Here is a 54171-nt window from a genome sequence, read left to right as displayed (position 1 = left end):
CCTGGCGATCTGCGATGAAAAGAATATCCCGCTGTTCTCCACGCCGCTGCCGGCCGCACAGGTGATCGACTTCCTGCGCGTCTACCTGTCGAAGAAGCTGGCGCAACGCATCATCATGCACGGCGTGTTCATGGACGTGCTGGGCGTGGGCGTGCTGATTACCGGCGACTCCGGCCTCGGCAAATCCGAGCTGGGCCTTGAATTGATTTCACGCTCGCACGGCCTGGTGGCCGACGATGCGGTGGAGTTCGCGCGCATCGCGCCGAACATGATCGAAGGCCGCTGTCCGCCGCTGCTGCAAAACCTGTTGGAAGTGCGCGGCCTGGGCCTGCTCGACATCAAGGCGATCTTCGGCGAGACCGCCGTGCGCCGCAAGATGCGCCTGAAGCTGATCGTGCACCTGGTGCGCCGCTCTGCGCTGGAAGAGGAAGTGGAACGCCTGCCGTTCCAATTCCCGACCGAAGACGTGCTGGGGCTTCCGGTACGCAAGGTCGTGATCCCCGTTGCAGCCGGCCGCAATATCGCGGTTCTGCTGGAAGCTGCGGTGCGTAACACCATCCTGCAATTGCGCGGCATCGACACGCTGCAGGAATTCATGGAGCGCCAACGCCAGGCTATGTCAGGCGACTGATACGGACTAATGGTACTATCGGTCGCATGCGAATCGTCCTACTCACCGGCATCTCCGGCTCCGGCAAATCAGTTGCGCTGAATGTTCTTGAAGACATCGGCTACTACTGCGTCGACAACCTGCCCCCGGCACTGCTGCCAGACCTGATCAACCGCCTCGCGATCGAAGGAACGGATGCATTGGCCGTTGCGGTCGATGCGCGCAGCGCCTCCAGCCTTGCCAGCCTGCCCGGCGAATACCGCAAGCTGAAAGAGGACGGCCACGATGTAAAGGTGATCTTCCTCACGGCGAACACCCATTCGCTGGTGGCGCGCTTCTCCGAAACCCGCCGCAGCCACCCGCTGTCGCACGAACTGGCTCCTGGCGAGAATCCTGCGGCACGCCGCACCCTGATCGAATGCATCGCCGAAGAACGCGAACGCCTGTCTGCCATCCAGCAGCTTGGCCACGTGATCGATACATCGGAGATGAACGCCAACAAACTGCGCGCCTGGGTCAAGGACCTGGTGCACAGCGAGAACGCGCCGCTGACGCTGTTCTTCGAGTCCTTCGCCTTCAAGGTCGGCGTGCCGCTCGATGCCGACTTCGTGTTCGACGTGCGCGCGATTCCCAATCCGTACTACGACCTCACGCTGCGTCCATTGAACGGCCGCGACGCACCGGTGATCGCCTTCCTCGATGCACAGGAAAGTGCGGAAGAGATGTTCCAGGATATCAAAGGCTTCGTCGCCAAATGGCTGCCGCACTTCAAGCGCGACAACCGTTCCTACCTGACCGTTGCTGTCGGCTGCACCGGCGGCCAGCACCGCTCCGTGTACATGGCCGAGCGCCTGGCGCGCCACTTCGCACCGACCGAGACCGTGGTGCTGCGTCACCGCGAGCAATCGTAGACCGATTATTCCAGCCTAAGCTGCCAGTAGCCGACGTCGATCCAGCGCCCGAACTTGCGGCCGACTTCCTTGAAGGCGCCGACCGGCTGGAAGCCCATCTTCTCGTGCAGACCGACGCTGGCCTCATTTGGCAGCGCGACGCCGCCAATCACCAGGTGCACGCCGCTTTGGCGCAGCAGATTGAACAAATGCTGGTATAGCCTGCGGGCAAAGCCTTTACCGCGCACGTCCTGGTGCAGGTAAATCGAGCTCTCGACCGAGAAGCGATAGGCGGAGCGTTCCTTCCATTTGCTGGCGTAGACATAGCCGAGGACTTTTCCGTCCTGCTCCAGCACCAGCCATGGCAGCTTGGATGAAATGACTCTCGTGATGCGGTTGGCCATCTCGTCGATGCCGACTTCGGCCTCTTCAAACGTGATGGCGGTGGTTGCGACGTAGTGGTTGTAGATTGCAGCGATGGCTGCGGCATCGGCCGGGTGGGCTGAGCGTATGGTGGTCATTGAGCGCTTGAATAAAGTGGATGACCCAAGCGTTACTGCAAGATGCGGGCCAGCCGCCGGCCGGCCCCTTGCACCAAATTAGTCCAGCCAGTGCACCACTTCGATCGTATGCTGGTCCGGATCGGTGATCATCGTCCCAAAATAGCGCTCATTGACATCCGGACGCAGCCCCGGCGTACGCAGCGATGCCGCGCCTTGCGCCATGGCGTTGGCGTGGAAGGCGTGCGTCGCCAGTTGCGATGGCGACTTGATGGCGATGTGCCCGCGCTGGCCCACCAGGGGTGCCTCGCCTTGTGCCGGGTAGATGGCGAAAGCCCAGTGGCCGTCGGCGCCGAAGATGGCCTGCTTGTCGTCCTGGTGCTGCACGCTGTAGCCAAGCGGCTCCAGGCAGGCTGTATAAAATTCCACCGCGCGCGGCAGGTCATGGGTGGCAATGGATACGTGGTCAATCATGATGCTCTCCTATCAAACAACGAGCGATCATCTTAGGCAGTCCGCGCGAAACGATTTCCCGATTTCGCGCAAGGCGGCGGGAAATTTTCCCATGCCGTGTTAGCATTTCGCCATGAAGCTCTTAGCCCTCATTGCTATCGCAACGCTGCTGGTGCTCCAACCAGCGAAAGCCGCAGGCCAACACGCCAGGTTCGAACTCGACTGGAACCGTCCCGGGGAAGTGCTGACCTATCAATCTTGCGGCTGCGCCGACTCTTGCTGGACCGCCGAACTCAGGAAGGGCAGGAAGCTCAAGGCCCGCCTGCGCTGCGACTGCGAGAAGCTTTACTTCGCCAAAGAGCGTGGGCCAGAGCGGATAATCGCGGATCGCTGTGATGAGTTCAACACTGAAGGCAAGATGGACCTGATCCCGCAGCGCATCAAAGAGTTGGAGTGAAATTTAATTCGGCGCCGGATTTTTGATCTATTATCTGCATATGGCGATCTCATTACTGCTTGCAGCAGCGCTGGGCGCTGCACCCATCGAGCCGGAACCAATCTGGCGTTGCACGGCTGCGCACTACGCCAGCTTCGTGTCACCCTCCGGCACCCGCGAAAAATGGCCTACCGTGCCAACGCTTCCGGAGAAGCTGCGCGATACGCGTCACATGACGCTCAATTCGCCCGGCATGGTGCCTGGCGGCCGGGCGCACATGATGTACGTCGACAGCGCAGCGAAAGTCGTCTATATCCTGCAGACTTCCGGTCCGGCTGACTCCGAGGTCGTATTCGGCCCCTTGCCACCGGTCGACTGTCCCAAAGAGTAATGCAGACCAATTCACCTCCCGCGGCAGATCTTTATGACTGGTTCGATAGCGCAGCCGATGCGCTCAAAGAGGACATGAGACGGGAGGACTCTCTGGTCGAATGTTCTGAGTTCTTTAAGTTCGTCACCAACGTCTTCCCGTCTGCCAGCGAAGAGGTCAGCCAGTGCATCGACGTATCGTTTGTCGAAAACCTGTTCTGGCAAGTGCCACCGGCCAAGGCAGCGGCGTACTGGGACAAGCTGCCGCCGCTACAGGCACTGTACGAAGGCTTTCACAACAAGCCTCCAATTTAAGTTCTTCTGCATCATGCCCACTATTCTGACTCACCCGGCGATTCCGCTGGCACTTGGCGTTGTCCTTGGTCCAAACCGCATTTCACGCAGGCTGCTGCTGGCCGGCATGGTTGCGTCCATCGTGCCCGACTTGGACGTCATCGCTTTCAAGCTCGGGATCGAATACGCGAACCAGCTTGGCCATCGCGGCGCATCGCATTCGCTGGTCTTTGCACTGGCATTAGGAATGCTGGCGGCGCTTGCCGCACCGTGGCTGAATACAAAACGCTGGGTTGCCATGGCATTCGTTTCGATCGCCTGCGTTTCGCATCCCGTGCTCGACATGCTGACGACAGGCGGCCTTGGTGCCGCTATCTGGTGGCCGTTCTCCGACCAGCGACATTTCTTCCCGGTCCAGTTTATCCGTGTATCGCCGTTGACCTTGAACCGTTTCCTTGGCCCCGCCGGTCTAACGGTCATCAAGTCTGAACTCCTCTGGGTCTGGCTGCCCTGCACTGCATTGATGTTGACCGCGCTAGCCACGCGTCGGCATGTACGCGGCGCGCAGGCGTAACTCATTCGTGATTTATCGGCCGTCCGCTCGCATAGCCCCCCCACCGCCTCCCATAACCGCTAAAGCGTCAGTTTAGTCTCGAACTTGGAACAGTTCATGGCGAACAGGCTTTTCACGTTGATGACGTTGTGGTGGGAGGTGAACACGCGGCGCGTGAAGGCGCTGTATTCTTCCATCGATTCCACCGTGACGATCAGGTGGAAGTCGAACTCGCCGGCCACCTCATAGCAGGACATCACCTCCGGCTCGGAGCGCATGCGATGCTCGAACTGCTTGAGGATGTCGGTATTCTGCTTCTCCAGTTCGACCGACACGAATACCGTCAGCGGCCGCCCCGCCAGCGCGCGGTCAACCAGCGCGACCGCCTTCACCAGCACGCCGTCGGCACGCAGCCTCTCGATGCGGCGCTGGCAAGTCGCGACCGATGAATGCACGCGCTCCGCGATTTCGCGCAGGGGCGTGCTGGCATCCTCTTGCAGGATATTGAGGATGCTGCGGTCAATCCGGTCCAACTCCCTCATGCGAGGTGCCGCAAAGGATGCGCCCAAGCCGGCCAGCATGGTTCGAAGAAGCGCTCCACCATGGCGGGCGTGACTTCGGCCAGGGTGGCGGGATTCCACTTCGGCTGGTTGTCCTTGTCGACCACCAGCGCGCGCACGCCTTCGAAGATTTCGCCGTGCTCGAAGTTGCGGCGCACCAGGTTGCGTTCCATGCGCAGGCAATCGGATACGCCCAGCGTCGCACCGCGCTTCAGCAGCTCGTGGGTCACGCTCATCATCAATGGCGATCGCAGTTCCATGGCCTTCAGCGATTTCTGCGCGAACGGCGTGCTGTCGCCGCGCAGCGACTTCATGATGGCGGGCACCGAGCCCGCCGAGAAATGCTTGTCGATCAGGGCGCGCTGCGCTTCCAGCTCGCTGTCGCCGGCAAAGGCGTTGTGCGGTCCTGCAAACACGGCGAGCGCATCGCGCAGTGACTTGCCGGGCGTGGACGCGCACAACGCGGCCAGGCCGGCCAGTTCGGTCTCCGGCACGAAGTAGTCGGCCAGGTCGAGGTAGAGCGCATCGGCCGCGCCGACCGTCAGGCCGGTCAGCCCGAGCCACATGCCGAGCTGCCCTGGCGCGTGCGACAGGAAATGGCTGCCGCCCACGTCCGGGAACAGGCCGATATTCACTTCGGGCATCGCCATCTTGGTACGGCCGGTGACGATGCGCACGCCGCAGTCGGGCCCGCCCTGGGCGATGCCCATGCCGCCACCCATCACCACGCCATCCATCAGCGCCACGTACGGCTTGGGGTAGAAATGGATCACATGGTTCAGCGCATATTCCTCGGTGAAGAAGTCTTCCAGTAGCGCGCTATCGCCTTGCGTATTGGCGCGGCCGACGTCGTAGAAGAAGCGGATGTCGCCGCCCGCGCACAGCGCGCGTTCGCTGGTGCTGCGCACTACGACGGCCGCCACCGCAGCATCGTCGCGCCACTCCAGCAGCGCCTGCGTCATCGCGCGCACCATGTCGAGGGATAGTGAATTGAGGGCTTTCGGGCGGTCCAGCGTGATGAAGCCGGTGCCGTTGGAGATGTGGGTGTGGACGTATTCGCTCATGCAAATATTTTAACGCACCCTGGTCGCAAAAAAGGGCGCCAATTGCGCCCTTTGGTGTGCTACCCAGCCGGTCCTTTACACGGCGGTGGGTGGTGCTTCGTACGTATCCGGGAAATGCTTGATGGCCGCATGACTGTGGTTCTGCACACGATCTTTGTATTTCATGACCTGGCGATCCAGTTTATCAATCAGGGTATCGATGGCGGCGTAGAGGTCTTGCGACAGGCTTTCGACGTACACGGTTTTGCCAGACATGCGCAGGTTAATTTCCGCTTTCTGGCGCTTCTCTTTCTCGGTGAGGTTATCTACAGTCAGGATGACAGCAATATCAATTACTTGATCGAAATGGCGTTTGACGCGTTCCAGCTTGTTCTGCACATACTCGCGGATGGCTGGGGTCACTTCGACATGATGTCCACTGATGGTGAGATTCATACACACTCCTAAAGATGATGTCGCTCTCGAGTTCGTGCACGCCGAAACGCACAGAGGAACCCATGCACTGCACTACAAAGATTTGCGGAGGCTTACCGGAGGGATTTTCAACGCTTCTCGATATTTGGCAACAGTCCGTCGCGCAATCACCATGCCTTGTTCTCCCAGCATGTCCGCAATCTTACTGTCGGATAAAGGATTTTTCGGGTCTTCTGCTCCTGTCAATTGCACGATCAGTGCCCGTATCGCAGTCGAGGAAGCCTCACCCCCAGCTTCGGTCGCGACGTGGCTACCAAAGAAATATTTCAACTCAAACATGCCATGTGGGGTGAGCATATATTTTTGAGTTGTTACGCGAGAAATAGTGCTCTCGTGTAGTCCCAGTGTATCAGCAATTTCACGCAACACAAGGGGTCTCATGGCCACTGCGCCGTGGCTGAAAAAGTTCTTTTGTCTTTCTACTATCGCCTCCGCGACGCGCAAGATCGTGTCGAAACGCTGGCGCATATTCTTGATCAGCCACTTGGCTTCCTGCAGCTGGCCATTCATTTGCGACTCGCTCTTGCCTTGCTTGAGCAGGTTGGCGTACAGCGCGTTGACGCGCAGGCGCGGCACCACGTCGTTATTCAGGGTGACCAGCCAGCCGCCGCGGCCCTTCTTCACGATCACGTCCGGCACCACATAGTCTGACTCGCCCGACGCAAATTCGGCGCCCGGATGCGGGTTGCACTGGCGGATCACGCACTGCGCTTCGCGCAAGTCTTCATCATCGCAGTCCAGGGCTTTCTTCAGCTTGGTGAACTCGCGCTGGGCGAACCAGGTCAGGTGCTTTTCGACGATGGTCAGCGCCATGCGGCGGGTTACCAGCGGCACGCCGGGCATGCGCTTGATCTGCAACGCCAGGCATTCCGACGCATTGCGTGCGGCGACGCCGGGCGGGTCGAAGCTTTGCAGCAGCACCAGGCTGCAGCGCAGGTCGTCCAGCTCGATTTCCAGCTCGGGCGGCAGGCGCTCATGGATTTCTTCCAGCGGCTCTTCCAGGTAGCCGTTGTCGTCCAGCGCGTCGATGATCAGTTCCATCAGCGCGCGGTCGCGCGGCTCCTGCACGGTCACGCGCATCTGCTCGAGCAGGTGTTCGCGCAGCGTGCAGCCGGAAGCTTCCAGCTGCGGGCGGCTGTCCTCGTCGTCGGCGGATTTGCTGCCGGAGCTGGCGCTCCAGTCGGCGTCATCGCTGCCGTTGCCGGCATGCTCGCTGTCGCCGCCTTCATAGGCTTCGCCTTCGGGCGCGGCAGCCGGGGCGTCGCCGCCCTCGCCCGGCCCGCCTTCAGGCGTGGGGGCGGCGGGGGCCTCCGTGCCGTTGCCGTTGCCCTGGCTGATGGCACCATCGGCCAGCAGGCGTACCGAGTGGTCGAGCGGATCGTCGAGGCGCTCCAGCATGGGATTGTCGCCAAGCAGCTGTTCCAACTCCTGGTGCAGCTCCAGCGTGGACAGCTGCAGCAGGCGGATGGATTGTTGCAGCTGCGGCGTCAGCGCCAGGTGTTGCGAGGTTCGCAGTTGCAGTGTTTGTTTCATGGCCTTCGCTTACATGCGGAAGTGTTCGCCGAGATAAACGCGGCGTACGGATTCGTTGGCAATGATGTCGTCCGGGCGGCCCGAAGCCAGCACGGCGCCCTGGTTGATAATGTAGGCGCGGTCGCAAATGCCGAGGGTCTCACGCACATTATGGTCGGTGATCAGGACACCGATATTGCGCTCCTTCAGGAAACGCACAATACGTTGGATTTCGATCACGGCGATCGGGTCCACGCCGGCGAACGGTTCGTCCAGCAGCACGAAGCGTGGGTTGGTGGCCAGGGCGCGCGCAATTTCCACGCGGCGGCGCTCGCCGCCTGACAGCGACAGGGCCGGGTTCTCGCGCAGCTTCTCGATCTGCAAGTCAGCCAGCAGCGCTTCCAGGCGCTGGTCGATCTCCGCCTTGGACAGCGGTTTGCCATCGACCCTCTGGATTTCCAGCACGGCGCGGATATTCTCTTCCACCGTCATCTTGCGGAACACCGACGCTTCCTGCGGCAGGTACGACAGGCCCAGCATGGCGCGCTTGTGGATCGGCAGGCTCGACACATCGGTGCCGCCGATATCGATGGTACCGGCGTCGGAGGCCACCAGGCCTACGATCATGTAAAAGGAGGTGGTCTTGCCGGCGCCGTTAGGGCCGAGCAGGCCGACCACTTCACCGCAATCGACTTGCAGCGACACGTCGTGCACCACCTGGCGTTTGCCATAGGTTTTCTGGAGGCCGCGCACGACCAGCGTGCTGGCGCAGGTATTTGCTTGCATGCTTACTTCTTCTCCGTAGTGGCGGCAGGCGTCGCTGGCGGCGTCGCCGGCGGTTCGGTGCGGGTCGGCTGGATCACCATGGTGCCGCGCCCGCCGCCCGGCTTGCTCTCGCCGCTGGCGGTATTGCGCACGCTGAAGAATTCCTTGCGGCTGTCATAGGAAATGAACTCACCCTGCACTTCATCGTTCTGCTTGCCTCCCTCCAGGCGGCGGATGGTGGCCTTGTTGAACATCTTCACCAGTTCGACCTGTTCTTCGTATTCGATGCGCTCGGCATCGCCTTCCACCCACTGGTCGCCGGCGCCATCGCGCTTCTGGCGGAAGGTGGCCTTCTTGCCGTCGCCAAACAGGGTCACCTGCTGGTAGCCGTCCGGCGTCTGCTTGACGTAGGCGCGTTCGGCCGTCATGGTCAGCGTGCCGCGGGTCAGCTTGACGCCACCCAGAAGGATGGTGATCTGCTTGACGTCGTCGATGTCCATCGAGCCGTAGCTGATGTTGGTCGGCTTGTAGGAGTCGGCTTTCTCGGCCAACGCCGGAGCCGCGACTCCCAGCAGCAAGGCTGCCGACAAGAGTAGTCGTTTCATAGTCATTCCTCAGTTATTGGTCTGCAGCCTTGGGCGGAAGCTGCAGCGTGCCATTGCCGGCCAGGTGCATCTCGCGCGTCGCATTATTGGCGCGCATGCTGTTGGCCGAAGCAGTCGTATTCCCCAGTCGCAGCTTGACCGGCTGGTCGGTTTCCATGCGGTCTTCGTCAGGGAAGATCACCAGCTTTTCCGATTCCAGGTGCAGCAGTTGCGCGTCCGGCGCGGCGGCGCGGTCGATGGTGACGTTGCCGTTCAGCGTGACGCGGCTGTTGGTATCGTCCACCCGCGCCTTGTTTGCCACGATTTCCATCGGCGGCTTGTCGCCGGACAGGCTGTGCACGCGCGGATTGTCGATCTCGGACGAATCGTCGACCGGGCGGTGGGTCAGCTTGTCGCCGCCGATGATATAGCTTGGCTTGCCCTCTTTCGTCATGCGCACGAAGGAGAAATTCTCGATGATGTAGTCGGGCTCGTTCAACCGTTTATCGGCCTTCATCTGTTCGTCCGCGCGGTTCAGCAGCTCGAGCAGGTAGAAGCTGCCAAGCGCCGCCAGCAGCACGAAGATCATGCCGAGCGACAGGCGGAAGCGGTGGGCGGTCCTCTGGTTACGCATTGCCGGCTCCCTTACACCAGGAACTGCGCCATCACGCGGTCATAGCTGCCCGTTGCACGCAGCACGTATTCGCAGGCTTCGCGCACCGCGCCGCGGCCGCCGGCAGCTTCCGTGATGTAGTGGGAGCGCTGCTGCGCTTCCTGGCGGCCGTTCGGCACGCTGACGGCAAAGCCGACACGGCTCAGCAAAGGCAGGTCGACCACGTCGTCGCCGATGAAGGCGACCTGCTCTTCGGCCAGGCCCAGTTCGGCCAGCAGGGCCTTGAACGGGGTCAGCTTGTCGTGCCCGCCCTGGTGCACGTAGTCGATGCCCAGGTCCTTGGCGCGCGCCAGCACGATCGGCGTGCGCCGGGCGCTGATGATCGCGGTCTTGATCCCGGCTTCCTGCAGCAGCTTGATGCCCAGGCCGTCGTGCACATTGAAGGTCTTGACCATTTCGCCGTCGGCGCCATAGGTCAGGCTGCCGTCGGTCAGCACGCCGTCCACGTCGAAGATGAACAGGCGCACCTTGGCTGCGCGGGCAACCAGGTCTTCGCGTTTGTACGTCATCAGATCACCTTGGCGCGGGTCAGGTCGTGGATGTGCAGCGCGCCGACCAGCGTGCCGTCCGGGTCCACCACCAGCATCTGGTTGATGCGGAATTCTTCCATCACGGCCACGGCATCGACCGCCAGTTGGTCGGGGCCGATGCTGCGCGGGTTCAGGTGCATCACATCCTTGATGACCACCTTGGTGAAGTCCTGCACCTTCTCGATCATGCGGCGCAGGTCGCCATCGGTGAACACGCCGACCGGCTTGTTGGCGGCGTCGACAATGGCCGTCATGCCCATGCCCTTCTGGGTGATTTCCAGCAGCGCGTCCGGCAGGCGCGTTTCCAGGCCCACGGCCGGGATGGCACCATCCTTGCGCATCACGTCGCGCACGTGCGTCAGCAGGCGGCGGCCGAGGGCGCCGCCTGGATGGGAGCGGGCGAAATCTTCTTCCTTGAAGCCGCGCAAGTCCAGCAGCGCAACGGCGATCGCGTCGCCCAGCGCCAGGGTGACGGTGGTGGAAGCGGTCGGCGCCAGGTTCATCGGGCAGGCTTCCTTGGCCACCGACACGTCCAGGTGCACGTCGGCCAGCCGGGCCAGGCTCGATTGCGGCTTGCCCGTCATGGCGATCACGTGGCCGCCCATGCGCTTGACCACCGGCAAGATGGCCATCAGTTCGGCCGCTTCGCCGGAATAGGAAATGGCGATCACCACGTCTTCCGGGGTCACCATGCCCAGGTCGCCGTGCGCGGCTTCGGCCGGATGCACGAACAGGGCCGGGGTGCCGGTGGAGGCCAGCGTCGCTGCGATCTTGCGGCCGATATGGCCGGACTTGCCAATGCCGGACACCACGACGCGCCCTTTGCATTGCAGCAACAGGGACACGGCCTGGCCCACCGTCTGGTCGGTGGCCAGGCGCGCATGCAGCGCTGCCAGGGCCTCCGTTTCGATCTGCAAGGCCTCACGCGCCAGTTCCAGGGCACGGGTTGCGGTCTTGGCATCAAAAGATTTCAGCATTGTTTTTTCATGGGTTACACTCATGCCCGAAGTATAGCCGAATTAGATAAGCAAAAAACTTGCCAGACAAAACAAACAACGGATGTTCTCCCCCCTTGAACTGACCCTCCTCCTCCTCGGCAGCACCGTCCTCGGCGTGGTGGCCTTCCGCATGATGCACCTGCCGCCGATGCTGGGCTACCTGGCCGTCGGCATCCTGCTTGGCCCCCATGCCATGGGCCTGGCCGAGCAAAGCCATGCCACCGAACTGCTGGGCGAATTCGGGGTGGTGTTCCTGATGTTTTCGATCGGCCTGGAATTCTCCCTGCCCAAGCTGATGGCCATGCGCTCGATCGTGTTCGGGCTGGGCATGGCGCAGGTGGGACTGACCATTGCCGCCACCATGCTGTTCGGCTGGATCATCCATTTCCTGCTGCCGCCCTCGATCCAGCTCGGCTGGCAGGCGTCCTTTGCCCTGGGTGGCGCACTGGCCATGTCGTCCACCGCCATCGTGGTCAAATTGCTCACCGAACGGCTGGAACTGGAGAGCGAGCATGGGCGCAAGATCATCGGCATCCTGCTGTTCCAGGACCTGGCGGTGGTGCCGCTGCTGATCCTGATCCCGGCGCTGGCGCAGAATCCGGCCGACCTGCCCAAGACCCTGGGGCTGGCCGGCCTTAAGGCTGCCGTGGTGCTGCTGCTGCTGCTGGTCGTGGGCCAGAAGGTGATGCGCAAGTGGTTCACCATCGTCGTGCTGCGCCGTTCGCAGGAACTGTTCATGCTCAACCTGCTGCTGGTGACGCTGGGCGCGGCCTGGATCACCGAGCAGGCCGGCCTGTCGATGGCGCTGGGCGCCTTCGTGGCCGGCATGCTGATTTCGGAAACCGAGTACAAGCACCAGGTGGAGGAGGACATCAAGCCCTTCCGCGACGTGCTGCTGGGCCTGTTCTTCATCACTGTCGGCATGCTGCTGAACGCCCGCGTGGTGCTGGAGAACTGGTGGCTGGTCCTGGTGCTGCTGGCCGGCCCGGTGCTGCTCAAGTTCGCCCTGATCGCCGGCCTGGCGCGCCTGTTCGGCGCCTCCACCTCGACGGCCATGCGCACCGGCCTGGCACTGGCGCAGGCCGGCGAATTCGGCTTCGTGCTGCTGAACGTGGTGGGCGGCATGAAGCTGGTTGACCCCTTCGTGGTGCAGGTGGTGCTGGCCTCGATGGTGCTGTCGATGCTGCTGGCGCCCTTCCTGATCGCGCAGTCGGACCGGATCGTGCTGAAGTTCTCCGCCAACGAGTGGATGATGCAGTCGCTGAACCTGACCAATATCGCGGCGCGCACGATGTCGGCGCAGAAGCATGTGATCGTGGCGGGCTTCGGCCGTTCGGGCCAGTCGCTGGCCACCCTGCTGACCGAAGAGAAGATTCCCTACCAGGCGCTGGACCTGGACCCGCTACGGGTGCAGGAAGCCCAAGCCGGCGGCGCCAACGTCTCCTACGGCGATGCGGCGCGGCGCGAGTCGCTGGTGGCGGCCGGCATCAAGCGCGCTTCTGCGGTAGTGATCACTTACGCTTCAACCCCTTCCGCGCTGCGGGTACTGCACCTGGTGCATGAACTGGCGCCGGAACTGCCGGTCATCGTGCGTTCGCACGACGATTCGGACCTGGACCGGCTGAAGGAAGCCGGCGCCGCCGAAGTGGTGCCGGAATTGATGGAGGGCTCGCTGATGCTGGCCTCCCACGCGCTGGTGATGCTGGGCGTGCCGCTGCGGCGCGTGGTGCACCGCGTGCAGCGCGCACGCGAAGAGCGCTACGCCTCGCTGCGCGGCTATTTCCACGGCGCCAGCGACAGCGGCGAAGAATCGGAAATGGTGCGCCTGCACTCCGTGCCGCTCGGCGAGCAAGCCTCGTGCATCGGCAAATGCGTGAAGGACCTGGGATTGGATGAAACCGGAGCAGAGATCTCCGCCATCCGCCGCGGCAAGATGCGCCTTGAGGCAGAAGCCGGGACTACGCTGGAAGCGGGCGATGTGGTGGTATTGCGCGGCACCGCCGAGGAAGTGGCGCGCGCCGAGAACGACCTGCTGGCTTGAAAACCGTTAAATCGGTGTCTGGCCCGCAGGGTCGGGCACCGGGTGGCCGGTTTTACGCAGCGTAGCGAATCACCCGGTTACGCCCGCCTTCCTTGGCCTGGTACAGCGCTTCGTCGGCCTGTTCGATCAGCTGCGTCGCCTGCTCTTCGGGCGATGCGTCCTCCGGCACCTGCGCCAGGCTGGATACGCCCACCGAGGCCGTGATCGACACCTTCACCCCATGCGACAGTCCGATCATGCTGGCCGCAATGCCGGCGCGGATGCGCTCGCCCACATACGTCGCGCTCTCCAGGTCAGCATCGATCAGCAGCACCACGAATTCCTCCCCGCCGAAACGCGCCAGCGCGTCCGACAGGCGCAGTTCGGCCTTGATGCGGTTGGCCACTTCGCGCAGCACTTCATCGCCGCCGCCATGGCCGACCGTGTCGTTGACGCGCTTGAAATGGTCGATGTCGATGTACATGAATGACACCGGATACGACTGCCGGCGCGCGCGCGCAATCTCTTCGAGCAGGCGGCGGTCCACGTAGCGGCGGTTGAACACCCCGGTCAGCGCATCGGTCAAGCCCATGTACTTCAGCATTTCATTGGAGATCACGTTCTCCAGGCAGATGGCGATGATGGACGCCATATGCTCGACGAAATCGGTGCCCAGGCTGGGCGAGAAACGCGTCGGGTCGGCGCTGCCCAGGTTCAGCGAGCCAATCAGCCGCTTGTTGCGCAGCAGCGGCACCACGCCCACGCTTTGCAGGCGCATGCCCGTCTGCGGGAACTGGCGGCCGTGCCGGTGCGCGTCGAACATGCCAAGATATGGCTTGGGCGCCTGGCCCGGCTCGATATCGAAGGCCAGGCTTTCGACGTCCGGCACGAACATCAGGTTGGGGAAGCCGGAGAAATCGACGCCCAGCTTCTCCATCACGGTGCGGATATCGTCATCCACATCGACCAGGGACAGGGTCACCGCATCCAGGCCGGAAATCACCGGCAGGGAGCGGAAAATCGTGCCGATCAACTCGGGGAAATTGGCCGCGCCGACGATCTCCAGGTCGAACGCCTGGTGGCGCGTCATGATCGAATGATTGCGTTCGGCCTGCTCGATCAGGTAGGCAAGGCGGGCACGCAGGGACTGGTTTTCGGCCGCCAGTTCCGCCTGGGTGGGTTGCTTGCCCGTGATTTTCTGCGTGATCTCCATCGCCCGGCCGATATTCACTACTAAAACGACAGTGTAACCTCGATTGGGTCGCCAACCGATAGTTTTATACCATCACCTGTTGCTACGACTGCATTCATACCGAAACAGATGCCGCCGTCGACTTCCGGCTTGGCACGGTAGCTTTGCAGGATATCCAGCGGATCGGGGCCGAATTCACCGGTGGCTTGGTCGACCGATGGCATCGGGCAGCGCGCACAAGGCTTGACCGGCTTCAGGATGGCCTGGCCGATGCGGAATTGCTCCGTGTAGTCCTCTTCGAAGGCATCCAGGTCGCCCACCACCAGGTTGGGACGGAAGCGGTTCATCGGCAGCGGCGGGCGGCCCTGCTGCTGCAGTTTTTCATTGAGGTCCTGCAGCGAGCCGGTGCCGACCACCAGGATCGGGTAGCCGTCCGAGAACAAGGTTGGATGCTGCTCGCCATTGGTCCACTTGCCGCTGGTCAGGCGCTTGGCGTTAGCATGGAAGCGCGCCAGGCGGCATTCGACGCCGAGGAATTTGCTGAACCAGGTGGCGGTGGTGTCGTCGCAATCGTAGGCCAACACGGTATCGTCCCAGACCAGCACCTGCAGCGTCGGCGCCGTTTCCGGGTCGGGCAGGCCGAGGGGAATGTCCAGTTGCAGCATGCCGGGGGCGCGCAGCTCCATGGTTTCCGATGTCAGGCGCGGCACGATCAGCGCCATGCGCGGATGGTCGCGCTGGGTCAGCGCGACGCCACCGGCGTCGACCAGCATCCATTCGCGGTCATAGATTTGCTCGGTCATCAGGCCGGCGCGGGTCAAGGTCGCTTGCTGCAGCGACAGCCCTGCGCAGGACTTGATCGGGTACAGGGAAAGTTCGGAGATGAAGGGCATAGTGCCCGTGAGTATGGCAGAAAAAATATCGCCGCGCGGTGCGCGGCGAATTTCGAACGTTAAGCTTCCGCTTTCGGCTTTTTCGGCAGCTTGCTGCGCGCGGACGGTTTGTGCAAGCCCGGCTTCCTAGAGCGCTTGGCCGCCGCAGGCTTGCCGTCCAGCGACGTTTCGGCGGCCGCCGCTTCGGCCACCACGGCGGTTTCCGCAGCAGCCGTCAGCACCGCCTGCGCCTGCTGTACCGCTTCCGCTGCATCGGCCGCGGCCTGCGCTACCTTGCTGCCGCGCGAGCTGGTTTTCTTGGCAGCCGGCTTCTTGGCAGCGGCGCGGGTCCGCTTGGCCGGCGCCGCGTCGGCAGGAACCTCAACCGGCGCCTCGACCACCGGTGCCGCTTCTTCCACCACCGCCACGGCAGCGACTTCGGCATCGGCCGGCACTTCGACAGCAGCAGGAGCAGCATCGCCCTCGCCGCGACGGCCACGCCCACCGCGATTGCCACGATTGCGCCGGCTATCGCGTCCCTCGCGCTCGCGGCGCGCTTCGCCAGCCTCGCCGGCAGCGGCGGCGTCCTCGGCACCTTCCTGCGCCTCGGCAGCAATGCTGTCCGATGCGGCGCCCGCATCCGCGTCGGTCGAAGTGTCAACAACAGGCATTACCGGCGCTTGGCTGCTGCGGTACACGTACGCGCCCGACTTCTCGTCGCGTCCGAATTCCAGCAGGCCGCGCGCTTTCATTTCCTCCAGCAGGTTGCCGAAGGTACGGAACCCGTAGTACGACTCGCTGAAGTCCGGTTTGCGGCGCTTGATCGCTTCCTTCAGCACGGACGCCCAGATCTTGCCCTCGCCGCGCTCGGCCGCCAGCGCATCGAAGGTGGTGTAAGCGATCTCCACGCACTGGTTGCGGCGCTTGTCCATCTCTTCGCGGCGGCGCTTTTCCTCTTCCGGCGTGCGCTTTGGCTGCTGCTCGCGGTCATTGCGCGTAGCCTGGCGCTGGCGGCGCGATTCGCGCACCAGGTCGTCATAGAAAATGAACTCGTCGCAGTTGGCCACCAGCAGGTCGGAAGTTGAATCCTTCACGCCCACGCCGATCACGCGCTTGGCGTTCTCGCGCAGCTTGGATACCAGCGGCGAGAAGTCGGAGTCGCCGGAAATGATGACGAAAGTGTTAACGTGGGCCTTGGTGTAGCACAGGTCCAGCGCGTCGACCACCATGCGGATGTCGGCAGAGTTCTTGCCGGACAGGCGCACGTGCGGGATTTCGATCAGTTCGAAGTTCGCCTCGTGCATCGGGCCCTTGAAACCCTTGTAGCGGTCCCAGTCGCAGTAGGCCTTCTTGACCACAATGCTGCCCTTCAGCAGCAGGCGCTCCAGCACCGGTTTGATGTCGAATTTCTCGTAGTTGGCGTCGCGGACGCCCAGTGCGACGTTTTCGAAGTCGCAGAACAGCGCCATGCTGGCGTTATCGTTGGGGGAGGCCATGTTTTTTATGGAAAGCTGTGCACAATCCGGCGATTATACTATTTCACCAACATTGACCCGGGAGACAACCGAATGAAACGCCTGCTGATCGCCGCCGCCGCCGCCCTCATGATGCACAGCGCCCTGGCAACCGACCCGGACACCGACTTCCGCCAGCAGGTCAACGCTTTCGTCGATGGCTGGCACGACGACGCGGCCAACACCCGCCCCGATTACTGGGACAAGTTCACGCCGGACGCCGTTTTTATCGGCACCGACAAGAGCGAAGTGTGGCGCTACAAGGAGTTCAAGGCCTGGGCCAAGCGCTTCTGGGACCGCAAGAAGGCATGGAGCTTCACCGCGCAAAAGCGCAACGTCTACTACTCGCCGGATAAGAAATACGTGTGGTTCGACGAGCAGCTCAACACGCAGATGGGCACTTGCCAGGCCAGCGGCGTGCTGGTCAACACCGGCAATGGCTTCAAGATCGAGCACTACCAGCTGTCGCTGGCGGTGCCCAATCCCCTGATGGATAGTTTCACCAAGGCGATTGCCGAACACGAGGCCAAATCAAAGTAGCACCCACCTTCGCCAGTTCTGGCCCGGAAGAAATCCAATAAAAAAGCCGCGCATGGCGCGGCTTGGTAGGAGCATAGGATTTTAGACGTTGAACAGGAAGTTCAGCACGTCGCCATCCTTGACCACGTATTCCTTGCCTTCTGCGCGCATCTTGCCAGCATCCTTGGCGCCGGATTCCCCTTTGAACGCAATGTAGTCGTCGAAGGAAATGGTCTGGGCGCGGATGAAGCCGCGCTCGAAGTCGGTGTGGATCACGCCTGCCGCTTGCGGCGCGGTGTCGCCCACGTGGATGGTCCAGGCGCGCACTTCCTTCACGCCTGCGGTGAAGTAGGTTTGCAGGCCGAGCAGCTTGAAGCCGGCGCGGATCAGGCGGTCCAGGCCCGGTTCTGCCATGCCCATGTCGGCCAGGAAGGCGGCTTTGTCGGCATCGTCCAATTCGGCGATTTCCGCTTCGATCGCGGCGCAGATGGCGACGATCGGCGCGTTTTGCGCTTCAGCGTACTTGGTCAACTGGTCCAGCAGCGGGTTGTTGGTGAAGCCGCTGTCGGAGACGTTGGCAACGTACATGGCTGGTTTGGCGGTGATCAGGCACAGCGGCTTGATCAGGGCCATTTCCTCGGCGCCCAGGCCCATTGCGCGCACTGGCTTGGCTTCGTTCAGGTGCGGCACCAGGACTTCCAGCAGGGCCACCAGCTTGGCGGCATCCTTATCGCCGGAGCGGGCTTTCTTCTGTTCGCGGTGGATCGCTTTTTCGACGGTACCCAAGTCCGCCAGTGCCAGCTCGGTCTGGATCACTTCGATATCGTCCAGCGGCGAAACGCGGCCGGCGACGTGAATCACATTCTCGTCTTCGAAGCAGCGCACCACGTTGACGATGGCATCGGTTTCGCGGATGTGGGACAGGAACTGGTTGCCCAGGCCTTCGCCCTTGGACGCACCAGCCACCAGGCCGGCGATATCGACGAATTCCACGATGGCCGGCACGATGCGTTCCGGCTTGACGATGTCGGACAATTGCCCGAGGCGCGGGTCCGGCACTTCCACCACACCAACATTCGGCTCAATGGTGCAGAACGGATAGTTCTCGGCGGCGATGCCAGCCTTGGTCAGTGCATTGAAAAGGGTAGACTTGCCGACGTTAGGAAGGCCGACGATGCCGCATTTGAGACTCATGGAAAACCTTTAAATGATATTGTTCTGCTACGGAATTTTCCGCAAATAGACCGAGATTGTACCCCAGATCATGTCAAGAACCGCCCATCTGCCCCTGCTGGCCCACTACAACGAATGGATGAACAACAAGTTGTACGCGGCGGCCGCCAGCTTGCCCGCAGAAGAGCTGGCGGCGGATCGCGGGGCCTTCTTCGGTTCGCTGCTGGCGACCCTCAACCATATCGCCGTGGCCGACACCATCTGGCTGAAGCGCATCGCCAGCCACCCGCGCTTTGCCGCTGCGCTGGCGCCTATCGCGGCCTTGCCGGCGCCGGCTGCGCTGGATCAGCCGCTGTGCGATTCGCTCGCCGCCCTGCGCGAGCGGCGCGCCTGGCTCGACCGCCTGATCCTGCAATGGACCGCAGGGCTGGACGACGCCGACCTGGACGCTGTCATCAGTTATCGCCGCTTGAACGGCGAGACCAACCGGCGGCAGCTCGGGCTGTTGCTGCAGCATTTCTTCAACCACCAAACCCATCACCGCGGCCAGGCCACCACCTTGCTGTCCCAAGCGGGCGTGGACGTGGGCGTGACGGATTTGCTGATGCTGGTGCCGGAAGCGGAAGTTTAAGCAGGATCAGTTCCCGATACGTTTGTGGACAAACGGCGATACGGGTATCGCTGGCGCTTGCAATATTGTTACCGATGGAAAACAATGCCATTAGAACAATATAGGGAGCATTCATGGATTTGCTTTGGTTTATCGTGCTGGCGGTGGTGTCGCGCTGGGCCTGGCTGGCCCGTCGCGATGCGCGCCAGGCACGCGAGCATGCGCTCCAGTTGCAGCGTGACTTTGCTGCGCTGGAGATCACACTTGCCAGCTTCAAGCCCAGCGCCGCGACACCAGCGGCTGCTGTCGCAACGGAAGCGCCGGCCAACCCGGCGACGCCAGCCGTACCGCCCAAACCAGCCGAGCGCGAGCCGCTGGTAGCACGTACGGCAGCGCTCCCATCGCCGCCCGTGCCACCAGCGCCGGCACCGGCCGTACCGCCCGCCGGGCCGCGAGCGGAACCGCCCGCCAATCCATTCGATGAAGCCGAGCGGGCCTGGGCCGCCGCCAAGGAAGCCGCCCGGGACACCGCCGTGCCGGCCCGCCCCGCAGCACGGCCAAGCCTGCCGCCAAGCCAACCGCCGGCCTGGTTCACTGCCGCCCGCAACTGGCTGTTTGAAGGCAACCTGGTAGCGAAAATCGGTCTCCTGATCCTCTTCATCGGCGTCAGCTTCCTGCTGAAATACGCTGCCGCCCGCGTCACGGTGCCGATCGAATTGCGCCTGGCCGGCATCGTGCTCGTCGACCTGGCCGCGCTGGCCTGGGCCTGGCGTATCCGTGTCGGCCATCAAGGCGTCAGCCTGCCGCTGCAGGGCACCTGCATGGCCGTGCTGATGCTGGTGGTCTTCGGCGCTTTCCGCATCTACCACCTGATCCCCGGCGGCCTGGCTTTCGCCATGCTGTTCCTGCTGACCCTGGGCACCTGCCTGCTGGCCGTGCTGCAGAACGCGCAATGGCTCGCCATCTTCGGCATTACCGGCGGCTTTGCGGCGCCGATCCTGGCTTCCACCGGCCAGGGCAGCCACGTCGCGCTGTTCAGCTACTACGCCCTGCTCAATGCCGGCGTCCTTGCCATTGCGCTCAAGCGCTCCTGGCGCGCACTGAACCTGCTCGGCTTCGCGTTCACCTTCGCCATCGGCACCGCATGGGGCGTGCTGCGCTATGAGCCGCAGTTCTACCTGTCGGTGCAAGGCTTCCTGGCCCTGTTCTTCCTCTACTACGTCGGCATCGCCGTCGCTTACGCCCACCTCGAGGCGCCCAAGCTGAAAAGCTACGTCGACGGCACCCTGGTATTCGGCACGCCGATGCTGGCGGCCAGCCTGCAATTCGGTCTGGTCAAAGGCTTCGAATTCGGCATGGCTTATTCCGCCCTCGCACTTGGCCTGTTCTATGGCGGGCTGGCGCTGGCGCTGGCGCGCCGCCGTGCGACCTACGGCCTGCTGGTGGATGCGTTCACCGCGCTCGCCGTGGTGTTCGGCACGCTCGCCATCCCGATGGCGCTCGATGGACGCTGGACTTCCGCCGCCTGGGCCCTGGAAGGCGCCGGCATCGTCTGGATCGGCCTGCGCCAGCGCCAGCCGTTGGCGTGGGGCTTCGGCCTGCTGGTGCAACTGGGCGCGTGGGTCAGCTTCATCGGCTCGGTGTCCGGGCTGGACCAGGAAGCGGCGATGCATTCCAACCTGTGGCTGGGCTTCCTGCTGCTGGCGGTCAGCGCCTGCATCATGGCGATGCGCTTCCGCCGCCATGCCGGCGATGCGGGACTGGGCGGCCTGCAACTGCTGGGCGGGCTGTTCCTGGCCGGCGCCGCCATCTGGCTGGTCGGCGGCGCCTGGACCGAGGTCATTCTTCGTACCAGCGGCAAGCTGCAGGCCAACCTGCTGGTGGCCAGTGCCCTCGCTGCCGCGGTCGTGATGGCCCTGATCGGACGCCGCCTGGCATGGCCGATGGCGCGCGGGCTGGCCGTGGCCACGCAACTGCTGGCCGGGCTGGTGCTGGCCGGCCTGCTGGCACTGAACTGGCAAGTCGCCCCGGTCTCGCCGGACTTGTTCGCCACCCCATTCCTCGGCAGCGTGATGCTGCTGGCCGGCGCCGTGTTCAGCGCATGGACCCTGAAGCGCTACGGCACGGAGTATCCACCTGCCTGGTCAAATGCCGTGCTGGCGTACTCCGGAATGTGGTGGCTGCTGGTGATCGTGCCCACCATCGCGAACTGGCTGCTGGCCCACTACCAAATTGCGATCAGCGGCAACTTCGAACCGCACAGCCCTTTGCGTGCCAGCGCCTACAACCTGGTAATCGTCGCTACCACGCCATGGTTGATCAAGCTGGCGCAACGCCTGTCCTGGCCGGCCTTGCGTGCGGCCGTGCTGCCCGCGTGGCTGCTGTTCGGCCTCACCACGCTCGGGATGCTTGGCGCGCTGTATAGCAGCATCACGGTGCCGGCCGGCGAAGTATGGTTCGCCTACGCGGCGCTGTGGTTGCTGTCCGAGTGGCTGATGCGCGGCTCCAAGCTTGGCGCGGCGCCGCTGGTCTTGCTGCACACGCTGCGCAGCACCGGCCCATGGCTGATGATCTGGCCGGTAGGCGCCTACTGGATTTCGCGCGGGCTGGAAGGCAGCGGCGCAGATCCGGCCTGGGCCAATTTCCTGCCGGCCTGGCTGATGATGGGCGCGCTGGCCTGGCTGATGCGCCGTGTGCGCACCGATGCCTGGCCGGTGAAGCCGGTCGCTGCCTGGTACCGGGACGTGCTGCTGCCTCTGGGTGTCGGCTGGTCGCTGCTGCTGGTAGCGGTGTGGAACCTGACGCAGGACGGCACGATGGCACCGCTGCCTTACGTTCCGCTGGCGAACCCGCTCGACCTGACCAGCATCTTTGCGCTGCTGCTGTCGATTGCCGCCTACCGCCTGCTACAGGACAAGCTCGCGCCATACCGTCCGCAACTGCTGGCCGGCGCCGCATTGCTCGCCTATGCCTGGTTCAACCTGGCGCTGCTGCGCAGCGTGTCGCATTACGTCGGCGTGCCTTACCGGTTCGACGACCTGTTTGCATCGCAGTTCGTGCAAGCCATGCTGTCGCTGGTGTGGAGCGTGACCGCGCTGCTGTTGATGCGCTTTGCGACGCGCAAGCAGGAGCGCAAGTTGTGGATTGCCGGCGCAGTGCTGCTCGGCGTCGTCGTGGCCAAGCTGTTCCTGGTCGACCTGTCCAATGTCGGCGGCGTTGAACGCATCGTCTCCTTCCTCGGAGTAGGCGCACTGATGGTCGGTATCGGCTATCTCGCCCCCTACCCCTCGGCCCGAGGCGGCGCAACTGAAAAGGAAGCCGCATGAACGCGCTGCTCCTGGCGGCTGCTGTCGCCACCACCACGGCAAGCGATATGCCGCAGGACTATACCCACCTGATCCCGCTGTCGGTCGCCGGCAAACCAAGCGTGGTCCAGTTGCAGTTGCCGCGCGAGGCCTACCTGAACGCGCGCTCGGCCTCGCTCAACGATCTGCGCGTGTTCGATGCGCACGGGACGCCGCAGGCATTTGCGCTGCGCCAGCCGGATGCGGCTTCCAGCACCACCCATCGCGCCCTGCCGGTGCGTATCTTCCCGCTGATGGCGGAGCGCCCCGATGCCCCGCTGGCGGGGCTGGAAGTCAGCACCGCCACCGACGGCCGCGTGCTGTCCGTGCGCCTGCCTGCGCAACAAGGCACGCCATCGGCCAGCCGTACGCAGGAGCGCCTGGCCGGACTGGTGCTCGACTTGCGGCAGGAAGGATTGCCAGAGCCGCCGACAGTCGACGCCCTGCACTTCACGCTGCCGCCCGGCCGCCAGACCTATACCGGCCAGGTCTGGCTGGAGGCCAGCGACGACCTGAAACGTTGGGAGGCGGTCGGCGTCGCGGAGTTGAGCTGGCTGGCCAATGCCAGCGACGAAACGCTGGCCAACGACAAGCTGGAGTTTCCGGCCCGCCCGATGCGCTACGCGCGCCTGAGCTGGCGCAGCGGAGAACCGCTGCCGTTTGCCGCCATCAGCGCGCAAGCGCCGGTGCACCGGCTGGCCGCAACGCCGGTCGAATCGCTGCTGCTGCCGGCGCAGCCGGGTCGCGACCCGCGCGACCTGCAATACAGCAAACCGGCTGGCGTCACGCCTCTGGGCGTCGGCCTGCAAGTCGACAGCGGCAATATGGTGCTGCCGGCCATGCTGGGCAGCTACGTCGAAGTGCGGCGCACCGGCCAATTCCGTTTTGAGCCGGCCGTGCGCACTACCTTCTACCGCCTGGAACAAGACGGCAAGACGCGCTTTTCGGGCGACATCGCAGTCCCGGTCTGGATCGGCGAGCGTTGGGTGCTGCGCTTCGACCAGCCGCCGCCGGTCAAGCCCGCGCTGCGCATCAGCTGGCAGCCGGCCACGCTGGTCTTCGTCGCCGGCGGCACGCCGCCTTACACGCTGGCTGTCGGGCGCGACAAGGCAGCGCCGGCCGCGCGCGATATCGGCGAGGTGGCGCCCGGCTTCACGCCAGCGGAATTGCGCACGCTGGAACGCGCTACCGCCGGTGCGGCGCAAGAGCAGTTGGCGGCATTGGCCAACGCCGCCAAGCGCGCGAGCGCCGACAACAGCGCAGCCCAGAACCGCCTTGTGATCCTGTGGGGCGTGCTGGTGCTGGGCGTGGCGGTGGTGGCAGGGATGGTGTGGCGCCTGCTGCGTCAGGGCGGCGCCGGCAGCACTTAATTGGTATGCAGTTCCATCGTCGCCTTGGTGAAGTCGCCGGCGACAGCGGTAGGGATGATGCGCAAGGCTTTTTCGATCGCTTCATCGATCAGCAATTGCTCTTCGCGGCGCGGGCGGTGCAGCACGAAATCGGCCACCGGCTGGTTCAGGTTCAGGGTGCGCGGGTGGCCGATGCCAATGCGCAGGCGCCAGTAGTCCTGGGTGCCGAGCACGGAGGTGATGTCCTTCAGGCCGTTGTGGCCGCCCGACGAGCCGCCTTTTTTCAGCTTGGCAGCTCCCGGCGGCAGGTCCAGTTCATCGTGCACCACCAACACTTCGTCCGGCTGAATCTTGTAAAAGCGCGCAATCGCGCCGACCGACTGGCCGGAACGGTTCATATAGGTTTGCGGTTCCAGCAGCCAGACCTGGTTGCCGCCGATGACGGTCTTGGCCACCATCGCGTTATAGCCGGACTCGCGCTGCAGGCGCGCATTCGGCAGCGAATTGGCGAGATTGTCCACCAGCCAGAAGCCGGCGTTGTGGCGGGTCTGTTCGTATTCGGCACCGGGGTTGCCGAGGCCAACGATCAATCGGATGGGCATGGTCTTGCGGTAGCAGTAGCAAAGCCGCAAATTATACCCTCGACCTCAACCGAACAGCCCGCGTGCCAGCAAGGCCACTTCGCCCAGTAGGATCATGGTGGCCATCATGCCGAAACCCCAGCGGCTGATGCGGTCCACATGGTTGCGCAAGGCATCGATTTGTACTTGCAGCGGTGCGATGGCTTGGGCGATTTCATCCCGCGTATAAATCTGCATCTCGAGACGCAGTTTGACGAAGCCATCATCAACATATTGCCGCATGCTGGCAAATTGCGCGTCGGTTGATGCCTGCATGCTGGCGAACTGCGCGTCAAAGGATGCCTGCATGCTGGCGAACTGCGCATCAAATGAAGCCTGCATGCTGGCAAAGCGTGCGTCCACATGTTGTCGCAGCAAGGCCAGTTCGCAATTGACGGCATCCAAGGCTTTCTCCTGTCCGGCAATTCGGTCATCCGGAGTCAACTGTTCCATAGCAGCTTCCCGCTGTCGGCAAGCCACCATTGTTTGCCATTTTCGCGCCTTACGCTTTGCGCCGGCGCACAGGTAGCGACGGAACTATTTCGAGGGTGCCTTGTCAGCGTTCCAGGTATCGCGCCACAACAACCACTCTGGCCAGCCAGAACACCGGCAAGTTCCTGTCCGTGGAATCGGATGCAGGCAAATTTATTTCTTGACACCAGCTTTCACATGTAAGATATTTATTACACGTGTCTTCAATTTAAAACAGAAAGGACGTGCCATGAAATATTCGACCACCCTGCTGCTGGCTTCAATCCTGGCCGCGCCAGCGTTTGCAGCCGACGCTCAAATCGGCGACAAGGAACGCATTGACCAGCTGCTTGAACAAAACCGGATGTTGAGCGCCCAGAACGCCCGACTTGCCGAACAATGCGAGCGCCCCAAAACCAAGGAAGAGGCCTTCGCCCTGTGCATGCAAGCCGCACGTGGCGACAAAGGCGCGATGGCGACCGAATCGGTAAGCGCCAACTGCCGCCTGCTGTTGAAGTGAGTGGCATGCAAAAACTGCTGCCCGTGCTCGAAGCGCTCGCCAATCCGCACCGCTTGCGCATCATCGCTGCATTGAAAGCGGACGGCCGCAACTACGTCAGCCAACTGGCGCGCGACGTAGGCATCAGCCGTCCGCTGCTGCACCTGCACCTTGCCAAGCTGGAAGCGGCTGGCCTCGTCACCAGCCAGCATGAACTCTCCAGCGACGGCAAGGCGCTGAACTACTTCGAAGTGGCCGATTTCCGCCTGACGCTCGATCCCGCAGCGATCGTGGAAGCCGCCCAACATCTCAACCTGGAAGAGGAATGACCGTATGTCCGAACATATTTACCTGCTGACCCTGGGCCTGCCGCTGGCCACCGTGCTGGTGGTCTTTGGCATGAAGTACTGGTCTGCCGCGCACAAGGCGCGCGCCGAATCCGCCAGCGCCGAGGCGTACCGCGAACTGGCGGCACGTTCGGCTGCCGCGCAGGCTGAAAACGCTGCCGCGCTGGCGGCCATGCACGCCACGCTGGCAAACATGAACGGCCGCCTGGCCGAAGTCGAAACCATGCTGAAAGAGGTGGGCTGATGCTGGCCCGCCTGTGGCAGCGCGATCCGCGGCATGAAGGCGTCATGCGCATCAACCTCTACTTGCTGCGCCTGCTCTACGCGCTGATGTTCTTCATGCTGGGCCAGACGACCTGGACCGAAATCCTGACCCACCAGGGCCAGTGGGAGCCGAACCAGGCGGTGGCCTGGACGGTGTGGACCGCTTTTGCCACGCTGGCCGGCCTGGGCCTGCTGCGGCCGGTGAAGATGCTGCCGATCATCCTGCTGGAAGTCTTCTACAAAGTGATGTGGCTGGCAATCGTCGCCTACCCGCTCTGGGCGCGCGGCGAACTGGTCGGCTCGCCGGCGGAAAGCACCACCTATGCCTTCCTCGGCGTGCTGCTGGCCATCGTGGCCGTACCCTGGGGCTATATCGCGAAGTCTTACTTCACCTGGCCGTCCCCCACCCAAGCTGCCTGAACATGCCCCTCCTTGCCAGCATAGTATTGGCCGCCGCGCTCACCGCGGCGGCCGCTCCGAAACAGATTTACCAGATGTCGCCGCAGGAAGCCGGTGCCTTCATCGCCGACGTGCGGCGTACCGAACCGGACCTGCGCAAGCGCATCGCCGCCATCGGTCGCCGCAATATCGGCCAGCCATACCAGCTGAACCTGCTGGGCGAGTTCCCCTATGAGCTGCACGACACGCTGCCGATGTACAGCTTGTCCGCCAGCGACTGCCTGGTGTTCGCCGAACATACCTATGCGATGGCGCTCAGCGCCTCGTGGGAAGAGTTCTTCTGGACATTGCAGCGCATCCGCTACAAGGACGGGGTGATCGGCGTGGCCAGCCGCAACCACTACATGGAAGTGGACTGGAACATCAACAACCGCTGGCTGGTATCCGATGCCAGCAGCGGCGCGCGCTATGCCATGCGCGTCGACCGCGCGCAATTCCTGCTGTCCCAGCACCATGTGCGGCGCGACATCCCGCTGCAGGATACGCTGGAAGCCTTCCTGCCGGTCGACCGCGCGCTGCAGGAGTTCGGCACGCTGGACGAAGGCGATATGGTGCAAGTGGTGTCGCTGCGCAAGGGCCAGCACATGGTGACCCACGTCGGCCTGGTCGTGCTTGATGCGCAGGGCGCGCGCCGCTTCCTGCATTCGTCGGCGCCGGCAGTGCGCGAAGAATCTTTCGCAGCTTTCATTGCGCGCACCCAGGCACGCGCCAACAACGGCCTGGCAGGCTTCAAGTTCATGCGCCTGAACGAGGCCATCGTGGTGCCGCCGGCGGCACCACAGCCGCGTCCCGCAGCCTGACAACAAAAAACCCCGCCGGGGCGGGGTTCTTCATGCGGCGCGAAAGAGGATTACTCTTTGGCAGCAGCGGCTTCAGCAGCAACAGCGCCGGCTGGCACGGATGCGGTAGCGACGGTGGCATCGGAACCGTGGGTCACGATGGTCACGCCTTTCGGCAGCTTCAGTTCGGAAGCGTGGATCGACTGGCCGACATCCATCTTCGACAGGTCAACGGTCAGGAACTCTGGCAGGTCAGCTGGCAGGCAGGAGATTTCGATCTCGTTGGCCACGTGGCTGATGGTTGCGGAGTGCAGCTTGACAGCTGGGGACACGTCAGCGTTTTCGAAGTGCAGGGCAACTTTCACGTGCAGTGGCTTGTTGGCGTCAACGCGCTGGAAGTCAGCGTGCAGAACCAGTTGCTTGAACGCGTGCATCTGGAAGTCACGCAGCAGCACTTTCTGTACGGCGCCGTCGATTTCCATATCCAGGATGGAGGAGTGGAAAGCTTCTTTTTTCAGCGCGTGGAACAGTGCGTTGTGGTCCAGGGCGATGGTCACAGGGGCTTCGGTGCCACCGTAGATGATGCCAGGGGTCTGGCCGGAATTGCGCAGGCGGCGGCTCGCACCCGTACCTTGCAGATCACGTTTGAATGCTACAACTTTCATGGAATACTCCAAAAAATAAAACAAGGCTGGCGCCTTGTTGAGAAACGAAGTGCCCCGCGACCAGGGCACTTCAACAAATCGGCCACGGCTTGCGCCGCGGCCGGAAAATCGTTTAGTCGACGAACAGGGAGATCACGGAATCGCCCTTGATGATGCGCTTGAAGGTCTCTGCCAGCAACGGTGCGCAGGTCAGTTGACGGATCTTGCCGCATGCCTTGGCGGCCTCGGACAGCGGGATGGTGTCGGTCACCACCAGCTCGTCCAGCGAAGAGCCAGAGATGCGGTCGATTGCCGGGCCCGACAGCACAGCGTGGGTGCAGTAAGCGACCACTTTCTTGGCGCCGCGCTCTTTCAGCACCTCGGCAGCCTTGACCAGGGTGCCTGCGGTGTCGACCATGTCGTCCATGATCACGCAGTTGCGGCCTTCAACGTCGCCGATGATATTCATCACTTCGGACACGTTGGCTTTCGGACGGCGCTTGTCGATGATGGCCAGGTCGCAGTTCAGGCGCTTGGCCAGTGCACGGGCACGTACCACGCCGCCGACGTCCGGCGACACCACCAGCAAGTCTTCTTCGTTCTTCTTCTGCAGGTCGCCCAGCAGGATTGGCGACGCGTAAATATTGTCAACCGGGATATCGAAGAAGCCCTGGATCTGGTCAGCGTGCAAGTCCATGATCAGGACGCGCTCGACGCCGGCTTCTTCCAGCATATTGGCTACCACTTTTGCCGAAATGGCCACGCGGGCGGAACGCGGGCGGCGATCCTGGCGGGCATAGCCAAAGTAAGGAATTGCAGCAGTGATACGGCCGGCGGACGCGCGTTTCAGGGCATCGACCATCAGGATCAGTTCCATCAGGTTGTCGTTGGTCGGTGCGCAGGTCGATTGCAGGACGAAGACATCTTTACCACGGACGTTTTCGTTGATTTCGACCATGACTTCGCCGTCCGAGAACTTCGAAACGACTGCTTTGCCGAGTGGGATGCCGAGATTTTTCGCGACCCCTTCTGCTAAGGCTGGATTAGCGTTGCCGGTAAAAACCATCAGGTTTTCGTAAGCCATGGGAGTCCCGAGAGATAGTGTTGAATTCTTGAGGCACTCCTGCGGAGCAGGAGCTTTCGTCTTCACCCTGGCTGGAGACTGCTGCCTCGACAGAACCAGGGAAAACGGTGGCAGGGGAACAAGGATTCGAACCTTGGTATGCCGGAATCAAAATCCGGTGCCTTAACCAGCTTGGCGATTCCCCTACTCTTAACTGACTGTCTTTCGTCAGTAGGCCGACATTATATAGCCTATTTCACGAAAAACCAAATCTTTTTACGCTTCACAACTTTGCGATGATCGGATGCTGTTTCAGCGCCCGCGCTTTCCATCCGGTCCAGGCGCCCGGCACTTTCGCAAGTACCGCATCGGCCTGTCCTTCGCTTTGGACTGCGACGAACACACAAGCTCCGGAGCCAGTCATCCTGGCGTCACCGTAAGCGCCCAGCCATTCTACCGCTTCTGCTACCTGCGGGAATAAGCGGCACGCCACTTGTTGCAAATCGTTCTTTCCAAACTGGCGCAGATCTTGTCGATTTGCGTGGTGGCTGGAAAAGTCCGACATCTTAACGGGCGGAGTATCCCTTGTCAAATGCTCGGAGGTAAAAATCTGCGCCGTCGGGCAAGCCACGCCTGGCTCGATAACCACATACCAACAGTCCGGTGCGTCGACCGCTTGCAGCTCTTCGCCCACGCCTTCGGCAAAGCCGGTCTGGCCGAAGATAAAGAACGGCACGTCGGCGCCGAGCGGCAGCGCCAACGCCATCAGTTCTTCGCGCTGCAGCCCGGCGCCCCACAGCCGGTTCAGCGCCATGAACGTGGTGGCCGCATCGGAGGAGCCACCGCCCAGGCCGCCGCCCATGGGCAGGATCTTGTCGATGGTGATATTCACTCCGGGCGGCAGCGCACCCGTGCGGCGCCGGACTTCCGCCTGCAGGATGCGGGCGGCGCGGATCACCAGGTCCTGCTCGGCGGGAACGCCCGGGATGTCATTGATGCGGTGCAGCTCGCCATCGCCACGCAGCGAGAAATGCAGGCGATCGCAGCGATCGATGATCTGGAATACCGATTGCAGCAGATGGTAGCCATCGGCACGACGGCCGTTCACGTGCAGGAACAGGTTCAGTTTGGCCGGGGCCGGGCAGTTCAACAGGCTGTTCATATTATTCGGAGAGCACGATCCGCAAGGCCATTTGCTGCACATCCCCGCCGCCCGGATGCTCGGCATCAATCCGTTTCGGGCGCGGCGGTGAGCTGCCGGGCTGCCAGTCGGTGTAGTGCAGGCGCCAGCCTTCGCGCGTGCTCACTTCGCTGTGGGCGGGACTGGCCGACCACGGCTTGCCATCGGCAGCGGTGGCATGGCCTTGCAGCCAGCCGCGCAACCCGGCCACCGGCAGCGCCCAGCCGAGGGCGCGCGCGCTCAGGGCGTCGACGCTTGGCGCGCTCAGCGGAGGCTTGTTGCCGCCTTCGCGCAGCGTGGCGCCCTGCGGCGTCACATTGATCGTGGCGACCTTGCTGCCGAACGGGTCGAACAGCGCGACGTCGGTGCTCTGCGCGTCCTGCTTCCAGTCGAATTTGACGGTGCTCGATTCCTGCTTGCCGTCCTTGAGGTAGCGCACGTTCAGCCGGCCCGACAAAGCCACGCTGTCGGCATACGGCGCAACGACGGCAGTCGATGGCGGGGCGGATGGCGTGGTGGCGCAGCCGCACAAGATGGCAGCCGCGCCGGCGAGGGCGGCAAGTGTCTTAAAGCTCATCAGATTCCAGCGTTGAGGCGCGCCAGCGTGCTGCGCAGCGCGTCGTTTTTCGGGTCCTTGTCGCGCGCTTCGCGCCACAACCTGGCGGCGCCGGCCTTGTCGCCCTGCTTCCACAGCACTTCGCCCAGGTGGACAGCGATTTCTGCGTCGCTGCGCAGCGCATAGGCCTGGCGCAACGATTGCTCGGCTTCTTGCAGTTTGCCCATGCGGAACAGCACCCAGCCCATGCTGTCCATGATGTACGGATCGCCCGGCGCCATCTTCAATGCCTTGTCGATCAGTTCATAGGCTTCGTCCAGGCGCACATTGCGGTCCGCCAGCGAGTAGCCCAGCGCATTGTAGGCGTGGTGATTGTCGGGCACCGATTCGATCACCTTGCGCAGCGCGGTTTCCATCGCTTCCACCTTGCCCAGCTTTTCGGCCGCCAGCGCGTAGTCATACATCAGGTCAGGGCTGTTGGGGAAGCGCAGCACGCCATCCTGCAAGGTCTTGAAGGCTTCCTGCACGCGGCCGGAGTCGCGCAACAGCTGGCCTTCAGTCTGCAGGATCTGCACTTGCTCGGCCGGGTCGGCCGGCGTGATGTCTTTCAACTGGGCGCGGGCGCCGTCGACGTCGCCTTTGCGGGCCGTGAGGTGGGCGCGTTTCAGGCGGGCCGCCAGGATGGTGCGCGCATCTTCGCCGTCGATCTTGTCCAGCCACGCCAGCGCGCCATCGAGGTCGCCCTTTTCTTCGGCGATCTGGGCCAGCAACATCAGCGCCTTGTTCGGATCGCGCTCCGGATCAGGCGCCGCATCCAGCACTTCCACATAGCGCTTGAAATAGCCTTCCGCCGACTTGTTGTCCTGGCCTTGCAGGGCCAGGATGCCGAGCGCGTACACGGTGCCGGGATGGTCGGGCTGCTCTTTCAGCAACAACAGGAATTGCTCGCGCGCCTGGTCGTACTGCTTCTGCTCCACCAGCAGGCGGGCATAGGCCGAGCGCACTTCGCGCGCGGACGGATATTTCTGCAGGAAGTCGGCGAACAGCTTTTGCGCGCCATCCAGGTCGCCCAGCATTTGCGCCATGGTCAGCGTGGCCAGTTCGGAATCGGGCTTGATGGCAACCGCTTTCTGCGCTTCGGCGCGGGCGCGCCCGGCATCGGTGGCGGCGTTGGCGCCCTGTGCCAGCACCAGGTGCGCTTCCTGCGTATTCAGGTAGGGCTGCAGCACGCGCTCCATCAAGCCAAAGGCGGCGGTCTTGTCTTTGGCGCGCAGCAGGAATTGCTGCATCTGGAACATCAGCAGCGGACGGCCGTTCGGCGGCGCGGCTTTCAGGCGCTGCGCGAACAGGGTTTCCGCCTCGCCCAGGTCGTCGCCCAGCACGGCAAAGCCGAGGAAGTATTGCGCCGCCTCCTCGGAATCGGGCGCCAGCTCGCGCCACAGGCGGATCGCCGCCAGCGCCTCGTTGCCCTGCTTGGCCGACAGCGCCATCTCGGAAGCGCGGCGCGCCAGGCGCGGATCGCGCGTCTGCTGTGCCAGCACCATCATCGCCACATATGCGCTTTGCCACTGGCCGCGCTTGAAATCGAGTTCCGCCTTGGTCAACTTGTAGAACAAGTCGCTGGTCAATTCGACATTGGGCAGCTTGTCGTCAGGCGGGGCGGCCTTGGCGATGGCGTCGGCGGCCGGCGTGGGCGGTGCGACTGAGGGGGTTGCAGGCTCGGGCGCGGCCGGTTCCGGCGGCACGACTGCACAGGCGGACACCAGGGCCGACAGGGTTACAATGGCGAATGCGTTTTTCAAAGGGAGATCCTGCAAATCGGGCTCAAGACTTGATTCTACGCCAACCTGTAGAAAACCACCCTCATGCCTGAATTGCCAGAAGTAGAAGTCACCCGGCGCGGTGTCGCTCCCCACATCGAAGGCCGCATCGTGCGCAACGTGGTGCTGCGCCGCGACGGCTTGCGCTGGCCCTTTCCGGACGAGCTGCCGGAGCTGCTGGCCGGCCACCGCATCGTGGCAACCGACCGCCGCGGCAAATACCTGCTGCTGCAATTCGAGCATGGCACGCTGATCATCCACCTTGGCATGAGCGGCCACCTGCGCGTGCTGCCCACCGGCATACCGCCGGAAAAACATGATCATTTCGACATGACGGTGGAAGGCGCGGACGGCAAGCATGTGCTGCGGCTGACCGATCCACGCCGCTTTGGCGCCGTGCTGTGGCATGCCATGCAAGACGGCGACCTGGCCCAGCACACGCTGTTGCGCGGCCTGGGCGTGGAGCCTTTGGGGCCGGCGTTTACCGGCAAACTGCTGTTCGAACAGACCCGCACGCGCAGCGCAGCGATCAAGCAGGTACTGATTGCCGGCGACCTCGTGGTGGGCGTGGGGAATATTTACTGTTCTGAAAGCCTGTTCCGGGCCGGAATCAACCCGAAAACCGCCGCCAACCGCATCAGCGCGGCCCGCTACGACCGGCTGGCACAGGCCATCCGCGACGTGCTGGCCGAGGCAATTGTGCAAGGAGGCAGCACTTTACGCGATTTTATCGGGGTAAATGGACAATCAGGGTATTTCCAACAGTCATATTTCGTCTATGATCGTGCTGGTGTGCCTTGCCGTTGTTGCGGCGCGCCTGTGCGCCAGATCAAGCAGGGCCAACGATCTACTTTTTATTGTGTAAACTGCCAGAAATAACGAGAAGCTAATGGTACGGGACCTCGAACAATACAGCCAATGGCGCCAAGGCGTCATGGGCGCCGTCGCAAACTACCGAGACTGGATCGTGCAGGCCGATCTGTCCGACGCCGCGACCGAACAACGCCTGGCGCAAACGCTATCCAAACTGGCCGACGACAAGCTGTCGGTCGCCTTTGTGGCGGAATTTTCGCGCGGCAAATCTGAACTGATCAATTCGATCTTCTTCGCCGATTTCGGCCAGCGCATCCTGCCCTCGGCAGCCGGCCGCACCACCATGTGCCCGACCGAGCTGATGTACGACCCGGCGTATCCTGCCTGCATCCGCCTGCTGCCGATCGAAACGCGCGCCGAAAACCTGTCGACCAGCGACTACCGCGATGAGCCGCACGCCTGGACCGTCCTGCCGCTGCAGCTCGATTCGCCGGAACATATGCAGGAAGTGTTCAAGCAGGTCAGCCTGACCCGCCATGTGCCGGTCGAGGAAGCCAAGCGCTACGGCCTGTACGACGAGAACGATCCCGACATGGGCGCCACGCTGGACAACAACGGCCTGGTCGAGATCTCGCAGTGGCGCCACGCCATCATCAATTTCCCGCACCCGCTGCTGAAACAAGGCCTGGTGATCCTCGATACGCCGGGCCTGAACGCCATCGGTACCGAGCCGGAACTGACGCTGAACATGATCCCGCACGCGCATGCGGTGCTGTTCATCCTGGCCGCCGATACCGGCGTCACCAAGAGCGATATCGAAGTGTGGCGCACCCACATCGGCAACGGCGCCGGCCGCATGGTCGTGCTGAACAAGATCGACTCGATGTGGGACCCGCTGCGCAGCGAAGAAGAAATCGAATCGGCCATCGCGCGCCAGCGCGAGCACGCCGCCCATATGCTGGGACTCGATGCGCGCCAGGTGTTCCCGGTCTCGGCGCAGAAGGCGTTGCTGGGCAAGATCACCGGCGACCATGAGCTGGTGCACAAGAGCCGCATGAAGCAACTCGAGAGCGCGCTGTTCAACGAACTGATCCCGGCGCGCAAGGACATCATCCGCCGCCGCCTGGGCGACGAACTGGCAGCGCTCAGCGGTGCCCAGTACGCGGCGCTGTCGGCCAAGACGCGCGGCATCGTCGAGCAGCTGCTGGAGTTGAAGGGCCTGCGCGGCAAGAACCAGTCGGTGATTGCGCACATGGCACGCCGCGTGGAAGCGGAGAAGAAGGAGTTCGACGAAAGCCTGTTCAAGCTGCAGGCCACGCGCGCCGTGTTCACCCGCCTGTCCACCGAGCTGTATTCCAGCCTGGGCATGGGCATCCTGCGCGACAACCTGATCAAGGCGCGTGCCGAAATGCAGAACAGCCGCTTCACCACCGGCCTGCGCGATGCGATCAAGATTTACTTCGACAACATCCACGCCAACCTGGATGAATCGGAGCGCAAGATCGAAGAGATCCGCAGCATGATGGAAACCATGTACAAGAAGTTCTCGGCGGAGCACGGCCTGACCCTGCCGCTGCCGATGGCCTTCTCGCTGGCCAAGTACCGCGATGAGATCAACGAAGCCCATGGCATCTACGAGAAGCAGTTCGGTACCGCCGTGATGCTGACCACTTCGCGCGTGGTGCTGATGGAGCGCTTCTTCGATTCCGTGGCGTCGGCAGTCAAGCGCTGCTTCAAGGCGGCCAATGCCGATACCGATGCCTGGCTGAAGGTGATCATGGCCCCGCTGGAAGCGCAGATCCGCCAGCACAAGGAGCAGCTGAAACACCGCCAGCAATCGATCGCGCGCATCCACGATGCGACCGATACGCTGGAGCAGAAGATCGAAGCGTTCGAGACCACCCAGGCCGAGCTGGAGGCTCAGAAGGCCAAGCTGGCCGCACTGGCTACCGCCATCAGCGATGCCATTGCGGCCGATCATGTCGTACTGGAGGCAGCGGCGTAATTGCAGTACCAAGACCCGAGCTTTTCTGCCACGCTGGTTGCGTGGCAGAAGCAACATGGCCGGCACGACCTGCCGTGGCAGAACACCCGCGATGCCTACCTGGTGTGGCTGTCCGAAATCATGCTGCAGCAGACGCAGGTTTCGGCGGTGCTGGGGTATTACGCGCGCTTCCTCGAACGCTTCCCTACCCTCGCTTCGCTCGCCGCCGCGCCGGTTGAAGACGTGATGGCGCAGTGGGCCGGCCTGGGCTACTACACCCGCGCCCGCAACCTGCACAAGTGCGCGCAGCGCGTGGTGGCCGAGTATGGCGGCGTATTTCCCGCCGACCCGGCCCGGCTCGCCGAACTGCCCGGCATCGGGCGTTCCACGGCAGCCGCCATTGCGGCGTTCTCCGCCGGCCGCCGCGCCGCCATCATGGACGGCAATGTGAAGCGCGTGTTCGCGCGCGTATTCGGCATCGACACCTACCCCGGCGAACGCAAGACCGAAGAAGCCATGTGGGCGCGCGCGGAAGCGCTGGCGCCGGCCGAAGGTATCGAGGCTTACACCCAGGGCTTGATGGACATGGGGGCGACGCTGTGCACGCGCAGCAGCCCCTCCTGCGAGCGCTGCCCGATGGCGCCGCGCTGCGTCGCCTTCGCCACCGGCCGCACCGCCGAACTGCCGGTGCGCAAGCCGAAAAAGGCCACGCCGGAGAAAGCGGCGCACATGCTGCTGGTAGTCGATCGCGGCCAGGTGCTGCTGGAACAGCGTCCAGCCAGCGGCATCTGGGGCGGCCTGCTGTCGCTGCCCGAACTGGCAGGCCACACGGCGCTCGCCGCGCCAGCCGAGCCACCCGGCGATGCGACAGTGGCCGCCGCGGTACAGCCGTTCGGCACGATGGAATCCCTGGAGCGCCTGTTGCCGGTGCTGCACATCTTCACCCACTACAAGCTGCACATCCACCCCTTGCTGGTAACGCTTTCCAGCCGCGCCGCGCTGGCCGGCGAACAGCGCTACGCCTGGCTCGACGCCGCCGCCATTCCCGGCGCCGCGCTGCCCGCCCCGATCAAGAAACTCCTGCTCGACTTGCTGGGCGAGCGCAGCCAGGCGCGCATGTTCTGAGCGCGGTCAGGAGATAAATAGTTTCGCGAGGTTCAAAGCAGTTCCGATGACGCTGACGATGCTTGCGGCCATTGCACCGATCACCCATTTGACCAGGCGTGTTTCCATGCGCGCCATCTGGGTTTCAAGCCGCGCAATGTCTTCTTTCCTTGCGTAGTTGGCTCTGATGATGGCAACGTCGCGTTCAATCTCTGCGTGGCGTCGCTCATGCGCCAAGGAAGCGCCTTCTTGCTCGCCAACCATAAGTCCTCCTGTCCAGGCGCCATGGCTATTCTGCGCCGGGCCGGGGAGGACTTCAAGCAAGCCCAGGCTTAGCGCAGGCGGCGCGTCAGTACATTGCTCAATGGCCGCACCAGGAACAGCAGCATGAAGGCGAAGTTGGCCATGCCGGGCGCCTGCCCCGCCAGCACGACGGTCAGTGCCGCCACGGCAATCAGGATGCCCTGGCGGATGCACACGCCGGCATAGCTCGCCTTGTCCATCGGGTGCGCGCACAGCTCCGGATGCCGGTAAATGCGCGCCGCCACCAGCAGCGAGCCGATGGCCATCAGCGTCATCACGCTGGCATCCGCTTGCGCCAGCTGCGACAGGAAGCGCCCGTTCACGGCCGAGGCGAACGGCAGCAAGCTGGCACCGGCCAGCATCAGGATGGTGTACCAGGTCAGCGGCCCATCCAGGTGGCGTACGTAGCTGTACAGGCGATGGTTGCCGACCCAGAAGATCGCCAGCACCAGGAAGCTGATGACCCAGGAGCCAAAAGTCGGCGCCAGTTCACCCAGCACATGCAGCAGTTCCGCACTGCTGGTGGCTGGCACATGTTCTGGCAGCTTCAGCTCGATCACGAGCAGGGTCATGGCGACGGCGAAGATGCCGTCCACCAGGGCTTCAATGCGGTGTTTGCTGAGTTGCGGGCTGGCGCCGGCGGTCGCGGCAATGTCGGTCATGATTCTTCTGGCAAGTGTTGGTTGCCAGAAGATTAACCCGGCGCGCGTGGCGATGCAAGGCTAGAGGTCTTCCAGCGAATAAATGCGACGGTGCTCGGCAATGGCGTAGCGGTCGGTCATGCCGGCGATATAGTCGGCCACCCGGCGTGCCTGGCCTGGCATGTCGCCGCGCTCGGTGCGGTAGTCGGGCGGCAGCAGCGCCGGGTCGGCGGTGAACGCGTGGTACAACTCGCGCACCATGCGGCTGGCCTTCAGGCGCATGCGGTTGACCTTGTAATGCCGGTACAGGTTCTCGTGCAGGAAGCGCTTGAGCTCCGTGGCGTCCCGGCGCATCTGGTCGGAGAAACGGATCAGCGCCGGCGCCGCACGCACATCGTCCATGCCTTGCGGCTGGTGCGCGGCAATGCGCTCCAGCGACGTGGCGATCAGGTCATCCGCCAGCGCCGTGATCAGGCGGCGCAGGGTTTCGTAGATGGCACGACGGCCGGCCAGCCCCGGATGGGCGGCCTGCACTTCGCGCCACAAGCGGCCGAAGAAAGCCACTTCCTCCAGTTGGGCAATGGCGATCAGCCCCGAGCGCAGGCCATCGTCGATATCGTGGCTGTTGTAGGCGATTTCATCGGCCAGGTTGGTCAATTGGGCTTCCAGCGAAGGCTGCGTCTTGTCGAGGAAGCGCTGCGCCACGTCGCCCAGCAGGCGCGCGTTGTTGACGGAGCAGTGCTTCAAGATGCCTTCGCGCGTTTCGAACATCAGGTTCAGGCCATCGAAGGCGCCGTACTGCTCTTCCAGCAGATCCACCACACGCAGGCTTTGCAGGTTGTGTTCGAAGCCGCCGTGTTCCTTCATGCATTCGTGCAGCACGTCCTGGCCCACATGGCCGAACGGCGTGTGGCCCAAGTCGTGCGCCAGGGCGATGGCTTCCACCAGGTCTTCGTTCAGGCGCAGGTTGCGCGCCAGCGAGCGGCCGATCTGGGCCACTTCCAGGCTGTGCGTCAGGCGGGTGCGGAACAGGTCCCCTTCGTGGTTGAGGAAGACCTGGGTCTTGTATTCAAGCCGGCGGAAGGCGGTCGAATGGATGATGCGGTCGCGGTCGCGCTGGAACTGGGAGCGCGAGGCGTGCGGGGTTTCGGGGAAGCGACGGCCGCGCCCCTTGTCTGAATGTGCTGCGTAGGGGGCGAGCGTCTCTTCCATATCACTCCGTGCAGGCAGCCAGGGTTTGCCACAGCAGGTCCTGCGGCGCCGTCGTGATGCGGGCTTTGCCCAGCGGGTCGAGCAGGATGAACTTGATCGCGCCGCCCTCGTTCTTCTTGTCCACTTCCATCAGCTCCAGCCAGCGCCCGCGGCCCAGGTCAGGCGCCGCGATCGGCAAGCCGGCTGCCGACACCAGGTCGCGGATGCGTTCCACCGTGGCGGTGTCGATGAAGCCCAGGCGCTGCGACAGGTCGGCCGCCATCACCATGCCGCAACCGACCGCCTCGCCGTGCAGCCAGGCACCGTAGCCCATGCCCGCCTCGATGGCGTGGCCGAAGGTGTGGCCGAAATTCAGGATCGCGCGCAGGCCGCCTTCGCGCTCGTCCTGGCGCACCACGTCGGCCTTGATCTCGCAGGAACGGGCGATGGCATACGCCAGCGCACCCTTGTCGCGCGCCATCAGCAAGCCCATGTTCGCTTCGATCCAGTCGAAGAACGGCAGGTCGATGATGCAGCCGTACTTGATCACTTCGGCCAGGCCGGCCGACAGTTCGCGCACCGGCAGCGTTTCCAGCGTGCTGGTGTCGGCGATCACCGCCTTCGGCTGGTAGAAGGCGCCGATCATGTTCTTGCCCAGCGGGTGGTTGATGCCGGTCTTGCCGCCCACCGAGGAATCGACCTGGGACAGCAAAGTGGTCGGCAACTGCACGAAGTCGACGCCGCGCATGTACGAAGCGGCAGCGTAGCCGGTCATGTCGCCGATCACCCCACCGCCCAGCGCCACCAGGGTGGTCTTGCGGTCGGCCTTGTTGGCCAGCAGCGCATCGAACACCTGCATCAGCGATGCCCAGTGCTTGTGCTCTTCGCCGTCGGGCAGCACCACCTCGATCACTTCCTTGCCGGCCGCGGCCAGCGGGGCGCGCACGCGCTCCATGTACAGCGGCGCCACCGTGTCGTTGGAGACGATGGCGACCTTCTTGCCGCCCACGTATTTGGCCAGCAGGCTGGCATCGTCCAGCAGCGCCGGGCCGATGGCGATCGGGTAGCTGCGCTCGGCCAGGTCGACCTGGAGCAGGATATTGGTTTGTTCGTTCATGGCGGGTTGTGCCTGGGTCACGCAATTGGGCGCGGCCTGGCAGGCCAGCGCATCGAGTTGGTTGATGATGTTCTGGACCATCGATGGTACGTTGGGGCGGCCGGTGTCGATGACCAGGTCGGCCATGTCCATGTACAGCGGCTCGCGCTGCGCCAGCAATTCTTCGAGTTTCTTGCGGGGATCGGCGGTCTGCAGCAGGGGCCGGTTCTTGTCGTGCGCGGTACGCGACAGGATCGAGTTGATCGAGGCACGCAGGTAGATCACGGTGCCGCGTGCCTGCAGCAGGGTACGGCTGGCTTCATTGAGGATGGCGCCGCCGCCGGTGGCCAGCACCAGGCCTTGCTCGCTGGTCAGCTCGCGGATGACTTCCGCTTCGCGCCGGCGAAAGGCCGCTTCGCCTTCGATCTCGAAGATCCACGGGATCGAGGCCCCGGTGCGGCTTTCTATTTCATGATCGGAATCGACAAACCGCAAGCCCAGCTTGCGGGCGAGCTGGCGACCAATGGTCGTCTTGCCCGCCCCCATCAACCCAACTAAGTAAACATTTTGCATTCACGCATGATAGCGCAAATTGCACGGCAGCAGCCTGCCGCAGGGCAGGTGCCGCCCGGGTCGCACTTACACCGTCTCGACGGTGATGGTGTTGGAACTGACGTTCTCGACCCCTTTGACGCCGGCGGAAATCTTGATTTGCAGCTTGGTCGGCTGCGCAACGCCGTCCACGGTGACGCCTTTCACGCTCAGCTTCTCCGACACGGTGCCGGTGCTGTCGGTGACCGCGCCGCTATTGCTGATGGTGCCGGCGGTGGTCTTGAACAGCACGGTGGCGCCAGGCACGGCCTGGTTGCCGCTGTCCTTGACAATCGCGGTAATGGTCACTTCGGTGCCGTCGACGCCGGAGGCGGCAATGGTGTTGGAGCTGGAGCTGACGATCACGCTGGCGGCCTTGGGGGTCAGCGGATCCGGGTCGGTGCTGCTGACGCCAGGATTGCCGCCGCCGCCGCCGCAGGCGGCCAGCAGGCCGGCGCAGGCCAGCGCGCCCACCAGGCCGGACAGTTTTCGGAATACTACGTTTGCCATGTTCTTTCCTTTATTCTGATGACACTATGCTTCGTCTCAACGCGCAGAGAGGCGGTCGGTAACGATTTTCGGCGTAATGAAGACCAGCAGTTCAGTCTTGTCATTGGTACGCGAATTCTGTTTGAACAGGTTGCCCAGGATCGGCACGTCGCCCAGCAGCGGCACCTTGTTGGTGACGTTGCGCTCGGTCTGCTGGTAGATACCGCCCAGCACCACGGTGCCGCCGTTCTCCACCATCACCTGGGTCTTCACGTGCTTGGTGTCGATCGCGAAACCGGCGCGGGTTTCCTGCCCCACCGAGTCTTTGTTGACGTCGACGTCCAGCACCACGTTGCCATCCGGCGTGATTTGCGGCACCACGTCCAGCTTCAGGTTGGCCTTGCGGAACACGATCGAGGTCGCGCCGGACGAAGTTGCCACCTGGTATGGCAGTTCCACACCCTGTTCGATCACGGCTGGCGCCTTGTCGGCGGTCACCACGCGTGGGCTGGAAATGATCTTGCCGGTGCCGTCGGCTTCCAGGGCCGACAATTCCAGGTTCAGGAAGCGGTTGGCGGCCTGGTTGAACAGGCTGACCGCCAGGCTGCCGGCCTGGGCGCCGTTGATCGAGGACGCAGGCAGGTTGATGAACTGCATATTGCCGTAGTCATCGATACCGTTGTTGATCTTCACCACGCCCTGGGCCTGGCCCATGCCGGTCTGGCTACCGCTCAGGCCAACGCGGTTGTTGCCGTTGCCGATGCCCCAGCCGGCGTCGCCGCCACGGATGGCGCGCATGTCGGCAAAGCCCAGCTTGGCACCCAGGTTGCGGGTGAAGGTGTCGGACGCTTCGACGATACGGGCTTCGATCAGCACCTGTTTGGTGGCGACGTCGGTCTTCTGGATCAGCTTGCGTACTTCTTCCAGCTTGGCCGCGATATCGGTCACGAACAGCTGGTTGGTGCGGCTTTCGATGATGGCGCTGCCACGCTTGGACAGGATGCGGTTCTTGGTGTCGCCGCCGCCTTCAATGCCGAACACGGTCTTGAACGCTTCCGCCTTCTGGTAGTTCAGCTGGAAGATTTCAGACTTGAGCGGCTCCAGGTCGGCGATCTGGGCGCGCTGCTCCAGTTCCAGCTTTTCCTTGGTCAGCAGTTCTTCCTTCGGCGCGATCCACAGCACGCTGCCATTCTTGCGCATGTCCAGGCCTTTGGCCTGCAGCACCACGTCCAGCGCCTGGTCCCATGGGACTTCTTTCAGGCGCAGGGTCAGGTTGCCCTGCACGCTGTCGCTGGTGATGATGTTCAGGCCGGAGATGTCGGCAATTGCCTGCAGCGCTGCGCGCACTTCCACGTTCTGGAAGTTGAACGACAGTTTTTCGCCGCGGTAGCCCTGGGTGCCCTGCACCAGCTTGTTCGGGTCTTCCTTGATCGGCTTGACGTCCACCACCAGCTGGGTTTCGCTCTGGTACACGCTCTGTTCCCACAGGCCATGCGCTTCCACGGTCATGCGCACGTTCTCGCCTTGCGGTACGGTGGTGACGCGGTTGACTGGCGTGCCGAAGTCGGTCACGTCCAGGCGGCGGCGCAGGGTTTCCGGCAAGGTGGTCTTCAGGAAGTCCACCACCACCCCGGTCGGGGTCTGGCGCACGTCGACCGCGACCTGGTTGTTCGGCAGGTCGATCACGACGCGGCCTTCGCCATTGTTACCGCGGCGGAAATCGATATCGCGCAGCGCTTGCTTGCCGGCAGGCGCCGGCACTGCCGGCTTGGCTGCCGCGACCGGCAGGCCGCGCGCATCCACCGCCTGCGCCACGCCGCCGGAGGCGTCGATGGTCAGGATCACGTTCTTGCCGTCCAACGCCGTGGCGTAGTTCAGCGTGCGCTTCAGGTTGAACACCAGGCGCGAACGGTCGCCCGCCTGCACCACGTTGACGCTGGCCAGGTCACCCATGTTCAGGTCCTGGCTGGTCTTGCCGGTGGCATTGGCGGTCTGCCCGAAATCGAGCGCGATCCGGGCCGGATTGGTAATGGCAAAGCCGACCGGCAGCTTTTGCGGCGTGTCCTTCATTGCGATCTTCACGATCACATTGCTGCCCTGCTGGTTGGCCGTGATCGATTCGATCGCGTTGCCTTGCTGGGCCTGCGCAACAGCTGCGCTGCCGGCCAATGCCAGCATTACGCTAGCCTGGCGGCACAAGCGCTTCAGGGTTCTGATGGCGATCATTTGGAGCTCTCCTTACTTTCCTGCAGTTCCAGCTTCGACATGCGCTCGACCCAGTCGCCGGCCGCATCCTGAACAATTTCACGCACCGTGATCGCGTCATCCGTGACCGCGGTGATCAAACCATAATTCTGTCCCACGTACTGTCCCTTCTTGACCTGGTAGACGGTGCGGTCGATCTGCAACAGACCATTCACCAGATTATTTTTTTCCATGGTGCCGACCATCTTCATGGCATCCAGCGGGAAGCTCTCGAGGAATTCCTTGCGCCGGTTCTGGTCCGGCGCCTGGGCGCCGCCCGCGCGGCTCTTGGCCAGTTCGGTCAGCAGCTTGCTGGCGTTGAACGGATCCAGCGCATCGCCGGCCACGTAGGCAAACGGGAAGAAGGTCTTCGGCTCGGCCAGCGGCTTGACGGTCGGCTGGGTCTGGCTTTCGACTTCCTTCATCCAGGTACGCACCTGCTGCACATCGCTCTCACCGCAAGCGGTCAGCAGCAGCGCGAGGGCGAGGGGGGTAAGCTTCTTCATTTCTTCTTATCTCCCTTTTTCTTCTCGTTTGCTACTTTGCGCTGCTCTGCCACTTCCTCCGGATCGAGATAGCGGAAGGTTTTCGCGATGGCATTCAGTTGCAAGGTACCGGCTGGCAAATCCTTGCCGCCTTCTTTCGCCTTCACATCCAGCGAAACGTTGTTGAGCGTAACGATACGTGCCATGCCCGCCAGGTCGCCGGCAAAGGCACCCAAATCATGGTAGCTGCCGTTGACGCGCAGTTCGATCGGCTGCTCGGCATAGTAATCCTTGACGTCGACGCGGTTCGGCTTGAACAGTTCGAAGGTCAGGCCGCGCCCGGTGCCGGCATTGTTGATGTCCGACAGCAGCGCCGCCATTTCAGCTTTGCCCGGCAGCTGCTTCTCCATCTGCACCACGTACTTGTCGACTTGCTCTTTCTGCCGCTTGAGTTCTTCCAGGTTGACCGCTTGCGCGACCTTCTGCTTGAACTCGTCGCGCAGCTGCACTTCCTTCTGTGCGCCCGCTTCCAGTTCCTCGTACTGCGACTGCCAATACAGGAAATAGCCCCCCGCGACCGCCACTGCCGCCACGCCCAGCGCCAGCAGCATGCGTGGCAGGATCGGCCACAGGCCTGGGTGCACCCCGCTCAAGTTCCGGAACTGGTCCTTGAGCACCTCATCTAATTGTTTCAAATCAGTTGCCATGGTTATGTTCTCAGGACTTGGCTTCGGCAGTTGGCTTGGCGCCAGGTTTGGCGCCCGCCTTGCCGTCCGGGTTTTCGTCCTTGTCGCGTGGACGCTTGATCATGACCGACAGCTGGAATTCGACAATGGCGCGACCGCTTGCCTTGTCCTTGCCGCCAATCGTGCCGGCTTTGACTTCCTGCAGGTCGGGGCGTTCCAGCCATGGCGAATTGCCCGACAGGTTGCGCAGCAGCTCGGACACCCGTTCCTGCGACTGGGCGCTACCGGTCAGCGTGACTTTCTGCGCTTCCTGCTTGACCGTCTTCAGGAACACACCCGGCGGAGTCTGTTTGACCAGTTCATCCATCAGGTAGACCGGCTGGTTACGGTCGGCCTGCAAGTCTTCCACCGCTTGCTGGCGCGCCTTCAGCGCATCGATCTCTTCGCGCAGCGTCTTGATTTCGACAATCTTCTTGTCCAGTTCGACGATGGCGCCTGTCAACTCCTCGTTGCGCAGCGACTGGATCGAGATGGCACGTGCGTTATAGCCGCCCACCATCGCGACGATGGTCGCGCCCACGCCAAACCCGATGCCCAGCATCGCGTAAAAGGCTTTTTTGCGCAGTGCGCGTTTTTCTTCCCGGTGTGGGAGAAGGTTAATGCGTATCATCAGCCAAACCTCCGCATGGCAAGGCCGCAGGCCACCAGGTATGCCGGCGCATCGCTGCGCAGGGCCTGTTCACGCACGCCGGACGCCAGCTGCATGCCTTTGAACGGCGAAATAACGGCGCTGGAAATACGGGTGCGGCTGGCGATCATGTCCAGCAAGCCCGGCAACACGGCGCAGCCGCCCGCCAGGAAGATCTGGTCGATCTTGGTGAACGGCGTCGACGTGAAGAAGAACTGGATCGCACGCGTCACTTCCAGCGCCGCGCCTTCCAGCCACGGGGCCAGCACGTCGGACTGGTAGTTCTCCGGCAGGTCGCCCGCCTTCTTGCGCGCTTCGGCCTCTTCGAAAGCCAGGCCGTAGGAACGCACGATATCCTGGGTCAGCGAGTTGCCGCCGAACGGCTGCTCGCGCTCATACACGGTCGCGCCATCCAGCATCACCGAAATCTGGGTCGACACGGCGCCGATCTGGAACAGCGCGATCACCTGGCCGGCGCCGGCATTCGGCAGCTGGGAGGTGACGTGGTCCAATGCGGCGCGCGCGGCGTAGGATTCGACATCCACCACCGTCGCTTTCATGCCAGCCTCTTCAGCGATGGCCACCCGGTCGACGACTTTTTCGCGGCGCGCTGCTGCCAGCATCACCTCGATGTCTTCCAGCGAGTTGGCAACCGGCCCGATCACGTCGAAGTCCAGGCTCACCTCGTCCAGCGCGAACGGGATGTACTGGGCAGCCTCGGACTCGACCTGCAGTTCGAGCTGCTGCTCCGACAAACCGGCCGGCAGCACGATTTTCTTGGTAATCACGGAAGCAGGCGGCATGCCCAGCGCGACGTTCTTGGCGCGCGTGCCGCTTTTCTTGATCAGGCGGCGCACCGCCTCGACCACTTGCTCCATATTTTCAATATTGCCGTCGGCAACTGCGCCGCGCGGTAGAGGCTCTGAGGCGCACCGCTCCAGGCGCATGCCGTCCTTGCCCGCATCGGACAATTCCACCATACGCACACTCGAGGTGCTGATATCTAAGCCAACCAGCGGGCCTTGGGCGCCGCCAAACAGGGCTTTCAAGTCCAATGGCATGGATGCACTCCTGACAACTCCATAGACATTTACATATCCAAATTCGTTTAAAAACCCGTGTTTAGACCGCAAACATGAGACAGTACATTAGATGCTAGCAACATTGTCAGCGCCGTGTAAAGATATTTCTCCAGTGCACCATTAATGTTTTGTGAGGGATTTGCCACACCCAATGTTGCAATTAATGGCATATCAAGAAACTAAGTTGCTTGGTTGCCCACAGCAAATATTTCCGGAGATCACGTGCGCTCAGGCGCACAGGCCCTCATTTATAATGCCTTGCATAAAACTTAGTGAAGCCGCATATGACTGCAAACAACCACGAAACCACGGCAAAAAAATCGCCGAAGGGTTTTCTGCTGATGGCCCTGATTTCCTTGCTGGGCCTGATCCTGGCCGGCGTGCTGCTGGTGGTCTTCGGCCTGGCCCTGGCCTACCCCAACCTGCCGTCGCTCGATACCATTACCGACTACCGGCCGAAAATGCCGCTGCGGATCTACTCGGCCGACAACGTGCTGCTCGGCGAGTTCGGCGAAGAGCGCCGCAACCTGGTGCATATCAAGGACATCCCCGACGTCATGAAGCAGGCGGTGCTGGCCATTGAAGACAGCAACTTCTATGAACACGGCGGCGTCGACTACTGGGGCATCCTGCGCGCCGCAGTCCACAACGCAACCGGCGGCGCCCGCCAGGGGGCATCCACCATCACGCAGCAGGTGGCGCGCAACTTCTTCCTCTCCAGCGAGCAGACGTTCAAGCGCAAGGCCTACGAAGCGCTGCTGGCCTGGAAGATCGAGCAGAACCTGACCAAGGACCAGATCCTGGAGGTCTACATGAACCAGATCTACCTGGGGCAGCGGGCCTACGGCTTTGCTTCGGCCGCCCAAATCTATTTCGGCAAGAACCTGAAAGACATTAGCGTGGCGGAAGCGGCCATGCTGGCCGGCCTGCCTAAAGCGCCTTCGGCCTACAACCCGGTGGTCAACCCGAAGCGCGCCAAGGTGCGCCAGCAGTACATCCTGCAACGCATGGCCCAGCTTGGCTATATTACGCCCGCACAGTACGAGACGGCGAAGAATGAACAGTTAAAAGTGAAAACAGACAGCAGCGCGTTTGGTGTTCATGCCGAATATGTTGCGGAAATGGCGCGCCAGCTGGTCTACGAGCAGTTCAAGGAAGAGACTTACACGCGCGGCCTGAACGTGTTCACCACGATCACCAAGGCCGACCAGGACGCGGCCTACCTGGCGCTGCGCAGTGGTGTCATGGAGTACGAGAAGCGCCATGCCTACCGCGGACCGGAATCGTATGTCGACCTGCCCGCCAATAAATCGGAAGCCGACGAAATCATCGAAACCGAACTGGCCGAGCATCCGGACAGCGACAATATCGTGGCGGCCATGGTGCTGGCCGCCGCCGCCGACAAGGTGGTGGCCGTCACCGCCTCCGGCGAGGAAATCACCATCAAGGGCGCTGGCCTGGCCATGGGCAAGAACTGGCTTTCGGACAAGAACCCGCCCAACAAGCGTATCCGCCGTGGCGCCGTGATCCGCGTCATGCAGGACGACAAGGATTGGCAGATCACCCAGATGCCGGAGGTGGAATCGGCCTTCGTCTCGGCCAGCACCGAGGATGGCGCGATCAAGGCCATGGTGGGCGGCTTCGACTACAACCGCAACAAGTTCAACCACGTGACCCAGGCCTGGCGCCAGCCGGGTTCCTCGTTCAAGCCTTTCATTTATTCAGCTTCGCTGGAGCGCGGCCTGTCGCCGGCCACCATGATCAACGACGCGCCGATCTCCTTCGACGCCGGCCAGACCGGCGGCCAGGCCTGGGAGCCGAAGAACTACGACGGCAAGTATGAAGGCCCGATGACCATGCGGCGCGGCCTGACCAAGTCGAAGAACATGATCTCGATCCGCATCCTGCACCGCATCGGCGCCAAGTACGGACAGGAATACACCACCCGCTTCGGCTTCGATCCGGAACGCAACCCGCCCTACCTGACCCTGGCCCTGGGCGCCGGCGGCGTGACGCCGATGCAGATGGCCGGCGCCTACGCGGTGTTTGCCAACGGCGGCTACAAGATCTCGCCTTACCTGATCGCCAAGGTCACCGATTCCAACGGCAAAGTGCTGTCGCAGGCCAACCCGGACAAGGCCGGCGACGAAAAGAACCGCGTGATCGACGAACGCAATGCCTTCCTGATGGATTCGATGATGAAGGACGTGGTGCGCTTCGGTACGGCAACCCGCGCGCTGTCGCTCAAGCGCCCCGACATCGCAGGCAAGACCGGCACCACCAACGATTCGATCGACGCCTGGTTTGCCGGCTACCAGGCCAAGCTGGTGGGCATCGCCTGGATCGGTTTCGACCAGCCCAAGAACCTGGGCAACAAGGAAACCGGCGGCGGCCTGGCCCTGCCGATCTGGATCAGCTACATGGGCAAGGCACTGAAGAGTATTCCAGTGGAGGAAAGGTCGATTCCACAGGGCATTATTGCCCAGGATGGCGAGTACTACTATGCGGAGAATCCTCCGGGCGTGGGGATCGACAGCCTGGAAGGCGCCACCCGCGGCACGCCGGCGGAGGAAAAGCAGAAGGACGCCGTCAAGAACGAACTGTTCTAAACCGGCGCCGGATGGGCGGTTCTTAAGGCGCCACCACCACCGGCGCCCCGCCCTGCTCCGTCACGATCTCCGACAGCGCCGCATACAACTCCGTCCCGCGGCGCGTATCCGTCCACTTGCCCTCCACCTGGCGATAGTGGAAACCACCCGAGCGCGCCGCCACCCACAGCTCCTGCATCGGCGCCTGCGAGTTGATGATCACCTTCGATCCGTTCTCGACAAACTCGATCTCCAGCACATTGCCGCTGCGGCTGCACTCCACATCCACCATGTCCTGCTCGCACAGGCGGTCGAGCGATGCTTCGATCGCATCCAGGGTCGCCTCGGCCAGGTCCAAAAATTCCGATTCGGTCATGCTACACTCCAAGATTCCTATCAAGCCCCTATTTTAATCGTGAAGTCCCCAATCGCACTTGCTGTCCTTACCATGGCAGCCCTGCTGGCCGGATGCGGCCAAACCGGCCCCCTCTATATGCCCAAGCGACCCGCCAAGCCCGCCTCCGAGGCGAAACCGGGCGTGGCGCCACCGGCGGCTCCGGTTCCGTCCACACCACCAGCATCCCAACAGTAAGCTTATGTCCCACTTCGAATACCAGAACGGCGTGCTGCACGCCGAAGGCGTCGCGCTCGATTCCATCGCGGCGCAGTACGGCACCCCCGCCTACGTCTACTCCAAGTCCCAGCTCACCGAAAACTTCGACTCCTATGCCAACGCCTGCGCCGGCCGCGATGCGCTGGTGTGCTATGCGATGAAGGCGAACTCCAACCTTGCCATCCTCGACCTGCTGGCCCGCCGCGGCGCCGGCTTCGACATCGTGTCGGGCGGCGAACTGCTGCGCGTGATCGCCGCCGGCGGTGACCCGAAGAAAGTGATCTTCTCCGGCGTCGGCAAGAGCGTGGAAGAAATGCGCTTGGCGCTGGAACACGACATCCTGTGCTTCAACGTCGAATCGATCCCCGAACTGCACCGCCTGAACGAAGTGGCAGGCGGCATGGGCAAGAAGGCGCGCATCTCGCTGCGCGTGAACCCGAACGTAGACGCCAAGACCCACCCCTACATCGCCACCGGCCTGAAAGCCAACAAATTCGGCGTAGCCTTCGACGATGCGCTGGTAACCTACCGCACGGCCGCCAAGCTGCCGCACCTGGACGTGTCGGGCATCGACTGCCATATCGGCTCGCAGCTGCTGGACGACGCGCCGCTGCTGGAAGCACTGGACAAGCTGATTGAACTGATCGACGCCCTGGGCGCCGAAGGCATCCAGCTGCACCACCTGGATATCGGCGGCGGCCTCGGTATCGACTATGGCGACGGCGCACCGGTGCCGGTCGGCGACTACCTGGCGCGCCTGTTCAAGCGCATCGACACCTGGCGCAACGAGAAGCACGGCGGCGCACCGATCAAGGTGATCTTCGAACCGGGCCGCTCCATTGTCGGCAACGCCGGCGTGCTGCTGACCCGCGTTGAATTCATCAAGCACGGCGAAGAGAAGAATTTCTGCATCGTCGACGCGGCCATGAACGATATGGCGCGTCCCGCGATGTACCAGGCGTGGATGGACATGCAGCCAGTGGTGCGCAACGGCGCCGCGGCCGCCATGTTCGACGTGGTCGGCCCGATCTGCGAATCCGGCGACTGGCTGGCCCGCGACCGCGAGCTGAGCGTCGATGCCGGCGACCTGCTGGTGATGAAGACCGCCGGCGCCTATGGCATGACCATGGCCTCCAACTACAACACCCGCGGCCGCGCCGTGGAGCTGATCGTTGACGGCACCCAAGTCCACATCGTGCGCCAGCGCGAAAACCCGGCCGACCTGTTCGCGCTGGAATCCCTTATCCGCTAAAACCGGTAAGCCCGGGCAAGATCATCGTGGGTCGGACCCTCGGGTCCGACCCATGTTTGCCGGCTTACCGGCGCGCGCCCACCAGGCGCGCATCCCAAGCAAGAGCAGCACGATCAACCCGAACAGAATCGGCTTGTTGAAGTCGTGCTTGCCCGCCCGCATCCACCAGAAGTGCAAGATACCCAGCGGTGCGATGACGTACACCAGCTTATGCAGCAACTGCCAGCGCTTGCCGCCCAGGCGGCGCACCATGGCATTGGTGCTGGTCACAGCCAGCGGCACCAGCAAAACGAAGGCAGTGAAGCCGACGGTAATAAACGGCCGCTTGACGACGTCCTTCAGCATCTCCTGCACATCGAAGAAGTGATCGAACCACAGGAAAGTGGTGAAGTGCAAAAAAGCGTAGAAGAAGGCATACAGCCCCATCATGCGGCGCAGTTTGAGCAGCCAGTTCCAGCCCGACAAGCGGCGCAGCGGAGTGACCGCCAGCGTGATGCACAGGAAGTACAGGGTCCACGACCCGGTATTGCGCGTGATGTATTGCAGCGGTTCGACCAACTGGTCCGTCGCAACCAGGTAGGCCAGCGCGAAGAACGGCACCAGCGCCAGCATGAAGGCGATGGATTTGATCGCCGTCAGCTGGCGCGGTGTGGGAGTGAAGGCCATCAGCAGGACTTCTTTAAGTCCATGCAGGTGTACAGCGACGCCACTTCCGGATTCACGTTCGAGTAGAAGGCGTACTTATGAGGTTCGCACACAGTCAGTCAGATACCAATGGAGTAAAACCCTAGTTTAGCCTGACGTACAAAATTTGCGGAAAATGTCTACTTAAGAACCGCTTAGTGCAAATGCTGTATTCAAAATACTGTGGACGATGCCAAACTCGACAGTCTCATTCTCTCGCCGTTTCAGTATGCGGAGGTCTTCTGACAAAGGGATCGGCCAACCAGCACATTGAAACGTCGGCATCGTCGCTCCTGCTTGGCATCCGCTACCCCTTGGAGTGAGCCAGATGCCAAGTACGACTACCGCACTGTTAGATGGCCCTGATCATGATGGCTTTCTCGCCTTTCGGGCTGGTCCCTTTTTCGAACGACACGCGTTGGTTCTCCTTCAGGCTTTTGAAACCGTCAGCTTGAATGTCCCCAAAATGCGCGAACAGGTCGCCCCCACCGCCGTCTGGAGTAATGAATCCGAATCCCTTTGCATCGTTGAACCACTTAACGGTACCAGTCTGCACAGACATGTCGCGCTCTCCTCTGATTGTGATTATCGTTACGTCTCAAGATTCGCACTTGGACGCAGTTGCAGCAACTGAAGGACTCAAGCTTGAAGAGCCGGTGCTGAGCGCAACAAGAAAGGGACCAACCACTCCTGCAACGTATCCAAATGATAATTCATTATCAACTAGTTGAGCGTGAATCCCCGCCCGAGTTGAGTTTGTTGCATTGAAGGGACTGGTTCAAAAGTGAACAATAGAAAGGCCGGTAATGGGCGGGCTTGTCGCCAACAGTTGAGCAAGGGAGGTATGCAAGGACGACGCAGAGCAACAGGCATCTCAAGCTTCCATCAGATCCTGCAAGACGTGCTGTAAGTGATGCTGCGGATCGCCAGCGCATTTTCCGATCAGTAGATGGCGGACTTCCATGAAAAAGCCTAGGACAAATCGAGCAGTACACCGGTCTCGCGGTTTGGCTTGCGACCGCTGCCGTATTCCAAGCTCGTACTTTGTCCACTTCACCACGTGCTCCACGTGAGATAGCTCTAAGTCTGGTCGATGAAATTTGTCTGAAGGTAATTTAGCAGCCGTCGCATTGATTGCTTGTACAACTGATAGGCGAATTCCCGTTCAGCGCCACTTGCCTTTAGCAACTGCGTCGCATGTACCTCTACCTTGAACCTCAAGTGTCTAAGCTGCTCATCTTGCGATTCGATCCGATGAATGCATTCATCAGCCTTGCTGCTGAGCAAAGTGCTGTCCATGATTGCCTCAATTTGCAAGTAACTCAGCTTGAGAGTACGCCGTCCAGGTATGCGTGGCAAACAGAAAGTTACACGGCTGCTACACGTGTTGTATTGGCGACTGCATGAATTTTTCGCGCTTGACAGGGCTCGCCATCCGCATCGGCGTCAGCATCATGTCCAATGAAGACGTGATGCCGCGCGCTTGGTGTCGGGATTACGCGCACCGCAAAGGCGATCAAAAGCAGCGCTAACACAGTAGCGTACGTATGCCAGGACAGCGCATCGGCCGCCGAAGTAAATCGGCATTGCGTACCTGCAACTACCGAATATGCTTCCTTCTATCCGTCAGGTTGTCAGTTCCTGACGCTGCAATGCGCACTCTTGACAATGGACGATTGAAAACCGCTTCTGCGAGAAGTGCCTGAACGCCGTAAAACAAGGCTGTGCGCAAACCGGCTTGAGTTCCAAACGCTGCTCGCGTTAGCAGCGCAACAGAAAGTCTTTCAGCCGTGATAGTGTCTTTGCGCCGTGTCATGAAGCGAGGCTACTCCCAGTCAACCAAGCACGACGCACCATTGGTAAAAAAAAAGAAGCAAACGGTCTGCCATTAAGGCGCATACTCCTTACAGGAGAACATCATGGATGCCGACCGGCCGAACCACAACATGCAAAGTTTGGCCAGGTCGGCAATCGACATCGCGGCCAGGCAGTCGCGACTTGCCGCTGTGCGGTATCTATTTGACCGGGGCTGTGCTCCGGAAATGATTGCACGCGTTCTCGATACGCCAGCGTCCGCCGTCATCACCCGTGAATTGCGCATTCGCTAGACCGTAAACTTCGGCAATGGTTTGCCGTGCGCTTCCCGCCAGCGCTCAATAATCTCTTCCATGACTCCTCAAATTTTGTCAGCAATTGCAGTTCGCACTGCATGGCTTTCGCTTCACATCCCAGAAAACCTTCGCTAAACAGAACGGTTGGCAACCTTAGGTTGCGCAATTGCTCTGTAAATTTGCAGGGGCAGCGTGCTGAATCAAGTCAGCATTCCAGCTGGCGCCTATGTGCGGGTCTTGGTAGCGACCGACCAGCTGCCATGCAGCTGAGCGTTACGTTCTTTTGATTTCAAGCCTTCAATCGCCTCTGGCACCATAAATCATCAACTCACGATGACACATAGGAAAGCCCAATCCCATTGGCCGTAGATGCATGGTAAGGTGTCTGCCTCTCACGAACCTGATCGAGCTGGACCAAATCCCTTCCTGCAATCAAAGCTTTCGCCAAGCGTTCAGCGCGGGCGAGGTAAGGTGAGGTAACCTGACTTTTTCGGACACTCTCGTTTGTTAAACTTAGCAACGGGAGAAGCATTTATGAAATCGAAGACATACACACCGGAGTTCCGGGCAGAGGCGGTCAAACTAGTCCTCGCACAGGGACTGACACTGGAGGAAGCCGCGCAGCGGCTTGACATTCCTAAGGGAACACTGGGGACTTGGGTTAACGCTGCAAAGCGAAGCAATGATACTGGGGCTGCTCCCGGTAGTCGCAGCGTGGCGGAGCTTGAAGCGGAAGTGGCTAGGCTGCGCAAAGAATTGGCCGTTGAACGCATGGAAAAGGAAGTGCTAAAAAAAGCAACGGCGTACTTTGCAAGGGAGTCGCTGCCAGGTACGCGTTCATGAAGTCGGTGCGACTCGACGGATACCCGACGGATTTGCTTTGCAGGGTCTTCAATGTCTCTCGCAGCGGCTTTTACGCATGGCAGGGGCGCAAGCCGTCGCGCCGCGCTCAGGAGGACGCCAAGC

At 62.4% G+C, this 54171-nt stretch carries 59 protein-coding genes, 1 tRNA gene and 1 pseudogene (1 of these 61 only partly in view); 25 read left to right on the top strand and 36 right to left on the bottom strand.

The window, feature by feature from the left end; all coding sequences use genetic code 11:
* Both hprK and rapZ read left to right on the top strand, forming a co-directional pair.
* On the top strand, positions 1 to 631 hold the 3' portion of the coding sequence (hprK, locus tag BM269_RS15035) for an HPr(Ser) kinase/phosphatase (protein WP_090438136.1). It extends 305 nt beyond the left edge of the window; 631 of the gene's 936 nt are visible here — the last part of the coding sequence; its start codon lies off the left edge, out of view; it ends in the stop codon at positions 629 to 631.
* Between the two features lie 26 nt (positions 632 to 657).
* Positions 658 to 1521 (top strand): RNase adapter RapZ, encoded by an 864-nt coding sequence (rapZ, locus tag BM269_RS15030; protein ID WP_090438133.1) that lies wholly within the window; start codon positions 658 to 660, stop codon positions 1519 to 1521.
* Between the two features lie 5 nt (positions 1522 to 1526).
* On the opposite strand, the gene BM269_RS15025 is transcribed toward rapZ, so the two are convergent.
* Both BM269_RS15025 and BM269_RS15020 read right to left on the bottom strand, forming a co-directional pair.
* Positions 1527 to 2021 carry an arsinothricin resistance N-acetyltransferase ArsN1 family B gene (locus BM269_RS15025; protein WP_090438130.1) on the bottom strand — a complete coding sequence of 165 codons (495 nt, stop codon included), beginning with the start codon at positions 2019 to 2021 and terminating at the stop codon, positions 1527 to 1529.
* Between the two features lie 78 nt (positions 2022 to 2099).
* Entirely contained in the window at positions 2100 to 2474 is a 375-nt protein-coding gene (locus BM269_RS15020; protein WP_090438126.1) for a VOC family protein, read from the bottom strand.
* 112 nt (positions 2475 to 2586) lie between these two features.
* Between BM269_RS15020 and BM269_RS15015 the strand changes: the two genes are divergently transcribed.
* Genes BM269_RS15015 through BM269_RS15000 form a run of 4 tightly spaced genes read left to right on the top strand, consistent with a single transcriptional unit; the run spans position 2587 to position 4126 of the window.
* A complete protein-coding gene (locus BM269_RS15015) occupies positions 2587 to 2910 on the top strand; it encodes a hypothetical protein (RefSeq protein ID WP_090438123.1) in 324 nt (107 codons plus the stop codon).
* 40 nt (positions 2911 to 2950) lie between these two features.
* On the top strand, positions 2951 to 3280 hold the full coding sequence (locus BM269_RS15010) for a hypothetical protein (protein WP_139232750.1): 330 nt from the start codon (positions 2951 to 2953) through the stop codon (positions 3278 to 3280).
* Complete coding sequence (locus BM269_RS15005; RefSeq protein WP_090438118.1) at positions 3280 to 3573, top strand: DUF7674 family protein; 294 nt, start codon at positions 3280 to 3282, stop codon at positions 3571 to 3573. The genes BM269_RS15010 and BM269_RS15005 overlap by 1 nt, the downstream gene beginning before the upstream one ends.
* Positions 3574 to 3586: 13 nt before the next feature.
* On the top strand, positions 3587 to 4126 hold the full coding sequence (locus tag BM269_RS15000) for a metal-dependent hydrolase (protein WP_090438115.1): 540 nt from the start codon (positions 3587 to 3589) through the stop codon (positions 4124 to 4126).
* 59 nt (positions 4127 to 4185) lie between these two features.
* Here BM269_RS15000 and BM269_RS14995 read toward each other — a convergent pair whose 3' ends face one another.
* The 9 genes from BM269_RS14995 to BM269_RS14955 form a co-directional block, all read right to left on the bottom strand.
* A complete protein-coding gene (locus BM269_RS14995; RefSeq protein ID WP_090438714.1) occupies positions 4186 to 4647 on the bottom strand; it encodes an Lrp/AsnC family transcriptional regulator in 462 nt (153 codons plus the stop codon).
* A complete protein-coding gene (locus tag BM269_RS14990; RefSeq protein WP_090438111.1) occupies positions 4644 to 5729 on the bottom strand; it encodes an enoyl-CoA hydratase/isomerase family protein in 1086 nt (361 codons plus the stop codon). Before BM269_RS14990 ends, BM269_RS14995 begins: the two co-directional genes overlap by 4 nt.
* A gap of 75 nt (positions 5730 to 5804) precedes the next feature.
* Positions 5805 to 6164 carry a ribosome hibernation-promoting factor, HPF/YfiA family gene (hpf, locus tag BM269_RS14985; RefSeq protein ID WP_090438108.1) on the bottom strand — a complete coding sequence of 120 codons (360 nt, stop codon included), beginning with the start codon at positions 6162 to 6164 and terminating at the stop codon, positions 5805 to 5807.
* A 72-nt stretch (positions 6165 to 6236) separates the two neighbouring features.
* Positions 6237 to 7736 (bottom strand): RNA polymerase factor sigma-54, encoded by a 1500-nt coding sequence (locus tag BM269_RS14980; protein WP_090438105.1) that lies wholly within the window; start codon positions 7734 to 7736, stop codon positions 6237 to 6239.
* Positions 7737 to 7745: 9 nt separating this feature from the next.
* On the bottom strand, positions 7746 to 8501 hold the full coding sequence (lptB, locus tag BM269_RS14975; RefSeq protein ID WP_090438102.1) for an LPS export ABC transporter ATP-binding protein: 756 nt from the start codon (positions 8499 to 8501) through the stop codon (positions 7746 to 7748).
* A gap of 2 nt (positions 8502 to 8503) precedes the next feature.
* A complete protein-coding gene (gene lptA / locus BM269_RS14970; protein ID WP_090438100.1) occupies positions 8504 to 9085 on the bottom strand; it encodes a lipopolysaccharide transport periplasmic protein LptA in 582 nt (193 codons plus the stop codon).
* 13 nt (positions 9086 to 9098) lie between these two features.
* Positions 9099 to 9698, bottom strand: a complete 600-nt coding sequence (lptC, locus tag BM269_RS14965; protein ID WP_090438097.1) for an LPS export ABC transporter periplasmic protein LptC — start codon at positions 9696 to 9698, stop codon at positions 9099 to 9101.
* An 11-nt stretch (positions 9699 to 9709) separates the two neighbouring features.
* Positions 9710 to 10246 carry a KdsC family phosphatase gene (locus BM269_RS14960; RefSeq protein ID WP_090438094.1) on the bottom strand — a complete coding sequence of 179 codons (537 nt, stop codon included), beginning with the start codon at positions 10244 to 10246 and terminating at the stop codon, positions 9710 to 9712.
* The gene (locus BM269_RS14955; protein WP_090438091.1) at positions 10246 to 11244 is read right to left on the bottom strand and encodes a KpsF/GutQ family sugar-phosphate isomerase; all 999 of its coding nucleotides are present in this window, start codon (positions 11242 to 11244) and stop codon (positions 10246 to 10248) included. Before BM269_RS14955 ends, BM269_RS14960 begins: the two co-directional genes overlap by 1 nt.
* An 82-nt stretch (positions 11245 to 11326) precedes the next feature.
* Between BM269_RS14955 and BM269_RS14950 the strand changes: the two genes are divergently transcribed.
* Positions 11327 to 13306, top strand: coding sequence for a monovalent cation:proton antiporter family protein (locus BM269_RS14950; RefSeq protein WP_090438088.1), 1980 nt, complete (start codon positions 11327 to 11329; stop codon positions 13304 to 13306).
* A 52-nt stretch (positions 13307 to 13358) separates the two neighbouring features.
* Here the strand turns inward: BM269_RS14950 and BM269_RS14945 are convergent, their stop codons facing one another.
* Genes BM269_RS14945 through BM269_RS14935 form a run of 3 tightly spaced genes read right to left on the bottom strand, consistent with a single transcriptional unit; the run spans position 13359 to position 16845 of the window.
* Positions 13359 to 14498 carry a GGDEF domain-containing protein gene (locus BM269_RS14945; RefSeq protein WP_090438711.1) on the bottom strand — a complete coding sequence of 380 codons (1140 nt, stop codon included), beginning with the start codon at positions 14496 to 14498 and terminating at the stop codon, positions 13359 to 13361.
* 20 nt (positions 14499 to 14518) lie between these two features.
* Positions 14519 to 15370, bottom strand: coding sequence for an MOSC domain-containing protein (locus BM269_RS14940; protein ID WP_090438085.1), 852 nt, complete (start codon positions 15368 to 15370; stop codon positions 14519 to 14521).
* 59 nt (positions 15371 to 15429) lie between these two features.
* On the bottom strand, positions 15430 to 16845 hold the full coding sequence (locus tag BM269_RS14935) for an NYN domain-containing protein (RefSeq protein ID WP_090438082.1): 1416 nt from the start codon (positions 16843 to 16845) through the stop codon (positions 15430 to 15432).
* A 72-nt stretch (positions 16846 to 16917) separates the two neighbouring features.
* Here BM269_RS14935 and BM269_RS14930 point away from each other — a divergent pair, with 72 nt between their 5' ends.
* The gene (locus BM269_RS14930; RefSeq protein ID WP_090438079.1) at positions 16918 to 17403 is read left to right on the top strand and encodes a nuclear transport factor 2 family protein; all 486 of its coding nucleotides are present in this window, start codon (positions 16918 to 16920) and stop codon (positions 17401 to 17403) included.
* An 81-nt stretch (positions 17404 to 17484) separates the two neighbouring features.
* Here BM269_RS14930 and ychF read toward each other — a convergent pair whose 3' ends face one another.
* On the bottom strand, positions 17485 to 18576 hold the full coding sequence (gene ychF / locus BM269_RS14925) for a redox-regulated ATPase YchF (RefSeq protein ID WP_090438075.1): 1092 nt from the start codon (positions 18574 to 18576) through the stop codon (positions 17485 to 17487).
* 70 nt (positions 18577 to 18646) lie between these two features.
* Here ychF and BM269_RS14920 point away from each other — a divergent pair, with 70 nt between their 5' ends.
* From BM269_RS14920 to BM269_RS14910, 3 genes are all read left to right on the top strand, one after another.
* Complete coding sequence (locus BM269_RS14920; RefSeq protein WP_090438072.1) at positions 18647 to 19186, top strand: DinB family protein; 540 nt, start codon at positions 18647 to 18649, stop codon at positions 19184 to 19186.
* Positions 19187 to 19299: 113 nt separating this feature from the next.
* Positions 19300 to 22491, top strand: a complete 3192-nt coding sequence (locus BM269_RS14915) for a DUF2339 domain-containing protein (protein ID WP_090438069.1) — start codon at positions 19300 to 19302, stop codon at positions 22489 to 22491.
* Entirely contained in the window at positions 22488 to 23879 is a 1392-nt protein-coding gene (locus tag BM269_RS14910; RefSeq protein ID WP_090438066.1) for a DUF3999 family protein, read from the top strand. The genes BM269_RS14915 and BM269_RS14910 overlap by 4 nt, the downstream gene beginning before the upstream one ends.
* Here the strand turns inward: BM269_RS14910 and pth are convergent.
* Positions 23876 to 24460, bottom strand: coding sequence for an aminoacyl-tRNA hydrolase (gene pth, locus BM269_RS14905; RefSeq protein WP_090438062.1), 585 nt, complete (start codon positions 24458 to 24460; stop codon positions 23876 to 23878). The genes BM269_RS14910 and pth overlap by 4 nt on opposite strands.
* Positions 24461 to 24505: 45 nt before the next feature.
* Positions 24506 to 24931, bottom strand: a complete 426-nt coding sequence (locus BM269_RS14900) for a hypothetical protein (RefSeq protein WP_090438059.1) — start codon at positions 24929 to 24931, stop codon at positions 24506 to 24508.
* Between the two features lie 268 nt (positions 24932 to 25199).
* Here BM269_RS14900 and BM269_RS14895 point away from each other — a divergent pair, with 268 nt between their 5' ends.
* The 5 genes from BM269_RS14895 to BM269_RS14875 are packed head-to-tail and all read left to right on the top strand — an operon-like array spanning position 25200 to position 27318.
* On the top strand, positions 25200 to 25469 hold the full coding sequence (locus BM269_RS14895; RefSeq protein ID WP_090438056.1) for a hypothetical protein: 270 nt from the start codon (positions 25200 to 25202) through the stop codon (positions 25467 to 25469).
* Positions 25470 to 25474: 5 nt separating this feature from the next.
* A complete protein-coding gene (locus tag BM269_RS14890; protein ID WP_090438053.1) occupies positions 25475 to 25777 on the top strand; it encodes an ArsR/SmtB family transcription factor in 303 nt (100 codons plus the stop codon).
* A gap of 4 nt (positions 25778 to 25781) precedes the next feature.
* Complete coding sequence (locus BM269_RS14885) at positions 25782 to 26039, top strand: hypothetical protein (protein ID WP_090438051.1); 258 nt, start codon at positions 25782 to 25784, stop codon at positions 26037 to 26039.
* Positions 26039 to 26479, top strand: coding sequence for a hypothetical protein (locus BM269_RS14880; protein WP_090438048.1), 441 nt, complete (start codon positions 26039 to 26041; stop codon positions 26477 to 26479). Before BM269_RS14885 ends, BM269_RS14880 begins: the two co-directional genes overlap by 1 nt.
* A gap of 2 nt (positions 26480 to 26481) precedes the next feature.
* A complete protein-coding gene (locus tag BM269_RS14875) occupies positions 26482 to 27318 on the top strand; it encodes an N-acetylmuramoyl-L-alanine amidase-like domain-containing protein (protein ID WP_090438045.1) in 837 nt (278 codons plus the stop codon).
* 50 nt (positions 27319 to 27368) lie between these two features.
* Here BM269_RS14875 and BM269_RS14870 read toward each other — a convergent pair whose 3' ends face one another.
* The 6 genes from BM269_RS14870 to BM269_RS14845 form a co-directional block, all read right to left on the bottom strand.
* Positions 27369 to 27962, bottom strand: a complete 594-nt coding sequence (locus BM269_RS14870; protein WP_090438043.1) for a 50S ribosomal protein L25/general stress protein Ctc — start codon at positions 27960 to 27962, stop codon at positions 27369 to 27371.
* A 112-nt stretch (positions 27963 to 28074) separates the two neighbouring features.
* Positions 28075 to 29025: a ribose-phosphate pyrophosphokinase gene (locus BM269_RS14865; protein WP_090438040.1), complete on the bottom strand. Its 951-nt coding sequence runs from the start codon at positions 29023 to 29025 to the stop codon at positions 28075 to 28077.
* A gap of 108 nt (positions 29026 to 29133) precedes the next feature.
* A tRNA-Gln gene (locus tag BM269_RS14860) sits at positions 29134 to 29210 on the bottom strand.
* Positions 29211 to 29287: 77 nt separating this feature from the next.
* Positions 29288 to 30166, bottom strand: a complete 879-nt coding sequence (ispE, locus tag BM269_RS14855; protein WP_090438037.1) for a 4-(cytidine 5'-diphospho)-2-C-methyl-D-erythritol kinase — start codon at positions 30164 to 30166, stop codon at positions 29288 to 29290.
* 1 nt (position 30167) lies between these two features.
* The gene (locus BM269_RS14850; protein WP_090438035.1) at positions 30168 to 30761 is read right to left on the bottom strand and encodes an outer membrane lipoprotein LolB; all 594 of its coding nucleotides are present in this window, start codon (positions 30759 to 30761) and stop codon (positions 30168 to 30170) included.
* Positions 30761 to 32542, bottom strand: coding sequence for a tetratricopeptide repeat protein (locus tag BM269_RS14845; protein WP_090438032.1), 1782 nt, complete (start codon positions 32540 to 32542; stop codon positions 30761 to 30763). Before BM269_RS14845 ends, BM269_RS14850 begins: the two co-directional genes overlap by 1 nt.
* Positions 32543 to 32605: 63 nt before the next feature.
* Between BM269_RS14845 and mutM the strand changes: the two genes are divergently transcribed.
* The 3 genes from mutM to mutY are packed head-to-tail and all read left to right on the top strand — an operon-like array spanning position 32606 to position 36482.
* Positions 32606 to 33439 carry a bifunctional DNA-formamidopyrimidine glycosylase/DNA-(apurinic or apyrimidinic site) lyase gene (mutM, locus tag BM269_RS14840; protein WP_090438029.1) on the top strand — a complete coding sequence of 278 codons (834 nt, stop codon included), beginning with the start codon at positions 32606 to 32608 and terminating at the stop codon, positions 33437 to 33439.
* 10 nt (positions 33440 to 33449) lie between these two features.
* Complete coding sequence (locus tag BM269_RS14835) at positions 33450 to 35378, top strand: dynamin family protein (RefSeq protein WP_090438026.1); 1929 nt, start codon at positions 33450 to 33452, stop codon at positions 35376 to 35378.
* Positions 35379 to 36482: an A/G-specific adenine glycosylase gene (gene mutY / locus BM269_RS14830; RefSeq protein WP_090438023.1), complete on the top strand. Its 1104-nt coding sequence runs from the start codon at positions 35379 to 35381 to the stop codon at positions 36480 to 36482.
* 6 nt (positions 36483 to 36488) lie between these two features.
* On the opposite strand, the gene BM269_RS14825 is transcribed toward mutY, so the two are convergent.
* From BM269_RS14825 to BM269_RS14780, 10 genes are all read right to left on the bottom strand, one after another.
* Positions 36489 to 36725, bottom strand: a complete 237-nt coding sequence (locus BM269_RS14825; RefSeq protein ID WP_090438021.1) for a hypothetical protein — start codon at positions 36723 to 36725, stop codon at positions 36489 to 36491.
* Between the two features lie 68 nt (positions 36726 to 36793).
* The gene (locus tag BM269_RS14820) at positions 36794 to 37426 is read right to left on the bottom strand and encodes a TMEM175 family protein (protein ID WP_090438018.1); all 633 of its coding nucleotides are present in this window, start codon (positions 37424 to 37426) and stop codon (positions 36794 to 36796) included.
* A 60-nt stretch (positions 37427 to 37486) separates the two neighbouring features.
* Positions 37487 to 38617 carry a deoxyguanosinetriphosphate triphosphohydrolase gene (locus tag BM269_RS14815; RefSeq protein WP_090438015.1) on the bottom strand — a complete coding sequence of 377 codons (1131 nt, stop codon included), beginning with the start codon at positions 38615 to 38617 and terminating at the stop codon, positions 37487 to 37489.
* A 1-nt stretch (position 38618) separates the two neighbouring features.
* The gene (gene aroKB / locus BM269_RS14810) at positions 38619 to 40238 is read right to left on the bottom strand and encodes a bifunctional shikimate kinase/3-dehydroquinate synthase AroKB (RefSeq protein WP_373994396.1); all 1620 of its coding nucleotides are present in this window, start codon (positions 40236 to 40238) and stop codon (positions 38619 to 38621) included.
* Positions 40239 to 40331: 93 nt separating this feature from the next.
* On the bottom strand, positions 40332 to 40793 hold the full coding sequence (locus BM269_RS14805; protein ID WP_090438009.1) for an Ig-like domain-containing protein: 462 nt from the start codon (positions 40791 to 40793) through the stop codon (positions 40332 to 40334).
* A gap of 36 nt (positions 40794 to 40829) precedes the next feature.
* Positions 40830 to 42998: a type IV pilus secretin PilQ gene (gene pilQ / locus BM269_RS14800; RefSeq protein WP_090438006.1), complete on the bottom strand. Its 2169-nt coding sequence runs from the start codon at positions 42996 to 42998 to the stop codon at positions 40830 to 40832.
* Positions 42995 to 43522: a pilus assembly protein PilP gene (locus BM269_RS14795; RefSeq protein ID WP_090438003.1), complete on the bottom strand. Its 528-nt coding sequence runs from the start codon at positions 43520 to 43522 to the stop codon at positions 42995 to 42997. The genes pilQ and BM269_RS14795 overlap by 4 nt, the downstream gene beginning before the upstream one ends.
* A complete protein-coding gene (locus tag BM269_RS14790; protein ID WP_090438000.1) occupies positions 43519 to 44208 on the bottom strand; it encodes a type IV pilus inner membrane component PilO in 690 nt (229 codons plus the stop codon). The genes BM269_RS14795 and BM269_RS14790 overlap by 4 nt, the downstream gene beginning before the upstream one ends.
* 10 nt (positions 44209 to 44218) lie before the next feature.
* A complete protein-coding gene (locus BM269_RS14785; RefSeq protein WP_090437997.1) occupies positions 44219 to 44857 on the bottom strand; it encodes a PilN domain-containing protein in 639 nt (212 codons plus the stop codon).
* Positions 44857 to 45936 (bottom strand): pilus assembly protein PilM, encoded by a 1080-nt coding sequence (locus BM269_RS14780; RefSeq protein WP_090437994.1) that lies wholly within the window; start codon positions 45934 to 45936, stop codon positions 44857 to 44859. Before BM269_RS14780 ends, BM269_RS14785 begins: the two co-directional genes overlap by 1 nt.
* 362 nt (positions 45937 to 46298) lie before the next feature.
* On the opposite strand from BM269_RS14780, the gene BM269_RS14775 reads away from it, so the two are divergent.
* Positions 46299 to 48566 carry a penicillin-binding protein 1A gene (locus BM269_RS14775; protein WP_229204675.1) on the top strand — a complete coding sequence of 756 codons (2268 nt, stop codon included), beginning with the start codon at positions 46299 to 46301 and terminating at the stop codon, positions 48564 to 48566.
* 22 nt (positions 48567 to 48588) lie between these two features.
* Here the strand turns inward: BM269_RS14775 and cyaY are convergent, their stop codons facing one another.
* Positions 48589 to 48921, bottom strand: coding sequence for an iron donor protein CyaY (gene cyaY, locus BM269_RS14770; protein WP_090437989.1), 333 nt, complete (start codon positions 48919 to 48921; stop codon positions 48589 to 48591).
* Between the two features lie 72 nt (positions 48922 to 48993).
* Here cyaY and BM269_RS14765 point away from each other — a divergent pair, with 72 nt between their 5' ends.
* Both BM269_RS14765 and lysA read left to right on the top strand, forming a co-directional pair.
* Positions 48994 to 49137, top strand: a complete 144-nt coding sequence (locus BM269_RS14765) for an LPS translocon maturation chaperone LptM (RefSeq protein WP_090437987.1) — start codon at positions 48994 to 48996, stop codon at positions 49135 to 49137.
* A gap of 4 nt (positions 49138 to 49141) precedes the next feature.
* Positions 49142 to 50410 (top strand): diaminopimelate decarboxylase, encoded by a 1269-nt coding sequence (gene lysA / locus BM269_RS14760; RefSeq protein ID WP_090437985.1) that lies wholly within the window; start codon positions 49142 to 49144, stop codon positions 50408 to 50410.
* A gap of 21 nt (positions 50411 to 50431) precedes the next feature.
* Here the strand turns inward: lysA and BM269_RS14755 are convergent, their stop codons facing one another.
* Positions 50432 to 51076: a protein-methionine-sulfoxide reductase heme-binding subunit MsrQ gene (locus tag BM269_RS14755; RefSeq protein WP_090437983.1), complete on the bottom strand. Its 645-nt coding sequence runs from the start codon at positions 51074 to 51076 to the stop codon at positions 50432 to 50434.
* 370 nt (positions 51077 to 51446) lie between these two features.
* Positions 51447 to 51656: a cold-shock protein gene (locus tag BM269_RS14750; protein ID WP_090437981.1), complete on the bottom strand. Its 210-nt coding sequence runs from the start codon at positions 51654 to 51656 to the stop codon at positions 51447 to 51449.
* A gap of 841 nt (positions 51657 to 52497) precedes the next feature.
* On the opposite strand from BM269_RS14750, the gene BM269_RS29990 reads away from it, so the two are divergent.
* From BM269_RS29990 to BM269_RS14735, 3 genes and pseudogenes are all read left to right on the top strand, one after another.
* On the top strand, positions 52498 to 52626 hold the full coding sequence (locus BM269_RS29990; RefSeq protein WP_255372307.1) for a hypothetical protein: 129 nt from the start codon (positions 52498 to 52500) through the stop codon (positions 52624 to 52626).
* 387 nt (positions 52627 to 53013) lie between these two features.
* Entirely contained in the window at positions 53014 to 53202 is a 189-nt protein-coding gene (locus tag BM269_RS14740; RefSeq protein WP_090437977.1) for a hypothetical protein, read from the top strand.
* 537 nt (positions 53203 to 53739) lie between these two features.
* Positions 53740 to 54171 (top strand): annotated as a pseudogene (locus BM269_RS14735) (transposase); the annotation flags it as partial.

It is taken from the genome of Duganella sp. CF458, assembly GCF_900113115.1.
Taxonomy (GTDB): Bacteria; Pseudomonadota; Gammaproteobacteria; order Burkholderiales; family Burkholderiaceae_D; genus Rugamonas.
Note: the sequence above shows the minus strand (reverse complement) of the source record. Positions and strands in the feature narration are given on the sequence as shown.

Coding starts and splice junctions, on each gene's coding strand:
- rapZ (WP_090438133.1), top strand. CDS start 658: ATGCGAATCGTCCTACTCACCGGCATCTCCGGCTCCGGCAAATCAGTT.
- BM269_RS15025 (WP_090438130.1), bottom strand. CDS start 2,021: ATGACCACCATACGCTCAGCCCACCCGGCCGATGCCGCAGCCATCGCT.
- BM269_RS15020 (WP_090438126.1), bottom strand. CDS start 2,474: ATGATTGACCACGTATCCATTGCCACCCATGACCTGCCGCGCGCGGTG.
- BM269_RS15015 (WP_090438123.1), top strand. CDS start 2,587: ATGAAGCTCTTAGCCCTCATTGCTATCGCAACGCTGCTGGTGCTCCAA.
- BM269_RS15010 (WP_139232750.1), top strand. CDS start 2,951: ATGGCGATCTCATTACTGCTTGCAGCAGCGCTGGGCGCTGCACCCATC.
- BM269_RS15005 (WP_090438118.1), top strand. CDS start 3,280: ATGCAGACCAATTCACCTCCCGCGGCAGATCTTTATGACTGGTTCGAT.
- BM269_RS15000 (WP_090438115.1), top strand. CDS start 3,587: ATGCCCACTATTCTGACTCACCCGGCGATTCCGCTGGCACTTGGCGTT.
- BM269_RS14995 (WP_090438714.1), bottom strand. CDS start 4,647: ATGAGGGAGTTGGACCGGATTGACCGCAGCATCCTCAATATCCTGCAA.
- BM269_RS14990 (WP_090438111.1), bottom strand. CDS start 5,729: ATGAGCGAATACGTCCACACCCACATCTCCAACGGCACCGGCTTCATC.
- hpf (WP_090438108.1), bottom strand. CDS start 6,164: ATGAATCTCACCATCAGTGGACATCATGTCGAAGTGACCCCAGCCATC.
- BM269_RS14980 (WP_090438105.1), bottom strand. CDS start 7,736: ATGAAACAAACACTGCAACTGCGAACCTCGCAACACCTGGCGCTGACG.
- lptB (WP_090438102.1), bottom strand. CDS start 8,501: ATGCAAGCAAATACCTGCGCCAGCACGCTGGTCGTGCGCGGCCTCCAG.
- lptA (WP_090438100.1), bottom strand. CDS start 9,085: ATGAAACGACTACTCTTGTCGGCAGCCTTGCTGCTGGGAGTCGCGGCT.
- lptC (WP_090438097.1), bottom strand. CDS start 9,698: ATGCGTAACCAGAGGACCGCCCACCGCTTCCGCCTGTCGCTCGGCATG.
- BM269_RS14960 (WP_090438094.1), bottom strand. CDS start 10,246: ATGACGTACAAACGCGAAGACCTGGTTGCCCGCGCAGCCAAGGTGCGC.
- BM269_RS14955 (WP_090438091.1), bottom strand. CDS start 11,244: ATGCTGAAATCTTTTGATGCCAAGACCGCAACCCGTGCCCTGGAACTG.
- BM269_RS14950 (WP_090438088.1), top strand. CDS start 11,327: ATGTTCTCCCCCCTTGAACTGACCCTCCTCCTCCTCGGCAGCACCGTC.
- BM269_RS14945 (WP_090438711.1), bottom strand. CDS start 14,498: ATGGAGATCACGCAGAAAATCACGGGCAAGCAACCCACCCAGGCGGAA.
- BM269_RS14940 (WP_090438085.1), bottom strand. CDS start 15,370: ATGCCCTTCATCTCCGAACTTTCCCTGTACCCGATCAAGTCCTGCGCA.
- BM269_RS14935 (WP_090438082.1), bottom strand. CDS start 16,845: ATGGCCTCCCCCAACGATAACGCCAGCATGGCGCTGTTCTGCGACTTC.
- BM269_RS14930 (WP_090438079.1), top strand. CDS start 16,918: ATGAAACGCCTGCTGATCGCCGCCGCCGCCGCCCTCATGATGCACAGC.
- ychF (WP_090438075.1), bottom strand. CDS start 18,576: ATGAGTCTCAAATGCGGCATCGTCGGCCTTCCTAACGTCGGCAAGTCT.
- BM269_RS14920 (WP_090438072.1), top strand. CDS start 18,647: ATGTCAAGAACCGCCCATCTGCCCCTGCTGGCCCACTACAACGAATGG.
- BM269_RS14915 (WP_090438069.1), top strand. CDS start 19,300: ATGGATTTGCTTTGGTTTATCGTGCTGGCGGTGGTGTCGCGCTGGGCC.
- BM269_RS14910 (WP_090438066.1), top strand. CDS start 22,488: ATGAACGCGCTGCTCCTGGCGGCTGCTGTCGCCACCACCACGGCAAGC.
- pth (WP_090438062.1), bottom strand. CDS start 24,460: ATGCCCATCCGATTGATCGTTGGCCTCGGCAACCCCGGTGCCGAATAC.
- BM269_RS14900 (WP_090438059.1), bottom strand. CDS start 24,931: ATGGAACAGTTGACTCCGGATGACCGAATTGCCGGACAGGAGAAAGCC.
- BM269_RS14895 (WP_090438056.1), top strand. CDS start 25,200: ATGAAATATTCGACCACCCTGCTGCTGGCTTCAATCCTGGCCGCGCCA.
- BM269_RS14890 (WP_090438053.1), top strand. CDS start 25,475: ATGCAAAAACTGCTGCCCGTGCTCGAAGCGCTCGCCAATCCGCACCGC.
- BM269_RS14885 (WP_090438051.1), top strand. CDS start 25,782: ATGTCCGAACATATTTACCTGCTGACCCTGGGCCTGCCGCTGGCCACC.
- BM269_RS14880 (WP_090438048.1), top strand. CDS start 26,039: ATGCTGGCCCGCCTGTGGCAGCGCGATCCGCGGCATGAAGGCGTCATG.
- BM269_RS14875 (WP_090438045.1), top strand. CDS start 26,482: ATGCCCCTCCTTGCCAGCATAGTATTGGCCGCCGCGCTCACCGCGGCG.
- BM269_RS14870 (WP_090438043.1), bottom strand. CDS start 27,962: ATGAAAGTTGTAGCATTCAAACGTGATCTGCAAGGTACGGGTGCGAGC.
- BM269_RS14865 (WP_090438040.1), bottom strand. CDS start 29,025: ATGGCTTACGAAAACCTGATGGTTTTTACCGGCAACGCTAATCCAGCC.
- ispE (WP_090438037.1), bottom strand. CDS start 30,166: ATGAACAGCCTGTTGAACTGCCCGGCCCCGGCCAAACTGAACCTGTTC.
- BM269_RS14850 (WP_090438035.1), bottom strand. CDS start 30,761: ATGAGCTTTAAGACACTTGCCGCCCTCGCCGGCGCGGCTGCCATCTTG.
- mutM (WP_090438029.1), top strand. CDS start 32,606: ATGCCTGAATTGCCAGAAGTAGAAGTCACCCGGCGCGGTGTCGCTCCC.
- BM269_RS14835 (WP_090438026.1), top strand. CDS start 33,450: ATGGTACGGGACCTCGAACAATACAGCCAATGGCGCCAAGGCGTCATG.
- BM269_RS14825 (WP_090438021.1), bottom strand. CDS start 36,725: ATGGTTGGCGAGCAAGAAGGCGCTTCCTTGGCGCATGAGCGACGCCAC.
- BM269_RS14820 (WP_090438018.1), bottom strand. CDS start 37,426: ATGACCGACATTGCCGCGACCGCCGGCGCCAGCCCGCAACTCAGCAAA.
- BM269_RS14815 (WP_090438015.1), bottom strand. CDS start 38,617: ATGGAAGAGACGCTCGCCCCCTACGCAGCACATTCAGACAAGGGGCGC.
- aroKB (WP_373994396.1), bottom strand. CDS start 40,238: ATGGGGGCGGGCAAGACGACCATTGGTCGCCAGCTCGCCCGCAAGCTG.
- BM269_RS14805 (WP_090438009.1), bottom strand. CDS start 40,793: ATGGCAAACGTAGTATTCCGAAAACTGTCCGGCCTGGTGGGCGCGCTG.
- pilQ (WP_090438006.1), bottom strand. CDS start 42,998: ATGATCGCCATCAGAACCCTGAAGCGCTTGTGCCGCCAGGCTAGCGTA.
- BM269_RS14795 (WP_090438003.1), bottom strand. CDS start 43,522: ATGAAGAAGCTTACCCCCCTCGCCCTCGCGCTGCTGCTGACCGCTTGC.
- BM269_RS14790 (WP_090438000.1), bottom strand. CDS start 44,208: ATGGCAACTGATTTGAAACAATTAGATGAGGTGCTCAAGGACCAGTTC.
- BM269_RS14785 (WP_090437997.1), bottom strand. CDS start 44,857: ATGATACGCATTAACCTTCTCCCACACCGGGAAGAAAAACGCGCACTG.
- BM269_RS14780 (WP_090437994.1), bottom strand. CDS start 45,936: ATGCCATTGGACTTGAAAGCCCTGTTTGGCGGCGCCCAAGGCCCGCTG.
- BM269_RS14775 (WP_229204675.1), top strand. CDS start 46,299: ATGGCCCTGATTTCCTTGCTGGGCCTGATCCTGGCCGGCGTGCTGCTG.
- cyaY (WP_090437989.1), bottom strand. CDS start 48,921: ATGACCGAATCGGAATTTTTGGACCTGGCCGAGGCGACCCTGGATGCG.
- BM269_RS14765 (WP_090437987.1), top strand. CDS start 48,994: ATGGCAGCCCTGCTGGCCGGATGCGGCCAAACCGGCCCCCTCTATATG.
- lysA (WP_090437985.1), top strand. CDS start 49,142: ATGTCCCACTTCGAATACCAGAACGGCGTGCTGCACGCCGAAGGCGTC.
- BM269_RS14755 (WP_090437983.1), bottom strand. CDS start 51,076: ATGGCCTTCACTCCCACACCGCGCCAGCTGACGGCGATCAAATCCATC.
- BM269_RS14750 (WP_090437981.1), bottom strand. CDS start 51,656: ATGTCTGTGCAGACTGGTACCGTTAAGTGGTTCAACGATGCAAAGGGA.
- BM269_RS29990 (WP_255372307.1), top strand. CDS start 52,498: ATGAATTTTTCGCGCTTGACAGGGCTCGCCATCCGCATCGGCGTCAGC.
- BM269_RS14740 (WP_090437977.1), top strand. CDS start 53,014: ATGGATGCCGACCGGCCGAACCACAACATGCAAAGTTTGGCCAGGTCG.